General features: G+C 72.2%; 57 protein-coding genes, 1 pseudogene and 1 riboswitch (1 of these 59 running past the window's edge). Of the genes and pseudogenes, 26 read left to right on the top strand and 32 right to left on the bottom strand.

Features of this window, described 5'->3' with window-relative positions; translation table 11 throughout:
* Positions 1-70, bottom strand: partial view of a PucR family transcriptional regulator gene (locus IE153_RS01070; protein ID WP_189587649.1) — the 5' portion only. It extends 1,070 nt beyond the left edge of the window; the window shows 70 of its 1,140 coding nt (coding positions 1-70); its start codon is at positions 68-70; its stop codon lies off the left edge, out of view.
* Between the two features lie 86 nt (positions 71-156).
* Between IE153_RS01070 and IE153_RS01065 the strand changes: the two genes are divergently transcribed.
* Both IE153_RS01065 and IE153_RS01060 read left to right on the top strand, forming a co-directional pair.
* Positions 157-1,212 carry a ferredoxin reductase gene (locus tag IE153_RS01065; RefSeq protein WP_189587648.1) on the top strand — a complete coding sequence of 352 codons (1,056 nt, stop codon included), beginning with the start codon at positions 157-159 and terminating at the stop codon, positions 1,210-1,212.
* A gap of 7 nt (positions 1,213-1,219) precedes the next feature.
* Positions 1,220-2,338: a fatty acid desaturase family protein gene (locus IE153_RS01060; protein ID WP_189587647.1), complete on the top strand. Its 1,119-nt coding sequence runs from the start codon at positions 1,220-1,222 to the stop codon at positions 2,336-2,338.
* A 19-nt stretch (positions 2,339-2,357) separates the two neighbouring features.
* Here the strand turns inward: IE153_RS01060 and IE153_RS42535 are convergent, their stop codons facing one another.
* Complete coding sequence (locus IE153_RS42535; RefSeq protein WP_308432113.1) at positions 2,358-2,858, bottom strand: hypothetical protein; 501 nt, start codon at positions 2,856-2,858, stop codon at positions 2,358-2,360.
* Between IE153_RS42535 and IE153_RS01045 the strand changes: the two are divergent.
* The 6 genes and pseudogenes from IE153_RS01045 to IE153_RS01020 form a co-directional block, all read left to right on the top strand.
* Positions 2,854-3,030, top strand: a pseudogene (locus IE153_RS01045) (helix-turn-helix domain-containing protein); the annotation flags it as partial. The gene IE153_RS42535 and the pseudogene IE153_RS01045 sit on opposite strands and share 5 nt — an antisense overlap.
* Positions 3,031-3,112: 82 nt before the next feature.
* Positions 3,113-3,607 carry a MarR family winged helix-turn-helix transcriptional regulator gene (locus IE153_RS01040; RefSeq protein WP_189587645.1) on the top strand — a complete coding sequence of 165 codons (495 nt, stop codon included), beginning with the start codon at positions 3,113-3,115 and terminating at the stop codon, positions 3,605-3,607.
* A gap of 254 nt (positions 3,608-3,861) precedes the next feature.
* On the top strand, positions 3,862-4,476 hold the full coding sequence (locus tag IE153_RS01035; RefSeq protein ID WP_189587644.1) for a DsbA family protein: 615 nt from the start codon (positions 3,862-3,864) through the stop codon (positions 4,474-4,476).
* A 35-nt stretch (positions 4,477-4,511) separates the two neighbouring features.
* Positions 4,512-5,318 (top strand): MBL fold metallo-hydrolase, encoded by an 807-nt coding sequence (locus IE153_RS01030; protein WP_189587643.1) that lies wholly within the window; start codon positions 4,512-4,514, stop codon positions 5,316-5,318.
* Positions 5,319-5,320: 2 nt separating this feature from the next.
* Complete coding sequence (locus tag IE153_RS01025) at positions 5,321-5,731, top strand: nuclear transport factor 2 family protein (protein ID WP_229828604.1); 411 nt, start codon at positions 5,321-5,323, stop codon at positions 5,729-5,731.
* Between the two features lie 26 nt (positions 5,732-5,757).
* Positions 5,758-6,459, top strand: coding sequence for an alpha/beta fold hydrolase (locus IE153_RS01020; protein ID WP_189587641.1), 702 nt, complete (start codon positions 5,758-5,760; stop codon positions 6,457-6,459).
* A gap of 105 nt (positions 6,460-6,564) precedes the next feature.
* On the opposite strand, the gene IE153_RS01015 is transcribed toward IE153_RS01020, so the two are convergent.
* Entirely contained in the window at positions 6,565-7,065 is a 501-nt protein-coding gene (locus tag IE153_RS01015) for a PaaI family thioesterase (protein WP_189587640.1), read from the bottom strand.
* 93 nt (positions 7,066-7,158) lie between these two features.
* On the opposite strand from IE153_RS01015, the gene IE153_RS01010 reads away from it, so the two are divergent.
* The 5 genes from IE153_RS01010 (at position 7,159) to IE153_RS00990 (ending at position 12,604) form a co-directional block, all read left to right on the top strand.
* Entirely contained in the window at positions 7,159-7,626 is a 468-nt protein-coding gene (locus tag IE153_RS01010) for a winged helix-turn-helix transcriptional regulator (protein WP_189587639.1), read from the top strand.
* 275 nt (positions 7,627-7,901) lie between these two features.
* Positions 7,902-9,035, top strand: coding sequence for a LacI family DNA-binding transcriptional regulator (locus tag IE153_RS01005; RefSeq protein WP_189587638.1), 1,134 nt, complete (start codon positions 7,902-7,904; stop codon positions 9,033-9,035).
* A gap of 296 nt (positions 9,036-9,331) precedes the next feature.
* The gene (locus IE153_RS01000) at positions 9,332-9,493 is read left to right on the top strand and encodes a hypothetical protein (RefSeq protein ID WP_189587637.1); all 162 of its coding nucleotides are present in this window, start codon (positions 9,332-9,334) and stop codon (positions 9,491-9,493) included.
* 29 nt (positions 9,494-9,522) lie between these two features.
* Positions 9,523-11,328 (top strand): RICIN domain-containing protein, encoded by a 1,806-nt coding sequence (locus IE153_RS00995; RefSeq protein WP_189587636.1) that lies wholly within the window; start codon positions 9,523-9,525, stop codon positions 11,326-11,328.
* Positions 11,329-11,425: 97 nt separating this feature from the next.
* Complete coding sequence (locus IE153_RS00990) at positions 11,426-12,604, top strand: serine hydrolase domain-containing protein (protein WP_189587635.1); 1,179 nt, start codon at positions 11,426-11,428, stop codon at positions 12,602-12,604.
* Between the two features lie 9 nt (positions 12,605-12,613).
* Here the strand turns inward: IE153_RS00990 and IE153_RS00985 are convergent, their stop codons facing one another.
* Positions 12,614-13,309, bottom strand: coding sequence for a GAF and ANTAR domain-containing protein (locus tag IE153_RS00985; RefSeq protein WP_189587634.1), 696 nt, complete (start codon positions 13,307-13,309; stop codon positions 12,614-12,616).
* Positions 13,310-13,517: 208 nt separating this feature from the next.
* Here IE153_RS00985 and IE153_RS00980 point away from each other — a divergent pair, with 208 nt between their 5' ends.
* Both IE153_RS00980 and IE153_RS00975 read left to right on the top strand, forming a co-directional pair.
* Complete coding sequence (locus tag IE153_RS00980) at positions 13,518-14,387, top strand: endonuclease/exonuclease/phosphatase family protein (protein WP_189587633.1); 870 nt, start codon at positions 13,518-13,520, stop codon at positions 14,385-14,387.
* Positions 14,388-14,614: 227 nt separating this feature from the next.
* A complete protein-coding gene (locus IE153_RS00975) occupies positions 14,615-16,333 on the top strand; it encodes a SpoIIE family protein phosphatase (RefSeq protein WP_189587632.1) in 1,719 nt (572 codons plus the stop codon).
* A 94-nt stretch (positions 16,334-16,427) separates the two neighbouring features.
* Here IE153_RS00975 and IE153_RS00970 read toward each other — a convergent pair whose 3' ends face one another.
* Entirely contained in the window at positions 16,428-16,904 is a 477-nt protein-coding gene (locus tag IE153_RS00970) for an SRPBCC family protein (protein ID WP_189587631.1), read from the bottom strand.
* Between the two features lie 179 nt (positions 16,905-17,083).
* On the opposite strand from IE153_RS00970, the gene IE153_RS00965 reads away from it, so the two are divergent.
* The 4 genes from IE153_RS00965 to IE153_RS00950 all read left to right on the top strand — a co-directional run bounded on the left by IE153_RS00965 (position 17,084) and on the right by IE153_RS00950 (position 20,053).
* Positions 17,084-17,614 (top strand): GNAT family N-acetyltransferase, encoded by a 531-nt coding sequence (locus IE153_RS00965; protein ID WP_189587630.1) that lies wholly within the window; start codon positions 17,084-17,086, stop codon positions 17,612-17,614.
* Position 17,615: 1 nt separating this feature from the next.
* Positions 17,616-18,158, top strand: coding sequence for a hypothetical protein (locus IE153_RS00960; RefSeq protein WP_189587629.1), 543 nt, complete (start codon positions 17,616-17,618; stop codon positions 18,156-18,158).
* Positions 18,148-18,708 carry a P-loop NTPase family protein gene (locus tag IE153_RS00955; protein ID WP_229828601.1) on the top strand — a complete coding sequence of 187 codons (561 nt, stop codon included), beginning with the start codon at positions 18,148-18,150 and terminating at the stop codon, positions 18,706-18,708. Before IE153_RS00960 ends, IE153_RS00955 begins: the two co-directional genes overlap by 11 nt.
* A gap of 154 nt (positions 18,709-18,862) precedes the next feature.
* Positions 18,863-20,053: a Rieske 2Fe-2S domain-containing protein gene (locus IE153_RS00950; RefSeq protein ID WP_189587628.1), complete on the top strand. Its 1,191-nt coding sequence runs from the start codon at positions 18,863-18,865 to the stop codon at positions 20,051-20,053.
* Positions 20,054-20,077: 24 nt separating this feature from the next.
* Here the strand turns inward: IE153_RS00950 and IE153_RS00945 are convergent, their stop codons facing one another.
* Positions 20,078-20,914 carry an alpha/beta fold hydrolase gene (locus tag IE153_RS00945; RefSeq protein WP_308432111.1) on the bottom strand — a complete coding sequence of 279 codons (837 nt, stop codon included), beginning with the start codon at positions 20,912-20,914 and terminating at the stop codon, positions 20,078-20,080.
* Positions 20,915-20,981: 67 nt separating this feature from the next.
* Here IE153_RS00945 and IE153_RS00940 point away from each other — a divergent pair, with 67 nt between their 5' ends.
* Positions 20,982-21,461 (top strand): MarR family transcriptional regulator, encoded by a 480-nt coding sequence (locus IE153_RS00940; protein WP_189587627.1) that lies wholly within the window; start codon positions 20,982-20,984, stop codon positions 21,459-21,461.
* Positions 21,462-21,711: 250 nt separating this feature from the next.
* On the opposite strand, the gene IE153_RS00935 is transcribed toward IE153_RS00940, so the two are convergent.
* The 3 genes from IE153_RS00935 to proP form a co-directional block, all read right to left on the bottom strand.
* Entirely contained in the window at positions 21,712-22,020 is a 309-nt protein-coding gene (locus tag IE153_RS00935) for a hypothetical protein (protein ID WP_189587626.1), read from the bottom strand.
* 6 nt (positions 22,021-22,026) lie between these two features.
* Positions 22,027-22,440 (bottom strand): SRPBCC family protein, encoded by a 414-nt coding sequence (locus IE153_RS00930; RefSeq protein WP_189587625.1) that lies wholly within the window; start codon positions 22,438-22,440, stop codon positions 22,027-22,029.
* A 112-nt stretch (positions 22,441-22,552) separates the two neighbouring features.
* Complete coding sequence (proP, locus tag IE153_RS00925; protein WP_189587624.1) at positions 22,553-24,049, bottom strand: glycine betaine/L-proline transporter ProP; 1,497 nt, start codon at positions 24,047-24,049, stop codon at positions 22,553-22,555.
* A gap of 233 nt (positions 24,050-24,282) precedes the next feature.
* Between proP and IE153_RS00920 the strand changes: the two genes are divergently transcribed.
* Positions 24,283-25,797, top strand: coding sequence for an MFS transporter (locus tag IE153_RS00920; protein ID WP_189587623.1), 1,515 nt, complete (start codon positions 24,283-24,285; stop codon positions 25,795-25,797).
* Between the two features lie 399 nt (positions 25,798-26,196).
* Here the strand turns inward: IE153_RS00920 and IE153_RS00915 are convergent, their stop codons facing one another.
* The 3 genes from IE153_RS00915 to IE153_RS00905 form a co-directional block, all read right to left on the bottom strand.
* Positions 26,197-26,931: a hypothetical protein gene (locus IE153_RS00915; RefSeq protein ID WP_229828599.1), complete on the bottom strand. Its 735-nt coding sequence runs from the start codon at positions 26,929-26,931 to the stop codon at positions 26,197-26,199.
* Between the two features lie 76 nt (positions 26,932-27,007).
* Complete coding sequence (locus IE153_RS00910) at positions 27,008-28,669, bottom strand: amidohydrolase (protein WP_229828597.1); 1,662 nt, start codon at positions 28,667-28,669, stop codon at positions 27,008-27,010.
* Between the two features lie 20 nt (positions 28,670-28,689).
* Complete coding sequence (locus IE153_RS00905) at positions 28,690-30,186, bottom strand: APC family permease (protein ID WP_189587621.1); 1,497 nt, start codon at positions 30,184-30,186, stop codon at positions 28,690-28,692.
* A gap of 192 nt (positions 30,187-30,378) precedes the next feature.
* On the opposite strand from IE153_RS00905, the gene IE153_RS00900 reads away from it, so the two are divergent.
* A complete protein-coding gene (locus IE153_RS00900; protein WP_189587620.1) occupies positions 30,379-31,068 on the top strand; it encodes a TetR/AcrR family transcriptional regulator in 690 nt (229 codons plus the stop codon).
* 13 nt (positions 31,069-31,081) lie between these two features.
* On the opposite strand, the gene IE153_RS00895 is transcribed toward IE153_RS00900, so the two are convergent.
* A complete protein-coding gene (locus IE153_RS00895; protein ID WP_189587619.1) occupies positions 31,082-32,896 on the bottom strand; it encodes an ABC transporter ATP-binding protein in 1,815 nt (604 codons plus the stop codon).
* A gap of 320 nt (positions 32,897-33,216) precedes the next feature.
* Positions 33,217-33,801, bottom strand: a complete 585-nt coding sequence (locus IE153_RS00890; protein WP_189587618.1) for a TetR/AcrR family transcriptional regulator — start codon at positions 33,799-33,801, stop codon at positions 33,217-33,219.
* Between the two features lie 123 nt (positions 33,802-33,924).
* On the opposite strand from IE153_RS00890, the gene IE153_RS00885 reads away from it, so the two are divergent.
* Complete coding sequence (locus IE153_RS00885) at positions 33,925-34,356, top strand: tautomerase family protein (protein WP_189587617.1); 432 nt, start codon at positions 33,925-33,927, stop codon at positions 34,354-34,356.
* Positions 34,349-35,371 (top strand): zinc-dependent alcohol dehydrogenase, encoded by a 1,023-nt coding sequence (locus tag IE153_RS00880; protein WP_189587616.1) that lies wholly within the window; start codon positions 34,349-34,351, stop codon positions 35,369-35,371. Before IE153_RS00885 ends, IE153_RS00880 begins: the two co-directional genes overlap by 8 nt.
* On the opposite strand, the gene IE153_RS00875 is transcribed toward IE153_RS00880, so the two are convergent.
* The 16 genes from IE153_RS00875 to IE153_RS00800 all read right to left on the bottom strand — a co-directional run bounded on the left by IE153_RS00875 (position 35,366) and on the right by IE153_RS00800 (position 50,793).
* Positions 35,366-35,698 carry an STAS domain-containing protein gene (locus tag IE153_RS00875; RefSeq protein ID WP_189587615.1) on the bottom strand — a complete coding sequence of 111 codons (333 nt, stop codon included), beginning with the start codon at positions 35,696-35,698 and terminating at the stop codon, positions 35,366-35,368. The genes IE153_RS00880 and IE153_RS00875 overlap by 6 nt on opposite strands.
* Positions 35,695-37,017: a PP2C family protein-serine/threonine phosphatase gene (locus IE153_RS00870; RefSeq protein ID WP_189587614.1), complete on the bottom strand. Its 1,323-nt coding sequence runs from the start codon at positions 37,015-37,017 to the stop codon at positions 35,695-35,697. The genes IE153_RS00875 and IE153_RS00870 overlap by 4 nt, the downstream gene beginning before the upstream one ends.
* On the bottom strand, positions 37,017-37,820 hold the full coding sequence (locus IE153_RS00865; RefSeq protein WP_189588515.1) for an alpha/beta fold hydrolase: 804 nt from the start codon (positions 37,818-37,820) through the stop codon (positions 37,017-37,019). The genes IE153_RS00870 and IE153_RS00865 overlap by 1 nt, the downstream gene beginning before the upstream one ends.
* A gap of 73 nt (positions 37,821-37,893) precedes the next feature.
* Positions 37,894-38,550, bottom strand: a complete 657-nt coding sequence (locus IE153_RS00860) for a maleylpyruvate isomerase N-terminal domain-containing protein (RefSeq protein WP_189587613.1) — start codon at positions 38,548-38,550, stop codon at positions 37,894-37,896.
* Positions 38,551-38,640: 90 nt separating this feature from the next.
* The gene (locus IE153_RS00855; protein WP_189587612.1) at positions 38,641-39,495 is read right to left on the bottom strand and encodes an energy-coupling factor ABC transporter ATP-binding protein; all 855 of its coding nucleotides are present in this window, start codon (positions 39,493-39,495) and stop codon (positions 38,641-38,643) included.
* A complete protein-coding gene (gene cbiQ / locus IE153_RS00850; protein WP_189587611.1) occupies positions 39,492-40,241 on the bottom strand; it encodes a cobalt ECF transporter T component CbiQ in 750 nt (249 codons plus the stop codon). The genes IE153_RS00855 and cbiQ overlap by 4 nt, the downstream gene beginning before the upstream one ends.
* A 6-nt stretch (positions 40,242-40,247) precedes the next feature.
* On the bottom strand, positions 40,248-40,616 hold the full coding sequence (locus IE153_RS00845) for an energy-coupling factor ABC transporter substrate-binding protein (RefSeq protein WP_189587610.1): 369 nt from the start codon (positions 40,614-40,616) through the stop codon (positions 40,248-40,250).
* Entirely contained in the window at positions 40,613-41,320 is a 708-nt protein-coding gene (locus IE153_RS00840) for an energy-coupling factor ABC transporter permease (RefSeq protein ID WP_189587609.1), read from the bottom strand. Before IE153_RS00840 ends, IE153_RS00845 begins: the two co-directional genes overlap by 4 nt.
* Before the next feature lie 30 nt (positions 41,321-41,350).
* Positions 41,351-41,535: riboswitch (cobalamin riboswitch) on the bottom strand.
* Between the two features lie 127 nt (positions 41,536-41,662).
* Positions 41,663-43,132 (bottom strand): serine/threonine-protein kinase, encoded by a 1,470-nt coding sequence (locus tag IE153_RS00835; RefSeq protein ID WP_308432110.1) that lies wholly within the window; start codon positions 43,130-43,132, stop codon positions 41,663-41,665.
* Positions 43,133-43,348: 216 nt separating this feature from the next.
* Complete coding sequence (locus IE153_RS00830) at positions 43,349-44,641, bottom strand: MDR family MFS transporter (protein ID WP_189587608.1); 1,293 nt, start codon at positions 44,639-44,641, stop codon at positions 43,349-43,351.
* Positions 44,638-46,494 carry an ABC transporter permease subunit gene (locus IE153_RS00825; protein ID WP_229828594.1) on the bottom strand — a complete coding sequence of 619 codons (1,857 nt, stop codon included), beginning with the start codon at positions 46,492-46,494 and terminating at the stop codon, positions 44,638-44,640. The genes IE153_RS00830 and IE153_RS00825 overlap by 4 nt, the downstream gene beginning before the upstream one ends.
* 41 nt (positions 46,495-46,535) lie before the next feature.
* Positions 46,536-48,035, bottom strand: a complete 1,500-nt coding sequence (locus IE153_RS00820) for an ABC transporter substrate-binding protein (protein WP_189587607.1) — start codon at positions 48,033-48,035, stop codon at positions 46,536-46,538.
* 23 nt (positions 48,036-48,058) lie between these two features.
* Positions 48,059-48,595: a GNAT family N-acetyltransferase gene (locus tag IE153_RS00815; protein WP_189587606.1), complete on the bottom strand. Its 537-nt coding sequence runs from the start codon at positions 48,593-48,595 to the stop codon at positions 48,059-48,061.
* A gap of 31 nt (positions 48,596-48,626) precedes the next feature.
* Positions 48,627-48,980, bottom strand: a complete 354-nt coding sequence (locus tag IE153_RS00810) for a nuclear transport factor 2 family protein (RefSeq protein ID WP_229828591.1) — start codon at positions 48,978-48,980, stop codon at positions 48,627-48,629.
* A gap of 53 nt (positions 48,981-49,033) precedes the next feature.
* Positions 49,034-49,831, bottom strand: coding sequence for a VOC family protein (locus IE153_RS00805; RefSeq protein WP_189587605.1), 798 nt, complete (start codon positions 49,829-49,831; stop codon positions 49,034-49,036).
* Between the two features lie 110 nt (positions 49,832-49,941).
* Complete coding sequence (locus IE153_RS00800; protein WP_229828588.1) at positions 49,942-50,793, bottom strand: SDR family NAD(P)-dependent oxidoreductase; 852 nt, start codon at positions 50,791-50,793, stop codon at positions 49,942-49,944.
* A gap of 125 nt (positions 50,794-50,918) precedes the next feature.
* On the opposite strand from IE153_RS00800, the gene IE153_RS00795 reads away from it, so the two are divergent.
* Positions 50,919-51,395, top strand: a complete 477-nt coding sequence (locus IE153_RS00795; RefSeq protein ID WP_189587604.1) for a DUF4396 domain-containing protein — start codon at positions 50,919-50,921, stop codon at positions 51,393-51,395.
* 62 nt (positions 51,396-51,457) lie between these two features.
* Positions 51,458-51,820, top strand: a complete 363-nt coding sequence (locus IE153_RS00790) for a hypothetical protein (RefSeq protein ID WP_189587603.1) — start codon at positions 51,458-51,460, stop codon at positions 51,818-51,820.
* A 96-nt stretch (positions 51,821-51,916) separates the two neighbouring features.
* Here the strand turns inward: IE153_RS00790 and IE153_RS00785 are convergent, their stop codons facing one another.
* Together IE153_RS00785 and IE153_RS00780 are read right to left on the bottom strand one after the other, a co-directional pair.
* Positions 51,917-53,056, bottom strand: coding sequence for a winged helix DNA-binding domain-containing protein (locus IE153_RS00785; RefSeq protein WP_189587602.1), 1,140 nt, complete (start codon positions 53,054-53,056; stop codon positions 51,917-51,919).
* Positions 53,057-53,442: 386 nt separating this feature from the next.
* The gene (locus tag IE153_RS00780) at positions 53,443-54,825 is read right to left on the bottom strand and encodes an FAD-binding oxidoreductase (protein ID WP_189587601.1); all 1,383 of its coding nucleotides are present in this window, start codon (positions 54,823-54,825) and stop codon (positions 53,443-53,445) included.
* Between the last annotated feature and the right edge of the window lie 85 nt (positions 54,826-54,910).

Below are 54,910 nucleotides of genomic sequence, written 5' to 3'. Positions count from 1 at the left end.
CGGCACGAAGCGCGGTGACCGTTGTCTCATCCAGGGCCAGTTCGGTGGCCCTCCGCTGCACATGGCTCATATTTTGTTCCCTGCGAACAATTCGGCCGACCAGATTCACGTCCTACGAACAGGACTTTACGCGCTGAGGCGCATCAAGCTGGAGTCATGACGAGTGCAGCCCTCCGCAGCAGGGCGTGGAAACTGCTGGAGATGGTCACGACGCCGCTGCTGCCGTCGGACTACCTCGACCTGGTCAGCCCGCTGCGTACGGGCGCCGACCTGCGTGGGCGCATCGAGGCCGTGGAGCCCGAGACGCGTGACGCCGCGACCATCGTGATCAGGCCGGGCCGGGGCTGGCGCGGCCACACAGCCGGTCAGTACGTGCGGATCGGGGTCGATGTCGACGGGGTGCGCCTGTGGCGTGCCTACTCGCTCACCTCGCCGACAAACCGCCTGGACGGCCGCGTCACCATCACCGTGAAGGCGATCCCGGACGGCAAGGTCAGCAACCACCTGGTCCGCAGGGCGAAACCGGGCACGCTGATCCAGCTCGACCAGGCGACCGGTGACTTCGTACTGCCGCAGGCCAAGCCCGCCAAGGTGCTCTACCTGACGGCAGGCAGCGGCATCACGCCCGTGATGGGCATGCTGCGCGACACCGAGTTCGACGACGCCGTCATGATCCACTCCGCGCCGCAGCCGCAGGACGTGATCTTTCGCAACGATCTGCACGACCTGGTCGCGGACAAGAAGCTGCGTCTCACCGAGCTGCACACCGACACGGACGGCATGCTCGACATCGCCCGTCTCGACGAACTCGTGCCCGACTGGGCGGAGCGAGAGACCTGGGCTTGCGGGCCCGCGGGCCTGCTCGACGCCGCCGAAAAGCACTGGGCCGAGCACGGCGTCCCGGAGCGCCTGCACACCGAACGCTTCCGCCCCACCATCGTCGCCGCCGGCGACGGTGGCGAGGTCACGTTCAGCGCCACCGGCAAGACCGTCGACGCGGACGGCGCCGCGCCATTGCTGGACGTCGGCGAGGAGGCCGGCGTGCTCATGCCGTCCGGGTGCCGCATGGGCATCTGCTTCGGCTGTGTCACGCCGCTCAAGGCGGGCGCCGTCCGCGACCTGCGCACCGGCGAGATCACCGAGGCCGAGCCGGGCGTCCTCATCCAGACCTGCGTGTCCGCCGCGGCGGGCCCCTGCGACATCGAACGGTAGGAGCACTTTGACCGCCATCGACCCCACCGCCCACCTGACCGCGGAGCAGATCGAGGAGCTCGGCCGCGAGCTGGACGCGATCCGCGACGAGGTGATCGCCGGCCGAGGGGAGAAGGACGCCGCCTACATCCGCAAGGTCATCTCGGCGCAGCGCAAGCTCGAGCTGGTCAGCAGGGGCGTGCTGCTGTTCTCGTTCTTCCCGCCCGCGTGGGTGATCGGCACCGCCGGTCTGTCCGTGGCGAAGATCATGGACAACATGGAGATCGGCCACAACATCCTGCACGGCCAGTGGGACTGGATGCGGGACCCGAAAATCCACTCCACCACCTGGGAATGGGATCACGTCTCTCCGGCCGACCAGTGGAAGCACTCGCACAACGAGCTGCACCACACGTACACCAACGTGATCGGCAAGGACAACGACCTCGGCTACGGCATCATGCGCGTCGACGAGGACCAGAAGTGGCACCCGTTCCACCTCGGCCAGCCGCTGTGGAACTTCATCAACGCCTGCTTCTTCGAGTACGGCATCGCAGCCTACGACCTGGAGCTCGGCAAGAACCTGCACAAGCGCCGCCGCAAGAACCCGGAGTTCCGCGCGCGGGCCAAGGCCGTGGGCCGCAAGATCCGCAAGCAGGTGCTCAAGGACTACGTGATCCACCCGCTGCTGTCGGGCCCGTCGTTCCTCCCCACGCTCGCCGCCACGTTCACCGCGAACCTGGTCCGCAACATCTGGTCCCACTCGGTGATCATGTGCGGACACTTCCCCGAGGGCGTGCAGGTCTTCGAGCGCCGGTCGATCAAGGGCGAGACGCGCGGCCAGTGGTACCTGCGCCAGATGATGGGCTCGGCGAACATCAGCGGCAGCAAGGCCATGCACTTCATGACCGGCAACCTGTCGCACCAGATCGAGCACCACCTGTTCCCGGACCTGCCGAGCAACCGGTACGCCGAGGTCGCGGTGAAGGTGCGCGCGCTGTTCGAGAAGTACGAGCTGGAGTACGTCACCGGGCCGCTGCCCAAGCAGGTGTTCTCCGCGTGGCACAAGGTCTTCCGGCTCTCACTGCCGAACAAGAAGCCCAAGCTCAAGACCCCGGAGCGCGAGCAGGAGTTGGTCGCGGCCTGATCCCCGCCATGGGTTCAGATCATTCGGCGGTACCGGCGGTACCGGCGGCTCCGCCGGTTTCGGTGAGATCCGTTGGAAGGGACGAGGCGTCGACGAGGTTGCTCAGTTCCTCGGCGAGCCGGGCGGCAAACACCTTGGTCGGCTTGCCGACCTCACCGCGGAACCGGGTGGGCATGGGCCCGGGCCGCTGAGCACGAGGCGCGCGTTCAGCGGCCGGCACCGAACAGGGACCGGTTGGCGATGTCGGTGATGAACGGGCCGATGCGGTCGGGTACTTGTCGACGATCGCTGCCTTGTATGCCTCGCCGTCGCCGCCGAGAAACTCGCGGGCATCGGCGAGGTAGCGGCGGACCTCCGCGTACACCTCCGGCCCCGAGGGCAGGCCGTGGCCCGCCAGGATCGTGTCGCAACCGGACTCGGTGCCCAGTGCCTCGACGGCCGTTTCCCAGCCGGCGATGTCGTTGTCGCCCAGGTAGAGGTGGACGTCGCTGTGGACGAGGTCCTGGGCGATCGTCGTCATCGACGGCCGCGTCGCCCTGGAGCCCCAGCGTCTGCTCGCCCACACCTACGAACCGGTGGCCACCGTCGCGCGCCGCCGCGGCTTCCCCGGGCCGACCAACTTCGGCACGTTCTTCACCCGCCACACCGGTGCGACGCCCGGCGCGTTCCGGCTGGTCCACCAGGGCCGGTAGCCGAGTCGGCGGATCGCCGCTCAGCCGGTGCGGCATGATCGGTGGTCGGGTGGAAGCAGGAATGGGAAGGGGCGTCAGGGCCGTGGACGAGCATGCGGAGATCTCGACGTCGAGCGACGCCGCGAACAACGCGCTGATTCTGGCCTTCGGGCGCTTGCAGGGGGCCGCGAACCGGCTGGAGTACATCCTGGGGCGGGCTCTGGAGGTGGAGTGCGGTATCAGTCATCTGATGTTCGAGGTGCTGCTCATCCTGGGCAGGGCGGGGGAGCCGGGGCTGTCGATGCGGGCCGTCGCGCAGGAGCAGGTCCTCACGACAGGTGGTGCCACGCGTCTGGTGGACCGTATGGAGGCGGCCGGCCTGGTCGAACGCGTCGAGGATCCGGGTGACCGGCGCGGGAGGCTGGTGCGCCTGACGCCGCGCGGGGAGGAGACCACGGTCTCCGCGTCCCGCGTCCATGTGGAGAACATCAGGCGCTACTTCCTGGCGCCCCTGCCGGTGGAGGACCGGGACCGGTTCGCCGAGGACCTTCGCATCCTGAGCCACACCGCACGGGACACGCTGCCCCGGCTTCCCTGAGGGCTGTGCGGCCCCTTTCCCGGTGCCCGTCTGCACTCGAGTCGCTGGACTGGCGACAGCCTCGACGCCGAGCGGCACTCCATGTGCCACTCCTTGACTCCGGCTGCCCGCCCAACTCATGAGCCGCGCCGACACGAGGATCAGGATCAATCGTCTGACACTCGATCTCAGGAATACCTGACTAGTCAGGTACTGTTGCCCTCGGTGAACCGCTCGCGCCAGGCGAGCACCCCACCCCTGTGCCGAGGTCTTCGATGCAACTCGCCTACGCCTTCGACGCCTACTGCGGCTGGTCGCACGGGTTCTCCCCGACCCTGCGCGAGGTCGTCTCCCCTCACCCGGACCTGTCGGTGGAGGTCATCTCCGGCGGCTTGTTCACCGGCTCACGCCGCGTCCCGATCCGCGCATTCGGATATGTCCAGGGCGCCAACGCCCAGATCGCCGAGCTCACCGGCGCCCGGTTCGGTGAGGGGTACGACCGGCTGATCGCCGACGGCTCGTTCGTGATGGACTCCGAGGCCGCCGCACGCGGCGTCGCCGCCCTGCGCCGGGCGGCGGCCCCCGACCGCATGGCGGAACTGGCCGGCGCCCTCCAGCGGGCCTTCTACGTCGACGGCCTCAGCCTGTCCGAGGCCGCCACGTACCGGAAGGTCGCAGAAGAGGCCGGTCTGGACACCGACGCCGTCGTTTCCACCTTGGAGTCCCCAGAGGCGCACGACTCGGCGGCGGACGACTTCCAGCGCTGTGCCGAGCTGGGCGTCACGGGCTTCCCCACCCTGCTCGCCGTCGACGGCGAGCACGTGGCCGTACTGGCCCGCGGTCGCGCCACCGCCGACGAGGTCGGCCGGCGCCTCGCCGCCCTCTCCTGACTGTGCAGTCCCCACCCACGCAAGGAGCACCCAGCATGAGCACCCTCTCCTTCACGATCTTCGACCTGAACTTCCCGGCCGGGAGCAAGAACAAGACGGCCACTCTCGTCACCGGCGAGAGTGAGGCGCTGCTGGTCGACGCCGCCTTCACCCGCGCCGACGGCCACCGCCTGGCCGCCGAGATCCTCGACTCGGGCAAGAAGCTGACCACGGTCTACGTCAGCCACGGCGACCCCGACTTCTACTTCGGCGCTGAGGCCCTCGCCGACGCCTTCCCCGACGCGAGGTTCGTCGCGACCCCGATCGTCATCGAGCACATCAAGCACTCCTACGAGGGCAAGCTCAAGGCCTGGGAGGCCCTCGGTCCCAACCTGCCCACCCGCCTGGTCGACCTCGAGCCCCTGACCGGCCACCTCACCCTCGAAGGACACTGCTTCGAGCTCAAGGGCGGCCCGGCCGGACTGCCCGACCGCCACTACCTGTGGCAGGCCGAGCACCGCGCCCTCCTCGGTGGCGTCCTGCTCTTCCAGCAGGAGCACGTCTGGGTCGCCGACACCCCCACCCCCGACGACCGTGCCGCCTGGGTCAAGCTGCTGGACGAGATGACCTCCCTCCAGCCGGAGCTGGTCGTCCCCGGCCACCGCCTGCCCAACGCCCCGGCCAACTCCTCAGCCATCTCCGCCACCCGTGACTACCTGCTCGCCTTCGAGGAGGAGCTGGGCAAGGCCGCCGACGGCGCCGCGCTGACCGAGGCTCTGGTGGCCCGCTACCCCGACAACGGCATGCTCATCGCCGCCCAGATCGGCGCCAAGGTCGCCAAGGGCGAAATGAAGTGGGGCTGACCATGACCGACTTCACCGTGTCCACCGCACCCGCCGACGTCGTACGCCGCCAGTACCTTGCCTCCGCGGCCGGTGACCTGGAGGCCCTGCGCACCACGCTCGCCCCCGATGTGGAATGGACCGAGATGGCCGGCTTCCCCCTGGCCGGCACCTACCGCACCCCCCATGGGGTCACCACCAACGTGATGGAGCAGCTGGGCAAGGAGTGGGACGGCTGGACCGCCCACGACGACACCTACGTAGTCGACGGCGAGAACGTCGTCGTCCTCGCCCGCTACACGGCGGCCAACAAGGCCACAGGCAAGGACATCGACGTCCGGGTCGCCCACCACTTCGTCGTGCGCGGCGGCCTGATCGTCCGCTTCGAACAGTTCGTGGACACCGCGCTGGTCCGCGACGCCCTGACCGCCTGAGCCACCTGCCAGTTGAGGACACACAGATGAACCCCACCGTCGTGCTCGTGCACGGAGCGATGCACACCCCGTGGATCTTCGCCCCCCTGCGTGAAAGGCTCAGCGCCCGGGGCATCGCCTCGCGTGCCGTGCAACTGCCCAGCAGCAATCCCGACAGCGCGGCCGCCCAGGGGCTGACCGAGGACGTCGAGGTGGTGCGCGCCGCCGTCGCGGCGGTCGACGGACCTGTCGTGCTCGCCGCGCATTCCTACGGCGGAGTGCCGACTGCCTGGGCCGCCGCGGAGTCGGACCAGGTCGCGGAGCTCGTCTACATCGCCGCCTTCGCTCTGGAAGCCGGCACTTCGATGATGGAGTGGATGGGCGGCGACTTCCCGCCCACCTGGACCCACTCGCCCGACGGCCTGGCCGTGAAGGCGGGTGACGCCGAGGAGTCCATCTTCAGCGGAGTCGACCCGACCCTGACCGCCGAGGCCGTCAAACGCCTCAACTGGCAGGGCGTGCGGGCCTTCACCGAGAAGCTGGGCGCCGCGCCCGCCCACGTGCCCCTGACGTACGTCGTGGCCACCGAGGATCCGGCACTTCCGCCCGCGGTACAGGAACAGTGGGCCGCGCGTGCCGCCCACAGCCTTCGCGTTCCGTCCGGACACTCCCCGCACCTGTCCCACACCGACGACATCGCCCAGGTCCTCGCACAGGCCGTCGTCCGGGCCTCGTCCACCAGGTCCTAGCGGGCCCGGACGGCGGGCTCCCGGCGTTCACGCATGCCAGGAGCCGGCCTCTCCGGGGGAGGAGGTGCAGGGGGCGAGGTGCCGGCGCGCGAGAGGCGCGGCCTCTCACCCCTTCGAGGGAGGCACCGGGAAGAGCAGGCAGCTACTCGTGGCGTGGGCAAGCAGTCGGTCCGTCTCGTCGACCAACTGCGCCTGTGCGAGAGCTGTTTGACGACCCTTGCTGACGACCGTGCCGATGGCGCGAACCGTCCCGGTGTCCACGGTGATCCGCCGCAGGAACTTCACCGTCAGATCGAGCGAGGTGTACGCCATGCCCTGCGGGAGCGTGGACTGGACGGCGCAGCCGGCCGCCGAGTCGAGCAGGGTGGCGAAGACGCCGCCGTGCACACTGCCGATCGGGTTGTAGTGCTCCTCCTGCGGCGTCAGCGAGAAAACCGCACGGCCTGGTTCCACCTCGTCCAGGGTGAAGTCGATCGCGTGGTTGATGGGCGGCCTCGGCAGTCGCCCCGTCTGCAGGGCGCGCAGGAAGTCGATGCCTGCCATGCGTCCGGCTGCTTCCGCCAGGGTCGCGGGATCTTCCCATTGATATGTACGTGTTCGTCCCACGGCCGAGTGCCTTCCCATCTGGCTTTTACAAGTGAAGCTAGCCAAGGGCTCGGCTGGCTGTCAATGACGAAGTCAGGACCCTACGATGGTGGGATGGAGTGGCTTGAGGCGAGCACGGAGAACTGCCCCGTCCAGCGCACGCTCGACGTGGTCGGCGAGAAGTGGACGTTGCTGATCCTGCGCGACGCCGTCAACGGAGTCCGCCGGTTCGACGACTTCCGCCGCCACATCGGCCTTTCCGAGGCCGTCCTCAGCGACCGCCTGCGCAAACTGGTCGCGGCGGGCATCCTGAAGACCGTCCCCTACCGTGAGCCGGGCAGTCGCTCCCGCAACGAGTACCGGCTGACACGCAAAGGCTGGGACCTGTGGCCCGTCCTCATGGCGCTGAGCCAGTGGGGTCAACTGCACGCCCTCGGCCCCGAGGGCCCGCTGCTGGATCTCCGCCACGCGGACTGTGACGCCCCGGTCCGCGTCGTCGTCGAGTGCTGCGCCGACCATGCCGCCCTCGCCCCCGGCGACGTCACCGTCCGGCTGGGATCAGGTGCCCACGCTCGCTCCTGAGTCTGGAGAACGGGGCCGACAGGTCGAATGCGCCGAGGCATCGACCGGCGTCCGTCTCGACCAGAACCATGTCGAGGTCCCATCACGGCGTTTCCCCCGTCGGTGAGCGGCTTTGCGAGGCACCCGGGAGGCTGCTCTGTCACGGGTTCGGCCGACGCCCGCGCATGGTGACGAATCTGGTCCGGACGCTTGACGACGACAGTATGACTGCGTAGACATGTCAGCGCAGTCATACGGCCGTCGGCCGACACTGGTCACGACCACCCGGAGTCGCCATGAGGCAAGGCACAAGGCGGGGCAGCGGCCCCGGCGCACCACGCAGTGCGGATGTGGCCCGGCTGGCTGGTGTCTCGCAGAAAACCGTGTCCCGGGTCTACAACGACGAGCCGTACGTCTCCGCCGAAGTGCGCCGACGCGTCCTGGAAGCCGCCGAGGAACTCGGCTACCGGCTGAACAACGCGGCCCGGGCCCTGGCCTCCGGACGTACGCGGTCCATCGGCGTGGTGACACTGGGCACCGCCCTGTACGGACCCGCCTCACTGATCATGGGGGTCGAACGGGCCGTACGGGACACCGGATACGCCCTCCGCGTGGTCAACACCCTGGAAGACGACCCGACGGGCGTCGCCGGAGCCGTCGACTCGCTCCTGGAGCAGGGCGTCGACGGCATCATCATCTCCGAGCCGATCGACGACGGACACGGCGACGACCTCTCCGCAGGCGTAGACGTACCGGTCCTCGTCCTCGGGGCGCCGCCCCTGTCCAGGCCCAGGACGCTGGCCGCGGGTGTCGGCGCCGATCTGATGGCGCGTACGGCGACCGAGCATCTGCTGGAACTGGGGCACGACACCGTCCATCACCTCGCCGGCCCCCAGCGGTGGTACGCCGCCCGGGACCGGCTGGAGGGCTGGCGCTCCACCCTCGCCGCGCACGGCAGGACGGTACCCCGTGTCGTCGAGGGCGACTGGTCGGCGTCGAGCGGCTACACGGCGGGCCGGGAACTGGCCTCCGACGACGGCATGACCGCGGTGTTCGCCGCCAACGACGACATGGCGATCGGTCTCGTCCGGGCGCTGGCGGAAGCCGGCAGGCGTGTCCCTGAGGACGTCAGCGTCATGGGTTTCGACGACATTCCTGTCGCCGCCCATGTGACTCCCCCTCTGACCACGATGCGCCAGCCCTTCGACACCGTGGCGCGCGAAGGACTCAAACGCCTCGTGCACTCCATCAAGAACCCGGACGCGCCCGCGCTGCCGGCCGGTGAACCACCGGTCGACCTCGTGGTCCGCGCTTCGACCGCGCCCCCGCCCACCCGGAAGACCCCGGGCCGCGGCAGGACGCCGGTCCTCTCCCCGAGCGCGGGCCGACCCGTTCCCAGCCCCGGCGGAGGTGTACTCACGGAGAACTGACCCACACCGACCGGTAGCACGAACAGCTCTGCTCCGGCCGGGCAGGGAACGGTGAGGCGAGCCACCGTACCGATCCTGTTCCCGACTTCCCTCGCCCGGCCCGCCCACGCTCCCCGCGGACAGTCCGTCACGCCAACGACGCGCCTGCGCCCTTCCTCCAGGCGGCAGCGACGGGACGCCACCGCTGCGACAGCACTCTCCTCCACCCGTGATCTTCCCGTCCCGGGAGTCCTCACCCTTTCCCCGCACGCCCGTGTTCGGCGTGCCATTTCCTCAGCCATCGGCGGGAGTTCGTCATGCACAACCGGAGCTGGGAGTCCACGCGGGTCCAGTCCCCGGTGGACCCGTCCGACGTCCTGAACGGCGGCCTCGTACCGGCCGGTGCGGAGCTGGACCTGGGCCCGTGGGACGTCCGCGTCCTCGTCGCCGAGGACGGCGGCACGACCCCGGACGCCTGACCAGGCGTCACACCCTTGAAGGAGGAGCTATGAACAGAAGAAACCTGGGAAGGGCGCTGGGCACCTTCGGCGCGGCGGCCGCGCTGCTGGCCGTCCCCGCGTCCGGCGCGCAGGCGTACAACCCGACGGGCGGGATCCTCTACCAGCTCGGCGGTGACGCGTGCCTGAAGGGGCGGGGCAACTGCGCGATCTACCCGAAGACGGCCCAACTGCCCGGCGGGCGCCTGGTGGCGTCGTTCGAGAAGTCCACCGTCGTACCGAAGTCGGGCAGCGCCGACGGGCAGACCCTGCCCGTCTACAAGAGTGACGACGACGGGACGAGCTGGCAGCCGCTGTCCGAGGTCAAGGCTCCGGCGTACCTCTCGAAGGACCCGAAGTACGCCACGTACACGAGCAACTGGACCAACCCGTACCTCTACGTGCTTCCGCAGAGCGTCGGCGCGCTCAAGGCCGGCACGCTGCTCCTGGCGAGCGTCGTCTCCGGTGACGACGCCTACTACGAGGAACACAAGGCGGCCGACCCGGACTGGACCCCGTCCAACGACGGCGACCGCAGCGACATGGCGATGGCCCTGTACTCCAGCACCGACCAGGGCCGCAGCTGGAAGGTCCTCAACGTCGTCGCCACGGCGGGCTGGCAGGGCGGCAGCGCGGGCGCGGTCGGGCAGAACATCGCCGCCGCCAACAGGCACCGGCAGGTGGATCCGCTCTGGGAGCCGTACCTGATGGTCCACAAGGGCAAGCTGGTCTGCTTCTACTCCGACGAGAACGACTACATCGGCTTCGACCCGGTCACCGGCGTCCCGAAGAAGGACCCCGCAAACGACACGGCCACCGACTCGCACGGCCAGATCCTCGTGCACCGGACCTGGGACGGCACAAGCGCCGCCTGGAGCGACCCCGTCGTCGACGTGTCCGGATCCGTCCAGGACTTGGGCGGCGGCAAGACCGAGATCGGCGGGGGCCGGCCGGGCATGACCAACGTCGTCGCCACGACGGACGGCAAGTGGATGCTCACCTTCGAATACTGGGGCGGCGGGGCCAACACCCGCTACGTCATCGCCGACGATCCGCTGACGTTCTTCCGGGGCAGCCAGACCGGCATGTCCGTCGGCTCGCTGCCGGTCGTCGCCGGTTCCCGTCCGCTCGTGGGCGGCGGCAGTCCGGTCCTGATCCGGCTTCCCGACGGGCGTCTGGTCTACAACGCGGCGGGCAGCGGCAGCGTCTGGGTCAACGAGAGCGGGCGCAGCGACGGGGTGTGGACGGAGTACCAGACGACCTCGCGGGCCGGCTACAGCCGCAACCTCCAGTACGTCGGGGGCACCGGCCGCGTCGCGATCCTCAACAACCAGGGCGCCTCCGCGATCGCCTACGCCGAGGTCGACCTCGGGGACTCGGACGGTGCCTACTACCGGCTCGTCAACCGAAAGACCGGCCAGGTGATCGGCACCGGCAACAACACCAACGACGCCAACCTCGGCAACGGCGACACCCCCGACGTGGTCCTGGAGGACGCCGGGGCCGCGGCGGAGCGGGACACCCAGTACTGGCACGTGGTGACCGCGCCGAACGGCGGTACGACCCTGCTGAACAAGTCGGGCGGCAGGGCAGCGGCCATCTGGACGGGCAGCGCGACGGCCGGCCGGCGGATCGGCCAGTGGGTGGACGACAGTGCGACGGGAACCTGGAAAGTCGTCAAGGCCTCTGACGGCTACTTCCGGCTCCAGGCGCTCAAGAACACCGCCCTCTATCTGACCGGCGCCTCCGACGGGGCACCGCTGACCCTCCAGGACACGGCCGCCGACGGCTCACAGGACTGGAAGCTCGTGCGCTAGTCCCTTCGTGTCCGGATCCCGGTGTCAGGGGGCAGTCGGGGATCCCTCCGGGGCGACCCCGATGCCCGGTCACCCACGCGCTGACAGTGTGCGGGGTATGACCTCGACTTGCATGTCACGAAGGGCCTTTGCGGGGGCCGCCCTGTCCGGTGCGGCCGCGCTGGCCGCCACTGCCGTGCTGCCCGCGCGTCGCGCCGCCGCATCTCCCGCCCCTCCCACGCCTCTCCCGCCACTGGACGGCACCGCACTGCGGGCGGCGATCCACGACCTCGAGCATCCGCCGTCGACCGCGGCCCAATTGCGAGTCGGCGGCGCGGCCGGCCACTGGCGTGACACCTCGGGCGTGGCCGACGTCAGGACGCAACGGCCGGTGACGGTGCACGACAAGGTCCGCATCGGCAGCATCACCAAGGTCTTCGTCGCCACAGTGGTGCTGCAACTGGTGGCTGACGGCCGGGTCGCGCTGGACGCGCCGGTGCGGCGCGTCCTGCCGGGGCTGCTGCCGGCCCGCTTCGCGCCTGTCACCGTCGCGCACCTGCTGAATCACACCAGCGGGCTGCCGGACCACGTCGGCATCCCCGAACCGGTCACCGCTCAGGATGTCCTACGCCACCGCTTCGATCACTGGACGCCGCAGGAGTGGGTGGCGACAGCGACGCACGGACCGCTGAAATTCGCCCCGGGGGCTCGGCAGGAGTACCGCGGCATCAACTACGTACTGGCCGCACTGATCATCGACAAGGTGACCGGCCGTCCGTACGGAGAGGCCGTCGCGGCCCGCATCCTGCGCCCGCTGGGCCTGGCCCACACCGTCGTACCCGGCAACGATCCGCGCATCCACGGCCGACACGTGCACGGCTACCTGTCGATGGCGGACGGTGGCCTGGAGGACATCACCGCGTACGACCAGTCGTCCGCCCGGGGCGAGGGCGACATGATCTCCACCACGGGCGACCTCGACCGGCTGCTCGCCGCCCTGTTCTCCGGCGAACTGCTGCCGCCGGAGCTGCTCCGGCTCATGTTCACGCTGCCGCCGGACGACGTGCGCATGCTGGACGGCTCCCCGGCCCGCTACAGCACCGGGCTTCAGCAGGCCACCGTCAACGGCGTGACCCTCTGGGGCAAGACCGGTGAGACGTACGGCTACAAGAACGCTGCGTTCTCCACTCGTGATCAGCGACGGCGCTTCGTGCTCGCCTACCACCCGACGACCGTACGCAACGGTGCCGAGAGCCAGATGATCGCCCGGGTCGCCGACCTGCTCACCCGCACCTGAGCAGGGCGCTCACGCCGGATCGTCGGTGCGCTTGTCCCTGACCCGCTGGGCGACGTCCCGCAGTTTGATGTTGTGATGCTGGGAGATGTTCCGCAGCACGCTGAAGGCCTCCTCGTCGCTCAGCCCATGGCGTTCCCTGAGGATGCCCATGGCCTCGCCGATGGCGTGCCGGGTCTCCAGGGCGTGTTCGAGCTGGTCGATGGTGCGGGCGTCCGCGAGGGCGACCGCGGCGTGCGAGGCGAGCAGCCAGCCGGCGGTCGCGATGTCCTCGGTGAAGGTGCCGGGGCGGCGGGAGTACAGGTTGAGCGCGCCGAAGTCCTCCTCATGGGTGTAGAGCAGGACCCCGGTCATGCTGCCGATGCCCAGTTCGCGCGCGGCCTCGGCGTAGCGGGGCCAGTCCGGCTGCGGCTTGGTCATGTCCACGATCCGGAACACCCGCTCCTCGTCGGTGCGGCGGGCGAGGTCGAAGCACGGGCCCTCGCCCAGCTCGCCCTGCCGGCGGTCGGATTCCTCGACCATGTCGCCGTACGAGGCCAGCGTGACGGCGCGGCCCTTGCGCACCGCGAGGATCCCGGCAGCGTCACAGCCGTCCACCAGCTTCACGGCCGACGCCGCGATCTCGTCCAGCGTCTGCTGCACCGAGTCCTGCTTCAGCAGGCTCCGCGCGAGCAGGGCCATCTCCTCGGCGAACTTCTGCCAGTCCATGCCTCACCGCCTGCGTCGATCATCAGTCCGACCACCCTACGCACAGCCTGGTCCCTCACCATCCAAGACGCCAGGAGCGGGGAGCGTGGCACGGGCCTCGGCGGTTCCCGGCTGCAAGGGGGCCGGGGCGTCGCGATCACGAGATCGCACAGGGCGTGTGTCGCCGACGGCCTCGTCCCATAACCTCGTTCATGAAGGCCCAGAGGCCATGTGGGTCCACCGTGAGGAGGCGAGGGTGCTCGGTAGGAGCACGGGGGTGCGGTTGTTCGCGGGCGCCGTGCTGGCGCTCTGCATGGCGCTGGTCGGCCCGAGCGCACCGACCGGTGCCCTCTTCGCCGGGGCCCAGTCCGCGGAAGCCCTCAGGGACGTCGTACCGAACCGGGTCATGACGTGGAACATCTGCAACCCCTGCGAGGTGAGCGACGTCGACCGGGCCGCGGAGATCGCCGCGGCCGCGCCCCAGGTCATCGGCATGCAGGAAGCGTGCGTGCGTGACGTCGAGAGGATCCGGGAGTACCTGCGGAACCTCCACGGGCTGGTCTACCACGTCGAGTACGGGTCGGTACTGCGGAAATGGGGCCGCTGCGGGGGAACCCCGTGGAGTCCGGGGGCCTTCGGCCAGGCGATCCTCTCCGCGGCACCGATGACGGACCCCGTGACCGTGGAGTATCCCGACGGCGGCTCCGAAGACCGCGGGTACATGGCCGTCACCACCACCGTGGGCGACCGCTCCGTCCGGGTCTTCAACACGCATCTCGCCCAACGGCGTCAGGAGACGGTCCGGGCGGACCAGACGCGCGTCCTCGCCGCGGAGGTCGCCCGGCACGACCGGGCGATCCTGCTCGGCGACTTCAACGCCGTGCCGGACTCTCCCGAACTGACGGGGATCTGGGCACTGGCCACGGACGCGGACCCGCAGTGCCACCCGTCGCCCACCGGCACCTGTCAGCCGACCACCGACTGGCAGAGCAAGTTCGACTACGTGTTCCTGCGCGGCTTCGTCCCCCTCAGGCACCGCGTGCATCCGACGCCGTACTCGGACCACCACCCGCTGCACACCGACGTCGAACCGACCTGAGCCGCACTGATCGCGACGAACGCGCCGGCACGCTCCGCCGCGCCTCCGACCGCTCCGCCCCCTCCCGCCCGGTTCCCGGCACCCCAGGTCAGCGGCCCGCACGGCCCGCCGGGAGGACGCGCGCTGTCGGGCGACGTGGATTTTACTGTCGTATGGGCATACGGGGAGGCAGGCAAACAGGGCATGCCGGCGGCAGGGACGCCGGCCCGATCAGCAGGGAGTCCGCGATGACGGGGCTGGAGCACACGGAGACCGTTCACGGGCCGTCCGTGCCGACAGCGTCCGTCGTGCCGGCCGGGACCCTGGAGGCCATCGGCGCCGGGGCCTACGTCGTGGACGAGCAGGGCTGCATCATCGCCGCGAACACCCGCGCCGAGCAGCTCCTCGGCCGGTCCGCCGACGAGCTGACGGGGCATGACGCACATGACCTGCTGCACCGCGACGCGCAGGGGCAGCCCCTGCCGCGGACCCAGTGCGCCATGCGGCAGGCCTTCCACGCCGGGCGCACCGCCCAGGCCGACGAGGACTACTTCGCCCGCGCCGACGGCACCCTCCTGCGCATCTCCTGGCTGATCACGCCGTACGACGTGGGCGGCCGCCACGCCTGCACGCTCGTCGTCTTCCACACCCCCGAGCAGGACCGGGCCCCCGACCCGCTGCCGGAGCCGGCGGCCCAGCCGCTCTCGGAGCTGCACCGGCTGGCCCTGCTCGCGGAGACCACCGCGCAGCTGACCTCCACGCTCGACGTCGACGAGGCGCTGCGCAGGCTGGTCGCGCTGGTCCTGCCCCGCCTCGCGGACTGGGCGGTCGTCGACCTGATCACCGAGCGCGACGAGGTGTGGCGTACCGTCGTGGTCCACGCCGACGGCGTCACGCTCACGCACCGCGAGGACTTGCAGGGGCCGATGCCGCCGATCCCCGAGGAATCCCCGATGCCGCTCTCCAGAGCCCTGCGCGGCGTCGCCTCCAATCTGGCCGGCCCGCAGACCTACCAGGGGGCACCGGACTCCGGCATCGCGGTCGAGCAGCGCCGCCTCTTCGACGCCACGGGCATGCACTCCGCGGCCATCGCGCCCATCCGCAGCACCCGCGCGGTCCTGGGAGCGCTGACCCTGGGCCGCGACGAGAACCCGGCACCCTTCACACCCGTGGACCTCCCCCTGATCGAGGACATCGCACGCCGTGCCGGCCTCGCCCTCGACAACGCCCGCCTCTACCAGCGCCAGCGCAAGGTCGCCGAGACCATGCAGAACCATCTGCTGCCGCAGATGCCGGGTGTCGCGGGCCTTCAGATGACCGTCCGCTACCTGCCCGCACCGGACGCCTCACAGGTCGGCGGCGACTGGTACGACGCCTTCCCCCTGTCCGACGCGTCCACCGCCCTGGCCATCGGAGACGTCGTCGGCCACGACCTGGAGGCGGCGGCCGGCATGGCGCAGGTCCGCAACATGCTCCGCGCCTACGCCTGGTCCCAGCACGAACCGCCCAGCCGGATCGTCGAACGGCTCGACGAGGCGATCCAGCACATCACCGACGTCACCATGGCCACGACGATCTTCGCCCGGATCGAACCGGCCGACGACGGCCACTGGCAACTCTCCTGGACCAACGCCGGCCACCCCCCGCCGCTGCTGATCAGCCGGGACGGTCTGGCCGAGTACCTCACCGACGGCCACGGCATCCTCCTGGGCACCCAGACCGGCACCCGGCGCCCGGACGCCACCGCGCAGCTCCCGCCCGGCTCCACCCTGGTGCTGTACACCGACGGTCTCATCGAAGCGCCCCGCCGCACCCTCGACGAGGGACTGAAACAACTGAGCCAGCACGCCGCCGCCCTCGCCCACCGGCCCCTGGCCTCGTTCACCGACCAGCTCCTGCGCCGCGTCCGCCCCGCCGGGAACGACGACGACGTCGCCGTCCTGGCTCTGCGCATCCCCGGGAGCTGACCGGCGCCGAGCCCCGGGGGAGAGCTGGAGAGCCCTGCCTGGAACGCCCCGCCCCCGCCCTCGTCCGCCTGACCGCGCTCTGCTGCACCCGTTCTCAGCCGCTGCGGGCGCCCTGCGGTGCGCTGCCGGCGCTGTCGCGGTGCTCGCGTACGGCGATCCGGGCCAGCTTCGTCAGCATCATGCCGTTGCGGATCGAGACGAAGTAGTCGACCGGGAGCCCGTGCATCCGGATGCCGGGGCCCCGCAGGGGATGCCAGTCGAGGACGAGGAGGGTGTGTTCGCCCCAGGGGATCAGGTTCATGGCGATGCGGGCCGCGCCGAAGGGGTCCGCCTTGGCTTCCAGCTCCAGACGGCGCCGGGGCTCACAGATGCGTACGACACAGACGTCGTCGAGCGTCAACGGGCCCAGGCCGACGCGGACTTGGAGACGGGCTCCGACCTCCGGCCAGTGCGGGTCGGCGGCGGTGACCTGCTGTGTGCCGGAGACCCATTCCCCGTAGCGACGGCCGTCGGACAGCAGGTCCCAGACCTCGGACGGCGAGCTCAGGATCAACCGGCGATTCTGGGACACACCGACCACGCTCCCTGTCTCCGTCGAAACGGCGCCCGCGTCGGTGGTGCCGGGCGCGGAACATCTCCTCGACCCTAGGCGGACCTCACGACTCCGGCACCCGCAGGGCGACGCGCGCCGACGCGATCCGCAGTGATATTCGCTGGTCGTGGGCCCTGGGCGGCGCTCATACTGACGCGGTGGATCCAGTGACACTTGAGACCGGGCGTCTCGTGCTGAGGGCGTTCGACACGGGCGACGTGGACGCGGTGTACGACGCCTGCCAGGACCAGGACATCCAGTTCTACACACCGGTCCCCGTGCCCTTCGGGCGGCAGGACGCCGAGAAGAAGGTCTGCGAGGAGTGGGCCGAGGGCTGGGCCACCGACAAGGACTACATCCTCGGAGCGTTCCGCAAGGACACCTCGGCCCTCGTCGGCTCGTACTGCCTCACCAAGGTGAGCCAGGGCGTCTACGAACTGGGCTACTGGGCGGTCAAGGAGCAGCGCGGCCGGGGCTACTCGGTCGAGGCCGCGCGGGCACTGTGCGACTGGGGGTGGGCCACGCTCGACGTCCACCGCATCGAGTGGTGGGCCATGACCGGGAACACCGGCTCGCGCGCCGTCGCCGAGCGGCTGGGCTTCACCGTCGAAGGGACGCTGCGCAACCGCGGCATCGCCAACGACGGCCGTCCCCACGACTGGTGGGTCGGCGGACTGGTGAGGCCCTGACGTGGAGCGCGCCGAGAGACGCGGCATCGCGGGGCGCGGTGTGCGGGTGGGCCTGCTCCTGGCGTGCGCTCCGGTCCTCCCGTGGGCCGCGCTCGCCCTGGGGGTGGCCCTGGTGGAGTTCCTCCGCCCCGGCGGGGACACCCGGCTCGCCGCCCGGGACCTGCGCTACGGCGGGCTCCTCACCGGAGGAAGCCTGCTCGCCGGCGTGCTCATGGGTTTGGTCCTCGCGGGTGGACTGGCCCTCGCGTCCCGCGTCGTCACCCGCCCGTGGGGATTCACGCTCGTGAGCGCACTGCTCGGTGCGCTCGTCTTCCCCGCCGTGTTCGCGGTCGTCGCGATCGGCACGGACGGGGCCCTCGCCCAGCTCGCCACGACCTTCCTCGCATGGCCGGTCATGACGGCGGTGGCGGCCGCGCACGGCCCGGATGTCGCGGGCCGCACCCGCAGACGCCCGTGGCTGTGGCCGTCAGGCCCGGCGCAAGGGCGCAGACCGGAACGGGTGAGGGCCGACGCGGCTCCCGAACGCCCGCACCGTGTCTCGTAGTCCGGGCTCCTCCGCGACGGTGGGGACGGAGCAGACCCGGCTGGTCGTGGTGCGGGGCAACAGCGGCACCGGGAAGTCGTCCGTCGCGGCCGGGATCCGGGAGAGGTTCGGGCGGGGGCTGGCGCTCGTCGGGCAGGACAATCTGCGCCGGATCGTGCTGCGGGAGAGGGACCGGCCCGGCGCGGCGAACATCGGCCTGATCGATCTGACGGCCCGCTACGCCCTCGACGCCGGGTACCACGTCGTGGTCGAAGGGATCCTGTACGCGGACCACTACGGCGAGATGCTCACCCGGCTGCGGGCCGACCATCGCGGGCCGACCCACGCGTACTACCTGCACGTGCCGTTCGAGCAGACCCTCCTGCGCCATGCCACCAAGCCGATCGCGCACGAGGTCGGCGAGGCGCAGCTGCGCGACTGGTACCGCGAACTCGACCTGCTGCCCGGCGGCGTCGAGACCGTGATCGGCGCCGACAGCACCCTGCCCCGGACCGTGGAGCGCATCATGCTCGACACCGGCCTGGCCGATCTCCCCGCGCTCGACCTCTAGGCACCCCGTTCCAGTCACCCGTTCGTACGCGCCGGGCAGGGCGTGAGCGGCGCGTCGCGGTCAGCATGGACGGTGCCGGGGCGCCCGCATCGGCAGCCCGGTGCTGCCCGACGCGACGCGCGGCTGTCGCTGCCCGTACGCGTGAGGGAGAGGTATGACCGAGACCGACGAGGCCGGGACCTTCCCTGCCGGGGCCGCAGAGCCCGCGGCGCACCGTGACCCGAGTACCGGCACGGTCGACCTCCGGCGCGTCGGGGCGAACCCGGACTTCTGGTACCCGGTCGCCCTGTCGAAGAACGTGCGCAGCAAGCGGGCGTTCGCGGCGGTCTTCGCCGGTGAGCGCATCGCGCTCTACCGCGGGGAGAGCGGCACCGTGTACGCGCTGGAGGACCGGTGCGCCCACCGTCAGGTGCCGCTGAGCATGGGCGTCGTGGAGGGCGAGGCCCTGCGCTGCTGCTACCACGCGTGGGCCTACCGGGGCGACGGCCGCATCTCGCAGATCCCGTACCTCTCCAAGGGCGACGGCCGGCCGCCGCGCGGCGTGCGTGGCTACCCCGTCCGCGAGGCGTACGGCCTGGTGTTCGTGTTCCCGGGCGACCCGGACAAGGCGGCCGCCGCCCCGCTGCCCGACCTGCCGGCGTTCGGCTCGCCGCGGTACAGGACGATGACGTACTCCCGGACCGTGCGCTGCCACTACTCGTTCATGCACGAGAACCTGCTCGACATGAACCACCAGTTCCTCCACCGGGGCGTGGTCGGCAGACTCCACCCCGAACTGCTCGACTTCCGGACCGACGAGCGGTCGGTGGAGGCCAGGTACCTGTTCAGTCATGCCGGGGGCAAGCGGAATCGCGGGGCCAGCCTGCTGGCCTCCGAGGGCATCGGCGGCAGCGACTCCCGGGACGTCATGACGATCCGCACCTCGTATCCGTACCAGACCCTCGACCTGGTCCCGGAGAACGCCGAGCGGCCGGCCTTTTGCCTCTGGGTCGCCTACGTGCCCGAGGACGCCGCGCAGCGCCGCTGCCACACCTTCGGCCTGCTCATGATCGAGAAGCCCCGGATTCCCGGCGCTCTGCACCTGGCCTGGCCGCTCATCAGGCGCTTCACCGAGCGGGTGTTCGCCGAGGACCGGATGGCCGTCGAGGCCGAGCAGCGGGCCTGGGACGAGCAGGGCGAGGACCGCAACCGCGAGGTGTTCTCCCTGATCCTGGACGTCCGCGAGGTCCTGCGGGCCAACGGCGTCCCCATCCGACCCCGGGGCGCGTGCGGCGCCTCCTCGGTGTGCAACGGGCAGGACCGCGGGCCGTCGCCGATGGCAGGTGCCGACGGTACCGCCGGCTAGGGGTGCGGACGCGGGCCGGCGGGGTCAGGCCAGGAACTCCGCCAGCAGCCGGTTGAGTTCGGCGGGTCGCTCGGTGGGCAGGGAGTGGTGGGTGGCACCGGGCAGCATGACGACGCTCGCCCCGGGCAGGAGCCGCCGTGCGGCGGCCGCCGCACGCCGCGGGTTGTGAGCCCTGCTGTGTTCGGCCAGGACGACCAGGGCCGGGACGGCACACGTCGCGAGATCCCGCTCCGCGGGGCGGCGCAGCGCCACGACCTTCGAACGGTGCGCGGAGGCGGTGCTCCCCAGGAACGCCTGCCACACCGGATCCTCGGGGTCGCGGCCGGTCTCCCAACGGTGGACGGCGCGTACGCGCTCGGCGGTGGGCTTGAGCAGCATCGGCAGGGCCTGCGCGAGGTAGCGCGGGCTCATGCCGGTGAAGCAGCCGACCGGGTCGAGCAGGGCGAGCCTGCCGAGCCGATGAGGCGCGTGCAGTGCGTAGGTGAGGGCGATCCAGGCCCCGTAGGAGTGGCCGCACAGATGCGCGCCGTCCAGCTTCAGCTCGTCGAAGAGGGAGTCGAGCCAGGCCATCAGGTCGGCGGCGCCGCGTAGCGGTGCTCCGTCGTGCACGCTGCGGCCGATGTCGCCCATGAGGTCGACGGCATGGATCCGGTGAGCGGGGGCCAGGGCGCCGGCGTTGGCGAACCAGGCGGTCGAGGTCGTTCCGCCGCCGGGCAGCAGAACGAGGGGAGCGCCGTCCTCACGTCCGGCGACGTGGACCCGGGTGCTGCCGTAGGGGGGTGGGGACGTCGACGCCCTCCACCTCCACGGGCCACCGTCGCAGGACGGCGTCGTACGCCGCGAAGAACGCTGCCGTGTCATCCATGTCCCCACCCGTATGACTCGTTCACCGATACTCTCGACAGGCGAGATATTAGGGGAGTGAAGCATGGACGACCAGGATCCCGGTCTGCGACTGGTTCATCTGCTGCGGGTCGTGACGATGGAACTGGACCTGTTCGCGGCCGAGTTCGCCGGACGCAACGGGCTCCACCCCACGGATGTACGGGCGTTGATCCACCTGCTCGACGCAGGCCGGGAGGGTGTGCGGGCCACGCCCGGGTGGCTGGGTGCGCAGTTGGGGGTGAACTCGGCGTCGACCACGGCCCTGGTCGACCGGCTGGAGCGGCTCGGTCGTGTACGCCGGGAGCGGGACACCCGGGACCGCCGACGCGTGCTGCTCGTCGTGCAGGACGAGGCCGTCCGGCTGGGCTGGTCCTTCTTCGGGCCGCTGATCCACGAGATGGTCGACTCGATGCGGTCGTTCGACGAGGCGGAACTGGCGGTCGTGCGGCGGTTTCTGCTGGCCATGCGGGATGTCGCCGCGGCGGGGCGGCAGGCCCAGCGGGACGACTCCGGGAAACGCTGAGCTTCCCTCACCGGCGGCGGATGCGTACCTGGAGCCACGCGGGAGGCGCGGACGACGCCCCGCTCGTCCCTGACGGCGCGCCCCGGCCCGGCGCCGCGCGCGGGTGACGGTCTCCGCGCGGCCCACCCGGACGACCCGGCCCCCGGCCCGCTGTGCGGATGCGCCGCGGCCGGCCGTGTCCCGGCCGGTGTCGGACGGCCCCGGGACCCCGGGTGAACGACGGCTTTCCTGCCCACCGGTTCCGGCGCCTTCACGGCCTTGGATCGATGCGCCGCCACCGCGGGCGGGCGTCCGGCCCGCGGCGTCCCGCCACCGAGCAGCAGCGCGGGCACGGGCGCCGCACCCGGTCCGCGGCGCCGCCGGACTCCGGGGAGGTGTCCGGCCGGCCGACGTGCGGGGAGCGGACCAGCCGGGAGCGGCTGGGGGACAGGCCGCAGACCGTCTCGTTGCGGCCCGGCTCCCAGGCGTGCACCTCACCGGAGGGCAGCCGGCGCCGGCCCTCCTCCTCGTCGGTCCCCTGCCCGGACGCCGCGACGGCGTACTGCCTCACGCGCGCCACGGCGGGTCAGCCGGCCGGATGGTCGACGTGCAGCCGCACCTGCTCCTCCAGCCGCCGCAGGCTGGTGTCCAGGGCATCGGCGACGGCGCGCTCGCCCGGGTCGTGGCCGGCGTCGAAGAACGACAGGTGCACGGTCACCTCACTGGCGCCGCCGTCGAGACCGGCGACCTGGAGCCAGCCCGCGTAGCCGCCCTGGTCACGGGTGCCCCACTCGAGCCGCATCTGCTCCCGCCGGGCGCGCAGCACGGCGGAGGTGTCCTCGTCGGTGCGGTCCTCGTGCACGGTGACGGCGGGCAGCTCCTCGGCCTCCACGTGCAGGGCCTCCGGCAGCCAGCTGTCCAGCCGTCCGACGTTCGCGGCCTGGTCGAAGACGTGCTCGGGCTGCGCGGGCATCGTGCGGGAACGTTCGTACTCGGTCATCGCCTTACCGGCCTCGCCTCGACAGTCGTAGTGCGCACCGCGTTCCCGGCCTGACCGGACCCAACCGCGGAATGCCCCGCCCGCGACGGCGGACGGGGCATTCCACGGGGTCTCAGAACTTGGGCTGGGGGGACTGCGCCTGGACGAGTTCCTCCGCCTCCGCCTCCGTCTCCACGGACGGCGGGGAGCCGGCCAGCGGCTTGTTGGCGGTCTCCCGCATGCACAGCACCGCGATGACACCGATCACCGCGGCGCCCGTGGCGTAGTACGCCGGCATGAGGGTCGAGTCGAAGGCGCTGATCAGAGCGGTGATCACCAGAGGTGTCGTGCCGCCGAAGATCGAGGTGGCGAGGTTGTAGGCCACCGAGAGCGACCCGTAGCGCACCTGGGTGGGGAATATCGCCGGGAGCGCCGCCGACATCGTGCCGAGCATCGGCAGCAGGGAGAGCCCCATCAGCAGCAGGCCCAGGGTGATGAGGACGACGTTGCCCTGCCGGATCAGCAGGAACGACGGCAGGGACAGGACAAGGAAGCCGAGCATCCCCGCCATCAGCAGCGGCTTGCGCCCGAAGCGGTCCGAGAGCCGCCCGACCTGGTTGATGAGGCACATCTGCAGCACCATCACCACGACCAGGATCAGCAGGCCGTGGTTGGTGGCATAGCCCAGCTCGTCGGACAGGTACGTCGGCATGTACGACAGCAGCATGTAGTCGGTGATGTTGTACGCCGCGACCAGCGCGAGGCACAGCAGCAGCGGCCGCCAGTACTGGGTGAAGATCTTCCCGAGGTCGGCGGCGGCCGAGGTCTCCACGGCGTCGGCGGCCTCGCTCGCCTTCGCCTGGCCGCCCTCCAGCTTCTGGAAGGCGGGCGTCTCGTCCAGCTTGAGCCGCAGGTAGAGGCCGATGAGGCCGAGCGGGGCCGCGACCAGGAAGGGCACGCGCCAGCCCCACGACAGCATTTGGTCGTCGCTCAGAAGGGTCTGCAGGACGACGACGAGGCCGGAGGCGCCGACGTAGCCGGCGAGCGTGCCGAGTTCCAGGAAGCTGCCGAAGAAGCCGCGCCGCTTGTCGGGCGCGTACTCCGCGATGAACGTCGAGGCACCCCCGTACTCCCCGCCCGTCGAGAAGCCCTGCACCAGCCGGAAGAAGATCAGCAGGGCCGGGGCCCACAGACCGATCACGGCGTGCGAGGGGACCAGACCGATGGCGAAGGTCCCCACCGCCATCATGATCATGGTGAGGGAGAGGATGCGCTTGCGGCCGACCTTGTCCCCGAGCGGCCCGAAGACCATGCCGCCGAGCGGACGCACCAGGAAGGCCACCGCGAACGTCGCGAAGGAGCCGAGCAACTGGGCGGTGTCGCTGCCCGAGGGGAAGAAGACCTTCCCGATCGTCGCCGCCAGATAGCTGTAGATGCCGAAGTCGTACCACTCCATCGCGTTGCCGAGGGCGGCGGCCTTGGTGGCGCGCTTGACCGCCGCTTCGTCGGTCACGGTGATGTCGCTGCGGCGCAGCTTCGGATGACGTCGTTTCTCGATCGCCCGGAACAGCACGCGGTGTCGTCTCACAGCCGCGGGATCCACCGACTCGTCGTTGTCGGGCGCCGCCATCACGTGGTTCCTTTCGCCGGTCTTCGTTCCAAGCACAACGCCTGCACGAATCTCGCGCGCTCAAACGACCCTCTTCGCGCGGCGTCCGGTTGATCACGGAACGTGATGATCGGGCGCTCAGGCCGGGTCGCGGGTCACTGCGCCGTCCGGGAGGATCTCCGGGGCGGGTGTGTGCCCCCGGCCCGGTGGGGGAACTTGTTCCGCCGGGTGCGTGCCCGGTGAGAGGAGCCCAAGTGACAGCGTCGGCGGCCGGCGGCCGGGACCAGGGCGGGCAGCCCGACGGCTACGCGCCGGACCCGAACCGGTGGCGGGCCCTGTGGGTCACGCTGGTCGCCGGCTTCATGAGCCTGCTGGACGTGTCGATCGTGGCCGTCGCCCTGCCCACGATCCAGCAGCAGCTGCACGCCTCGGCGGCCGAGGTGCAGTGGGTGGTGTCCGGCTACGCCCTCTCCTTCGGCCTCGCCCTCGTCACCGCCGGCCGCCTCGGCGACGCCCTGGACCGGCGCCGCATCTTCCTGATCGCCCTCAGCGGCTTCGTCCTCTTCAGCGCGGCCTGCGGAGCGGCCCCGAACATCACCCTGCTGGTGGTGGCCCGGCTCGCCCAGGGCCTGGCGGCCGGATTCATGGCCCCGCAGAACTCCGCGCTCATCCAGCAGATGTTCCGCGGCGGCGAACGCGGCCGGGCCTTCGGGTTCTTCGGCGCCACCGTCGGCATCTCCTCCGCGGTGGGCCCCCTCACCGGCGGCCTGATCCTCGCCCTGGCCGACGGCGCCCAGGGCTGGCGCTGGATCTTCTACGTCAACGTCCCCATCGGCATCCTCGCGGTCCTCCTCGGTCGCCGCCTGCTGCCCCGCACCCGGCGCTCCGGCCGGGAACACGTGGACCTGCCCGGTGTCCTGCTCCTCGGCCTCGGCGTGCTCGCGCTCATGTACCCGCTGGTCCAGGCGGAGGCCGGTGGACTCACCGGGCTGTGGTGGATGTTCCTGGCCGGTGCCGCGCTGCTCTTCGTCTTCACCCGCTGGCAGCGCCGGCTGCTGCACCGCGGTACCCAGCCGCTGCTCGATCCGCGCCTGTTCACCACCGTGCGCGGCTACGCCGTCGGCGCCGGCGTCGGCACGCTCTACTTCATCGGCTTCAGCGGCGTCTGGCTGGTTTTCGCCCTCTTCTACCAGCACGGCCTGGGCTTCTCCCCGCTGCAGTCGGGCCTTGCCGTGACCCCCTTCGCCCTCGGCTCGGCCGTCGCGGCGGCCGTCTCCGGGCGGCTCGTGGACCGGCTCGGCCGCCTGCTCACCGTGGGCGGGCTCACGGGCGTGATCCTCGGGCTGGGCGGCACCGCGCTGCTGCTGCGCTTCGCGCCCCTCGACGTCGCGCCCTGGATCGCCGCCCCGGTCCTGTTCCTCGGCGGTGTCGGCGGAGGGTGCGTGATCTCCCCCAACATCACCATGACGCTGCGCGACGTGCCCGTGCACATGGCGGGAGCGGCGGGCGGCGCCCTGCAGACGGGGCAACGGCTCGGCGCCGCGGTGGGCACCGCCGCCCTGCCCGGCCTCTACTACCTGGTGCTCGGCAGCAGGAGCGACGACTACCGCGGCGCCCTCTTCCTCGCGATGGCCGCCGGGCTCCTCGGCATGGCCGCGTCCCTGGCCCTCGCGGCGTACGACTGGCGGCGCGACCGGCGCACGCGGGAGCCGCACCGGGAGTGCCCGGACGACGTCGCCCACAGTCCGGTCCACGCCCGGCACACCTGAGCGGCAACGCGACCGGCGGTCGGGGAGTCTGCGGGGCGGGTCCTCCCGGCCCCCGCTGCGCGCGTGCGGCGGCGCGACCGCGGACGTGCGTCGCATGCCGCACGCCGCGTGCCCGGACGGCGAAGAGGCGTGGGCCGCGTCTTCCGTGCCCGGACGACATCGCCCAGAGCCCCGTGCGCGCCCGGCACACCTGAGCGGCAACGCGGCCGGCGGTCGGGGAGTCTGCGGGGCGGGTCCTCCCGGCCCCCGCTGCGCGCGTGCGGCGGCGCGGCCGCGGACGTGCGTCGCATGCCGCACGCCGCGTGCCCGGACGGCGAAGAGGCGCGGGCCGCGTCTTCCGTGCCGGGACGACGTCGCCCACAGTTGCGTGCACGCCCGGCAGACCGGAGCGGCACGCGGTCACGAGGCCTGTGGCTCCGGCTGCTGCGGGGCGGGTGCGTCGTCGTCCAGCTCGCCGCGCAGCGCGCCGAGGGCGAAAGCCGTCATGGACGCCAGGATCAGCAGCGCGAGCGGTCCCCAGATCACCGGAACGGCCCAGAGCGGCCAGTCGTTGGCCGCCTGCGCCCAGAGCGTCAGAATCGCCGTCGCGCCCAGGCCGACGCCGTGCCACCGCACCATCTTCGCCGCCTTCACGCGACGCTCGTCGCCCCGCGCGAAGAGCGGCCACACCCCGCCGACGAGGGCCGCCAGGCCGAACGAGACGCAGGCCAGCGCGCCGCCCAGACGGTCCTCGGGCCATCCCACCGGCCCGTCGGACGTCTGCTGCCGACGCCCCTCGGCGTCCCGCACCTCGACGACCTGCCCGTGCCAGATCACGCCGACCACCTTCTCGCCTGGCGCCATCTCGGACATCACCGGCTCGGTCCGCCGGAACGTCACCTCCCACGGCTTGTCCGACGGCAACACCAGCTCCGCCTCCGGGGCCTCGCCCCGCTTCCCGCGGTTCATGGCGGCGCTCCGTACGGTGAACTCCTGCTCCCACACGCACCCCGACGCCTCGACGGGAACCGCCGCGCAGGCCGGCGCGTCGCGGTACTCCCGCTCCCGGTCCAGCGCCCCACCGATCTCGCGGGCCGACGCCACTCCGACGCCGAGCGTCACGACGGCGAGCAGTATCCACACCACGGACCGCATGACCCCGTCCCCCGACGACCCCACGGCGCCTCATCCCCCTCCGTGACATCCGGACCCCGGAGCATTGGAACACGCCTCAGGTGCCGGTGTGGACCCTCCGCCCCTCGACGAAGGTCTCCAGGACCCGGGTCGCGGCGATCTCCTCGGTCGGACCCGCGAACGGGTCGCGGTCGAGGACGACCAGGTCGGCCGCCTTGCCGACGGTGATGCTGCCGGTGATGTCGTCGAGGTGGTTCACATGAGCGCTGCCCGCCGTGTAGGCGGCCATGGCGGTGCCCAGGTCGAGGCGCTGTTGCGGGAAGAAGGCCGGGGTGCCGTCCGGGGCCTCGGGGGAGACGCGGTTGACGGCGACATGGATGGCCTGGAGGGGGTCGGGACTGCTGACGGGCCAGTCGCTGCCGGCCGCGAGGGTCGCGCCGGCGCGCAGCAGGTCCCCGAAGGGGTACTGCCAGGCGCCGCGTTCCGCGCCCAGGAAGGGCAGGGTCAGTTCGTCCATCTGCGGCTCGTGCGCGGCCCACAGCATCTGCAGGTTGGCGCTCGCACCCAGGGCCCGGAAGCGCGGCAGGTCGGCGGGGTGGACGACCTGGAGGTGCGCCAGGTGGTGCCGTGTGTCGCGGCTGCCGTTGGCGGCCCGGGCGGACTCCACGGCGTCCAGCGCCTCACGCACCGCCCGGTCGCCGAGCGCGTGGAAGTGCACCTGGAAGCCGTGGGCGTCCAGTTCGGTGACGTACTTCCGCAGCTCGCCCGGCTCGACGAAGCTGATGCCGCTGTTGTCCGAGGTGCAACCGCAGCCGGTCAGATAGGGGGACAGCATGGCGGCGGTGTGGTTCTCGGCGATGCCGTCCTGCATGATCTTCACGGTCCCGGCGTGGAACCGGTCCCGGCTCAGCTCCTCCCTCCTGGCGACGAGTTCGCCGATCTGCTCGGCGCCGCGCTCGCGGTCCCACCACAGGGCGCCGACGACCCGCGCGGTGAGCAGGCCCCGGTCCAGCGCCGTCAGATACGCCGGAGCCGGGTCGGTCAGGTTGGCGTACGTGCCGACGATGGCGTCCTGCCAGGCGGTGACGCCGTGCGCGTGCAGCACGGCCTGGGCGCGCAGCAGACCGGCGAGCTGCTCCTGTGGCGTGGGGTCGGGCACCAGCCGGCCCACCAGGTGGACCGCGCCCTCCTGGAGCATCCCCGTGGGGTTGCCCTCGGCGTCGCGCTCGATCCGGCCGTCGGCGGGGTCGGGGGTCCGGGCGTCGATGCCCGCACGCTCCAGGGCCCGGCTGTTGACCCAGGCGCCGTGGTGGTCGCGGTTGGGCAGGAAGACGGGGCGGTCCGGGACGACCGCGTCGAGGGCGTCGGCCGTGGGGGAGCCGCCGGGGAACGCCTCCAGGGACCAACCGCCCCCGGTGATCCACTCGACGTCCGGGTGCGCGTCGGCGTAGGCCGCGATCCTGCGCAGGTACTCGTCCGCGTCGGTGGTGTCGCCCAGGTGGCACAGGCCGAGTTCGAGGCCCGCGCCCATCGGATGGACGTGGGCGTCCTGGAAGCCCGGCAGCAGCAGCTTCCCGGCGAGGTCGACGACCTCGGTGCGCGGCCCGATCAGCTCGCGCACCTCGTCGTGCCCGACGGCGGCGATCCGCCCGCCGCGCACGGCCACCGAGGTGGCGCGGCTGCGGGCCGGATCGACGGTGTGCACGGGGCCGCCGGTGAGAACGAGGTCCGCGGGTCCCGGGGCAGGGGGGTGTGACATGGGGGTGAACTCCATGAGGGTCAGACCGCCGTGCGGTCCATCGGCAGGGTCAGGGCCTCGGCGTCGGTGACGCGCCCGGTCGTGAAGTAGGGCGAGCGCCGGACGTACTTGGCCACGGCGGCCATGCCGAGGCCGGCGAGCACGGTCACGGCGGGCAGCGAGAACATGAACCAGCCGTTGTCCGGGCTCAGTTCGAAGTGATCGCTCATGGTGAGGTACGAGTATCCGAGATAGCCGCCGAGGCCCAGCAGCACCAGCCCGGACCCGGCCGGCACGACGACGGCCAGCAGCGCCTCGCGCGCCCCCTCGTGCCGCGCGGCACGGAACCGCACGGCGCAGGCGAGCGCGGTGAGGCCGTAGTAGAGGGCCACGATCAGGCCGATGGCGTTGACGGCGGCCAGCAGCATGTCGCTCAGCTTGGGGATCGCGAAGGCGAGCACGGCGATCACGGCGGCGACGGACATCACGACGGCGGTTCCCGCGGCGGGCGTGCCCCAGCGCGGGTGGACCCGGGTCCACAGCGGGCCCATGGTGCGGTCGCGGCCCATGGCGAGCAGGCCGCGTGCCGTGGGGATCAGCGTGGCCTGCACGGAGGCGACGGCGGAGAACATCAGGGCGATGAGGGGCAGGGTCGCCCAGGGTTCGGCGGCCAGCTTCTCCCCGAGGTAGGGGAGGGCCTGCGGGCCGTTGCGGACGAGCTCGGCCAGGCTCATCTCCCGCTGGAAGGCGACCGAGGCGAAGAGGAACAGGCCGAGCATCGCGAACAGGGCGATGAGCCCGCCCCGGGCCGAGTCGCCCGGATCCTTCGTCTCCTCGTTGACGCTGAACGCCGCGTCCCAGCCCCAGAAGAAGAACACCGCGAGGACCATGCCCTGGGCGAAGGCGGTGCCGCTGGAGATCTCGAACGGGTTGAACCAGGACAGCGACACCGCGTGGTCGCCGGTGAGCAGGGCCCAGCCGCAGAAGCCGAGCAGCACCGCGTACTCGAAGACCAGCAGGGCGAACTGGAACCGGGTCGCACCGCGGACACCGGTGACGGCCAGGACGGTGAGGGCCAGCAGGATCACCAGTCCGACCGCCGTGCACACGCCGGTGGACGTCGGATCGAGGGCGACGCCCGCCAGGCTGTGCAGACCGGCCTTGTCGGCGAAGGCCAGCACGACCGAGCCCATGATCGCGCTGGTGTAGGCGCAGAAGATGACCGAGCCGACCAGCGTCACCCAGCCGGTGAGGAAGCCGGGCCAGGGGCCGAGGGATCTGCCGACCCAGGTGTAGCCGTTGCCGCAGTTGGGTTCGGAGCGGTTGAGCCGGGCGTAGGCGAGGGCGATGCCCAGCACCGGCAGGAACGCCAGCAGCAGGAGCGCCGGAGCCTGCAGGCCCACGACGGTCGCGATCGTGCCCATGCCGATGGCGATGCTGGTGGTGGCCGCGGTGCTGGACGCGGCGATGGCGACGCCGTCGACGACGCCGAGGGAACGGCGCAGCGCGGGACGGGGCGGGGGCGGTGCGGACGACATGACTGGCTCCTCGGGGACGGGGTGGGAAGAGCCGCGCGGGACTGTGATGGAACAGCCGGTGGCCATATTGGGTCAACCCTGTTGACGTAAGGCGACAAGGGCCGTTCACTGCGTTACGCGAGAAGCCTCCGGTCGGCGAGAAGCCGCCGGCGCGCGAGAAGACCCCGGTGCGCGAGGAGAGGAGTCCGGGTCATGACCACCCGTGTCCCGCAGGAACGCCGGCGTCGAAGGCCGACCCGTTCGGGAGTCCTGCTGTCGGAGGACCTGATCGTTGAGACCGCGCTGCGGCTCATCGGCGAGCACGGGCCCGAGGCGCTGAGCGTGCGCCGGCTCGGCGCGGCCCTGGGCTGCGACCCGACGGCGCTGTACCGCTACTTCCACGGCACCGACGACCTGGTGCTCGCCATCGCCGACCGGATCATCGGCGACGCCATGGCCGGCTTCACCCCGGGGGACGACTGGGTGGCCTCGCTGCGCGAGATGGCCCTGAGGGTCCGCGCGGGATACCTCGCCCATCCGCGGGCGGCCGCCATGGCCGCCCACCGCGTGACCCGGCGCCGGAACGAGATCCGTGCCGTCGAGACGGGGATCGGCCTGCTGCTCACCGCGGGCTTCCCGCCGGCCGACGCCGCACGGCTCTACCTGGCCTTCATCGACACCGTCCTCAGCCACGCCGCCACGGAGGCGGCGTTCCACGCGCTTACCCCGCAGCAGCGCGAGGCCGACCATCGGTCGTGGCGGGACGTCTACCAGGACCTCGATCCGACGGCGTACCCGTCCCTGACCGCGGTGCGGCGGGAGCTGCCCGCGATGGCGGACAGCTCCTTCGAACCGGCTGTGGACCTCCTGCTGGAGGCCCTGGCGGCCCGCGCACGGAGGTGAACCACCCCGCGCGCTACAGCACCTCGGCTCGCCCGGGAGTGTCGTCCAGGAAGCCGCCCGACTGGTGCTGCCACAGCTTCGCGTACGCACCCTCGGTCGCGAGCAGTTCCTGGTGGGTGCCCTGCTCGATGATCCGGCCGCGGTCGAGGACGACGAGCTGGTCCATGCCGGCGACCGTGCTCAGCCGGTGCGCCACCACCAGTGCGGTCCGCCCCTCCATGAGCCGCCACAGCGCCTCCTGGACCAGCAGTTCGCTCTCGGAGTCCAGGGCGCTGGTGGCCTCGTCGAGCAGCAGGATCGGCGCGTCCCGCAGGATCGCCCGGGCGAGGGCGACGCGCTGGCGCTGACCGCCGGACAGCTTGACGCCGCGCTCGCCCACCATGGTGTCGAAGCCGTCCGGCAACGCCGCGGCGAACTCGGTGACATGGGCCGCCTCGGCCGCCCGTCGGATCTCGGCGTCGGTGGCGTCCGGGCGGGCGAAGGCGATGTTGTCCCGCAGGGTGCGGTGGAACATCGCCGGGTCCTGCGGCACGTACGCGATCCGCCCGCGCAGGTCCGCCTGGCGCACCCGGCTGATGTCCTGGCCGCCGACCAGGATGCGGCCGCCGTCGATGTCGGTCATCCGCAGCAGCAGCCGGGTCAGGGAGGTCTTGCCACCGCCGGACCGGCCCACGAGTCCGATCTTCGCCCCGCTCGGCACGGCCAGGTCGAGTCCCTCGAAGAGCGGCCGGCCGCCCCGGTGGGCGAAGGTCACCTTCTCGAAGCGGACGTCGCAGGCCCGGGACCGCAGCGGCTCGGGGGTCGGTGGGTCGAGCACGGTCGGCGGCACCAGGAGCAGTTCGGTGAACTGCGCGGCCTCCGTCATCGAGCTCTCCAGCCTGCGGTATATCTGGTTGAACTCGAACATGATCCGGGTCGCGTTGGTGTAGTAGGCGAAGGCGACCACGATCGCCTCCACACCGTGTGTTCCACCGGCCAGCGTCACCGCGAGCAGCAGACCCATCGCGCTGGTGAGGACGGACATCGGCGCGACCAGCGTGTCGATGCGCAGGTTGCCGTAGTCCCACGACCGCATGGTGAGCCGGCGCGACGTCGCCACCCGGGAGCGGTGTTCGGCGGCCTCGCGCTCCTCCGCGGCGAACGCCCGCACCGTGTCCATGTTCATCAGGCTGTCGGCGACATGGCCCGACACCCGGGCGATCGCCTCCTCACGCCGGTCGACGAGCGCCTGGCGCCGCCGGATGAGCGGCACGACCAGCACCGCGGTCAGCGCGATCATCACCAGGAGACCGACGACGAGCAGCGGTTCGTAGCGCCACAGCACCACCGCGCCGAACGTCAGCGGCACGAAGCTCCCCACGATCTGGAACGTCAGCGTGTCGACGAACTGCTCGAACCGCGAGGCGAAGCTGAGGACCCGCTTCGTCAGCGAACCGGCGAAGTTGTCATGGAAGAACGCGGCGTCCTTGGCGAACAGTTCGTCCATGCCGATCACGTACAGGTGCTCGATGCCCAGGGCTTCGAGACGGGTGAGGCAGTGCAGGGCGACGCGCCACAGCGCCTCCGCGGTCAGCAGGACGCCTGCGAAGACCAGCACGTACGGCAGCATCGCGCCGAACGTGACGTCCTTGTTCCCCGCGATGTCGCCGACGAGCCTGGCGACGATCAGTGGCGCGACGTAGTTGATTCCGATGTTTCCCAGTGCGGAGAGCAGCATCGCGGGCGCCGCCCACCGGCGCAGCCGGGACAACTCCCGCCCGTAGTAGCGAAGTGCGAGAAGTACCGAGCGCCTGCCCGGTAATACCCTGTGTGTTTCCGGCGTTTCCATCCCACCCCTGTGTCGTCCTGTGGCCGCCCGCCACGCCGCGCGTGCGGGCAGGGGCCATCGCCGCAACGGATGTGTGAGGTTTCGGGTCGAGTCCGGAAGTGTCCCGCGATGCCGGCCATGGCGTCCAAGCGTTTTCCGGCCGGGGGGTGGTGTGCGGGGAGCGCCCTGGTGCGCGGCGGGCGGATTCGGGGTGGACCGGTGGCGCGCGCCGGCGAGCGAGGCGGAGGCGCCCCTGCCGGTGCTGCGTCAGGCGAGGCCGGAGGGGTCCTCCGGGCCGAGGGCGATCGACCGGGCCGCCGTGTTCTCCTCCGGACGGGCGGTCAGTCCCGGATCGCGCCGACGATGAGCGCCTGCAACTGGGCGGCCGTGTGGTCCAGCGGTTGGGTGCTGCGCTTGGCGCGGCACATGGCCACGGTTCCCTCGACCGCCGCGACGATCAGCGTCGCGAGCTGGGCCGCCTGCTCGGGCTCCGCGCCGTGCTCGCGCAGCGACCCGGCCAGCAGGCCCTCCCACTCCTCGAAGACGCCGGCGGCCGCCGCCAGGGCGGTGGGTGTCTCGTCCGCCGGGGGTTCCTCGATCGAGACGGCGAGGACCGGGCAGCCCGCCCGGAAGTCGCTGTCCACCACGATCCCGCGCCACAGGTCGAGGAAGGCCCGCAGTCCCGCGACCGGTCCCGCCTCCAGCTCCTTGCGCAGGCTGCGGGCGGCCCACGCCCCCGTGAGGCGCACCGCCTCCGTGGCCAACTGCTGCTTGCCCTCGGGGAAGTAGTGGTACGTCGAGCCCAGCGGCGCCCGGGCGTGCTTGGCCGTCTCGCGGATGCTCGTCGCGTTCAGACCGCGCCGGCTGATCATGTCGGCCGCTCCGGCCACGATCCGCTCGCGCGCCGTCGGACTGGGCTTGGTCACGTGCACGGTCCCTTCTGACCTCACTGGCTATAACAGCCGTCATAGTCTAGCGTGGCCATGCGTTATAACGACTGTCATAGATCCGCGTCGCCCGACGTGACGAACGAGGAGAGAGGTCTGCCCATGCCGATGATCCGGCTCACGGTCCCCGCCGGTGCCCTGACGGAAGAGGGCCGCGGCAGCGTCCAGCGCGAACTCGCCGCCGTGCTGCTGCGCTGGGAGGGCGCCCCCGACACGGCGTTCTTCCGCGCCCAGGCGTGGAGCTACCTCGTCGAGCTGCCCGAGGGCGCCCAGCGGACCGCCGAGGACGACGCCCCGCGCTTCCTGGTGGAGGTCACCGTCCCGCAGGGCGCCCTGTCCGAGCGCCGCAAGGCCGGACTGGTCGAGGAGGTGACCCGGACCGTCCTGTCCGCCGCCGGGCTCGCCCCGGGCGACGCCCTGCGCGTGTGGGTCCTGGTGCACGAACAGCCCGACGGCACCTGGGGCGCCGACGGTGCCGTCATCCGCCACGCCGACCTCGTGGCTCTCGCGAAGGGGCAGCGGACCGATGCGTGAACTGACCTATGTCGCCCGGCGCACCGTCGAGTGGCGTGAAGTGCCCGACCCGAAGCTCCGGTCCGACGGCGAGGCGATCGTGGCGCCCGTCGCCGCCACCCCCTGTGACGTGGACTCAGCCATCCTGGCCGGTCACGGCTTCATCGAGCCGCCTTTCGCCCTCGGCCACGAGTGCGTCGCCCGGGTCGTCGAGACCGGCGACGCCGTCACCTCCGTGGCCCCCGGCGATCTGGTCGTCGTCCCCTGGTCGATCAACTGCGGCACCTGCGACCGCTGCCGGGCCGGCCTCACCGCGCACTGCGCCACCGTCCCCTACATGGCGATGTACGGCGCACCGATCGGCGGCAGCTGGGGCGGACTCTTCTCCGACCTGGTCCGCGTGCCCTACGCCGACGCCATGCTGGTGCCCCTGCCCGCCGGCCTCGACCCGGTCGCCCTGGCATCCGCCAGCGACAACTGGTCCCTGGCCTGGCGCCTGGTCGCCCCGCACCTGACGGCCCGCCCGGGAGCACGGGTCCTGGTCGTCGCCCGCGGCAGCATCGGTCTCTACGTCTGCGACATCGCCCGGGCGCTCGGCGCCTCCGAGGTGCTCTGCGTCGACCCCGACCCCGAACACCGCGCGCTCGCCCGTGACTTCGGCGCCACCACCGCCGAGACTCTGGAGCCCCTGCCGCAGAGCCACGACATCGCCGTCGAGGCGACCGGCCGCGTCGACCAGCTCGCACTCGCCCTCAAGTGCCTGACACCCGAGGGGATCTGCGAGAGCGCGGGCAACCACTTCCGCCCCGGCGAACTGCCCCTGCTCGACATGTATCTCACCGGCGTCACCCTGCGCGTCGCCCGCGACAGCGTGCGCGCCCACATCCCCGACGCCCTCGCGCTCGCCGCCTCCGGCCGGGTCGACCCCGGGAAGGTCGTCTCCCACGTCATCGACTGGGAGGACCTGCCGGCCGCGCTGCCGGAGAAGCACCTCAAGCCGGTCTTCGTCCGGGCCGGGGCCGGGGACGGGTCATGACGCGGCGCTGGCGTCCGGGCGCAGTGTGAAGACCTGGTCGAGGCCGACGACGGTGAGGACGCGGAGCAGGTTCGCCGGTACGGCGGCCAGGACGACGTCGGCGCCGGCGGCCAAGGCGTGCTGGCGGGCGGCGAGCAGGGCGGTGATGCCCGAGGAGTCGCAGAACGCGAGGCCGGACAGTTCGAGGATCAGACACTGCCCCGGTGACAGGGCCAGCTGGTCGAGCCGGCCGCGCAGCACGGGGGCCTGGTCGAAGTCGAGGTCGCCGACCACGTGCAGAACGGGGCCGGTCGCGGTGTCGCGCTGTCTGATGGTGAGCGGGTTCATGAGGTGTGACTCGTCGAGGGCGATATGAGGGAGGGGGCGGCGGGAACGCCGAGTGCCAGCAGGGCGGTGTCGTCGTCGAGACCGTCGCCGAAGCTCTCGAGCAGCCCGGTGAGGGCCGTTATCAGTTCGTGCGGTGAGGCGGGGGCGTGGTCGGTGGCGAAGGCGTGCAGGGCGTCCTCGCCGTACAGGTCGTCCCGGCCGGGGCCCATCCGGGCCTCGGTGAGGCCGTCGGTGTACAGCACGACCGTGTCACCGGGCGCCAGGACGGTCTCGGCGGTGCCGATCGGCGCGCTGGGGAGGACGCCGATGAGCAGCCCACCGGGGGTGGGCAGGAACTCGGCGCGGCCGTCGGAGCGCAGCACGAGCGCCGGCGGGTGACCGCCGGAGGCGAGGCGCACGGTCGTCGGCCCGTGCTCGCTGCCCGGCTCGACGATCCCGAAGATGCAGGTGCAGTACCGGGGATTGCCGTCGCCGGTGTACCGCTCGTGCAGCACGGCGTTCAGCGTGGTCAGCGCCGAGGCCGGATCCGGATCGTGGTGGGCCGCTGCGCGCAGGGTGTAGCGGGTCAGCGAGGTGAGCGAGGCGGCCTCGGGACCCTTCCCGCACACGTCCCCGAGGAAGAACGCCCAGCGGCCCCCGGCCACGGGGAACAGGTCGTAGAAGTCGCCGCCGAGCTGGTCCGGCGAAGCCGTGTGGTAGTGGACGGCCGACTCCAGGCCGGGCACGGCGGGCAGCGAGTCCGGCACGAGGGAACGCTGCAGGACGGCGAGCGCGTCGGCCAGCCTGGCCCGGTCGGCCTCGGCCTGCCGCCGGGCCTCGTCCGCCTCGGCGCGGGCCCGCTCGGCCTCCTCGCGGCGGCGCAGGAGCTCCTTCTCGTAGGAGCGGCGGTCCGAGGCGTCGAAGACGGTGATCCGGATCAGCAGGGGCTCGCCCTCGCTGCCGCGCTTGATCACCGCGGAGACCAGCACGGGCAACGGGCCGCCCTCCTGGCGCCGCATGTCCAGGGCGATGCCCCTGAGCTCTCCCTGCATGCGCAGCAGCGGAGCGAAGTGCGTCTCGTGGTACAGCTTCCCGCCGATGGTGAGCAGGTCCGCGAAGCGCTTGCGGCCCGCCACCGCCTCACGGTCCAGCCCGAGCCAGTCCAGCAGCGTGGTGTTGATCTTGGCGATGGTGCCGTCCATCATCGTGGACAGGTAGCCGCAGGGCGCGGACTCGTACAGGTCCTCCGCGCTGTCCTCCAGCAGCGCGGTGAATGCCGCGTCCGTGCTCGCCTCGTCCCCCGTCTCGGCGGGGTCCGGTACGCCGCCCGTACGACACATCACTTCAAGGACTCCAGGAAGTCGAGGATCGCCCCGGTGGTGGCCTGCGGCGCGCTGAGCTGGGGGCAGTGCCCGGTGGCGTCGAGCGTGACCAGCCGGGAGGCGGGGATCGCCGCGTGCACGTAGGCGCCGACCTCGCGGGGTGCGATGGCGTCCTGCTCGCACTCCAGGACGAGAGTCGGCACGGACACGCCCTTCAGGTCCTCGCGGCTGTCGGTGAGGAACGTCGTGCGGGCGAAGACGCGGGCGATGTCGGGGTCGGTGGCGCAGAAGCTGTTGGTCAGCTCCTGGCCCAGCTCCGGCCGCTCCGGGTTGCCCATGATCACCGGAGCCATCGCGGACGACCAGCCCAGGTAGTTCGCCTCCAGGGAGGCGAGCAGCTCGTCGATGTCCTCCGTGCTGAAGCCGCCGCGGTACCCCTCGTCGTCGATGTAGCAGGGCGAGGGCGTCACCATCACGAGCGCCCCGATCCGCTCCGGCGCCGCCTGCGCCGCCAGCACCCCGACCATGGCACTCACCGAGTGCCCCACGAACACCGCCTGCCGCAGGTCCAGCTCCTCGCAGACGTCGACGACGTCGGCGGCGTAGCCCTGAAGCGACGCGTAGCGGTCCTCGCTCCAGGCCGCGAGGTCCGAACCGCCGGAACCGACGTAGTCGAACAGCACCACCCGGTACCGCCGCGAGAGCTCGGGCACCACGAGCCGCCACATGTTCTGGTCGCAGCCGAACCCGTGTGCCAGGAGCAGCACGGGTGCGTCGTCGGGGCCCATGACGTTGACATTGTTCCTGCGGCGGATGTCCATACCGGCCATGCTCCCACCTCGGCCGGAGCGAGGGGACGGCGGGCCTGGGAGCGACGCGGCGGCGACCGGGAAATCAGCTCAGGTAGAGCGGCACCCTCGAGGCCGGCTCGCCCAGCCCCGCCTGCTCCTCCTCGGTGGGCGCCCGCCGCCCGGTGCCGATCAGCAGGGCGTCCACGTCGTGGAAGGCGGGCGGGAACGGGCTCCCCGCGATCTGCTCCAGCATCTCCCGCGACCGGACGAGGCCTTCCGCGGGCGGCTGCTCCGCGTCCGGGAGGTAGGCGATCAGGTCGAGGTGGTGCAGCGTCCACTCCATGACGTAGGTGGAGAGGAAGTCGCGCACGGTGAGGATCTCGTCACGGGTGCCGACCCGGCCGGCCGGGTCGGCGAGCAGGGCCGCGCGGCCGGCGGCCGAGCCGACGTCGTCCAGATGGAACTTCAGCAGGTGCGGATCCTCGTAGGCGGCGGCCAGCCGGACGGTCAGCGCGTCGAGCGGGTCGTCACCCGTCGGCGGAGTACCGGAGACGTCCCAGTACGTCAGAGCGTCGCGCGTCGGTTCCCGCTCGGACGGGGTGGCCAGGGTGATCAGGACGTCCTGGGCGTCGACGATCAGATGGCACACCAGGTCCCGGACCAGCCAGCCCGTACAGCCGGAGGGCCGTCCGAAGTCCTCGTCGGAGAGATCCGCCACCGCCGCGCGCAACGCCGTCCAGGAGCGTGAGAAGAGATCCACCTCGGCAACGTAGTGCGGCGCCGCGACGCCGGACAAGCAGGTTTCGGGCGATTGCCGGCGACACGAACGCGTCGTGCGCGCCGGCGCCCCTCACCCTCCGGGCGCCCCCAGCCGTCCCCCCACCAGGGCGGCGAGTTCGTCCGGCGTACGCGGACCCGGCTCCGCCTCGGCCAACAGGCCCTGTGCGCGCAGGAGTTCCGCCGTCGCCGCACCCCACGGCAGGCGCAGCCCCGCCTCCCGCAGGAGGTCCGTGCGGGCCAGGGCCGTGGCCGCGGGCCCGGTGCGGACACCGGACGGGGTGAGCAGCGCCGCGTCGTCGGCCCAGCGCAGGGCGAGGTCGACGTCGTGGGTGGCCATCACCACCGTGGTACCGGCGGCACGCAGACCGTCGAGGGTGGTGAGGAGCCTCTCCTGGCCGTCGGGGTCGAGTCCGGCCGTCGGTTCGTCGAGGACGAGGACGCGCGGCCGCATGGCGACCGCGCCCGCGATGGCGGTGCGTTTGCGCTGCCCGTAGGAGAGCAGATGGGTGGGCCGGTCGGCCAGGGCCGTGATGTCCAGGGCGGCGAGCGCCTCCGCCACCCGCGCCCGTACCTGCGTGTCGTCGAGGCCGAGGTTCAGCGGCCCGAACGACACGTCCTGCTCGACGGACGCCGCGAACAACTGGTCGTCCGGGTCCTGCACGACCAGTTGCACGGTGGTCCGCAGCCGGGTCAGCCCCTTGCGGTCGTACGACACCGGCTGCCCCTGGACCGTCAGCCGCCCCTCGTGCGGCTTCAGCCCACCGGAGAGCAGCCGCATCAGCGTGGTCTTGCCGCTGCCGTTGCGGCCGAGCAGTGCGAGCGCGCGCCCCTCGCGGATGTCGAAGTCGAGGCCCCTGAGCACGGCCGGGCCGTCCTCGTAGGCGAAGGACGCGCCCCGCAGGGCGACGAGGGCGGGCTCGCTCATGTCAGCGGCCTTTCCAGAACGAGGGTGAGGACGGCCAGCGCGGCGAGGAGCGCGCAACTGGCCGCCGTGAAGCGGGCGGAGACCCGGGCCTCGGGCACCAGGACGCGCAGGGTGCCGTCGTAGCCGCGCCCGGCGAGTCCCGCCTGGAGCCGGGTCGCCCGGTCGAAGGCGCGGACGAACGCGGTGGCGCCGAGCCCGGCCAGGGAACGCCACTGAGCGCCCCGGCCGGTGTGGCCGAGCCGGGCCGCCTGGGCCTCCCGGATGCGGCGCACGGAGTCCAGCAGCAGGAAGCTCATCCGGTACGTCACGAGCGCGACGTCGACGACCGGCGCGGGGACCCCGGCCCGGACCAGCCGGGGCAGCAGGTCGGACATGGGCGTGGTGAAGGCGAACAGCAGCACGCCCAGGGAGGCCGCCGAGGTGCGCAACAACAACTCACCGGCGCGGAGCGGCCCGTCGTCCGCGAGGGAGACGAAACCCCCCGGACCGCCCACCTGGACGAGCAGCGTGACCGCGCCGGTCACGCAGAAGCCCAGCGGCACCCGGTAGGCCCGCCACAGCCGACGGCCGGGCACACCGGCCGGCCCAAGCAGCACCACCAGGGCGGTCAGCAGCACCAGGGCCGCGCCCGGCCAGGGCGGCAGCGAGATCGCGAGCACGGTGAGGCCGAGCCCGAGTACGGCCTTGTCCACGGGATGGCGGCGGCGCCAGCGACTGCTGTGCGCCGCCGCGTCGATCGGCAGCACCCGGGCTCAGTCCTGTTCCGCGGTGGACTTCCCGGCGGCGCCGGCGAGCGCGCTGTCGGCCTCCCGCTCCAGCGCCTGCTGTTCACCCTGCCGACGGCCCCGGCGCAGACCGAAGTAGTAGGCGAGGACACCGGCGCCGAGAGCCGCCTGGAGGGCGAACAGCGCCGACTCGATCTCGCCGGACGGCGGTTCGTACAGCGGCGAGAACCAGGGCTCGTAGTCCGGCTTCAGCTCGGTGATCGCCGTCTCGGCCTCCGCGTCGGCGCCCGTGAACGGCTCCTCCTTGTGGTCGCCGAGGCCGAGCGCCAGCGGCAGTACGGCGAGCGCCGCCACGACGAACAGCAGCACCAGGTTGATCTTCGTGTTCCTGCTCATCGGGCCACCGCCTCGGTCTCGGTCTCGGTCCGGCTCTGCTTCTTGGCGAGGAGCACACCCAGCCGGGTCAGTTCGCCCTTGCTGGACTGCACCAGCAGTCGCATCACGAGCACGGTCAGCAGACCCTCGCTCACCGCGAGCGGAACCTGGGTGACGGCGAAGATGGAACCGAACTTGCCGAGCGCGCCCAGGAATCCGCTGCCCGGGTCGGGGAACGCGAGCGCCAGCTGCACGCTGGTGACGCAGTAGGTGGACAGGTCGGCGACGAATGCGCCGGAGAACACCGCCACCATCAGCGGCGCGTTGGAGCGCCGCAGCAACGTGTAGACGGCGTATCCGGCCCAGGGGCCGACGATCGCCATGGAGAAGACGTTGGCGCCGAGCGTGGTCAGGCCGCCGTGCGCGAGCAACAGCGCCTGGAACAGCAGGGTGATGGTGCCCAGCACCGCCATGATGGGCGGCCGGAACAGGATGGCTCCGAGGCCCGTGCCGGTGGGATGTGAACAACTGCCGGTGACGGACGGCAGTTTCAGGGCGGACAGGACGAACGTGAAGGCACCGGACGCACCGAGGAGCAGGGTGCTCTCGGGGTGCTCGCGGACTTCACGGGTGAGCGACCGGACCCCGTGGACGACGAACGGCGCCGACGCGACGCCCCAGGCGACCGCGTGCGCCGGAGGAAGGAAACCCTCGGCAATGTGCATGGCTCAGCAGACCCTCTCCAGCACCTCGTGGATGGTTGACGCGCCTTGGCCGGTCTCCTGGCTGACGGGTACCACCGCCCGGACTCCGCCTTCCCGGGTCGCAAGGACCCAGTGGCTGCCCGTGAGGGCCGGAGCCGGACTTCCCGATTCACAGTGGCGAGGGCCGCACCGGCATCACACCGGATTTCCCGTTCACCAAGGCCTGGTGACAATAAGGCCGGGGTAAGGGCGATGACAAGCCACCCAAGGGGCGCGCGAGGGGGCGCCTGCTCGCACACCGGCGCATCCCCCGGCCGATCCACGCGCTCCGGTCAGGGGTCCGCCGTGCGACGTCCGGGCCCGTCAGTCGTCGTCCCCGCCGTCGTCGCCTTCCCCGTCATTCCCGGCCTGGCCCGGCTTCTCCGGCTGCGGTTGCTCCGGCCCGCCCGCGCCCGCCTCCTGCGTCGGAGTCGCGGCGCCGGGCGGGGGCGCGACAGGCGTCGGGGAAGCGGCAGGCGCGGACGGAGTGACATCGGCCACGGTGCCGGTGGCCGGCGCGTCGGCCACCCCCGGCCCGGCCGCCGGACCGGCCCCGGGACCGTCCTCGGAACCGGAAGACGAAGACGACGCGGAGTCGGTGGACGGCGTGGCGGCGGGGCTGCTCGCGGTCGGGGACGCGTCCGGCTCCGTGCCCTCCGTGGTCGTGTCGGGCGAGAACCAGCGCATGCCGATGAGCATCGCGGCGAGGAAGAGCGCCGCGGCGGCGGCCGTAGCGGCCAGTCGCGACCGGTTGCCCGGGCCGCCCCGCCCTCGGGAGCGTCCCGAACGCCCCGCCTGGGCCGCCCGGGCCGCGCTGCGGTGTCCCGGCGTCGCGGGCAGCGCGTACGTGGTCGGGTTGCCGGCCCCGGCCCCGGCCCCCGCGTACGGGCCCGGCCCGGCGGGCATCGCCGCGGACGTGGTCCTGGGCCGCAGCGGCGGCGAGGCCTCCGGCAGCGGCTCCGGCAGGCCCCGCCAGGCGCCCCCGGCGAACCATTCGGCGGCCTGCTGGGCGGTGGGCCGGTCCTCGGGCTGTTTGGCGAGCAGACCGAGGAGGTAGTTCTCGAACGCGGGCGGCAGTCCGGCGACACCGAGCTCGCGGGGTGGCACGGGGGCGGAGTCGAGGTGCTGGTGGAGGAGGGCCACGGCGGTGTCGGCCTGGAACGGCGGACGCCCGCTGAGCAGCTGGTAGAGCACGCAGCCCAGGGAGTACATGTCGGAGGCGGGCCCCGCCTGCTTGCCCAGGGCACGCTCGGGCGCGAGGTACAGGCCGGTGCCGACGATCTGGCCGGTGGCGGTGAGCGCGGCGCCCGGGTCGTCGAGGAACCGCGCGATGCCGAAGTCCCCGATCTTCAGGGTGCCGTTCGTGTCCAGCAGCAGGTTGGCGGGTTTGACGTCCCGGTGCACGATGCCCTGCCCGTGCGCGGCGGCGAGTCCGGCGGACGCCTGTGCGGCCAGATCGGCCACCTGCTCGGCGGGGAGCGCGCCGGAGCCGTTCAGCACCCCGGCGAGGCTGTCGCCCTCGACCAGCTCCATCACGAGGTACAGCCGGTTGTCGTACTCGCCGAAGTCCAGGACGCCGACCACGTTGGGGTGGTTGAGACGCCCGGCGGTCTGAGCCTCCAGACGGAACCGGGAGGTCGCCGTGGCATCGGTGTCCTGGGGGAGCAGCAGCTTGAGGGCCACCGCTCTGGCGAGCGTCTCGTCGTACGCGCGCCAGACCTCTCCCATTCCACCGCGCCCGATCTCAACATCCAGCCGGTAGCGGCCCGCTAGCAGCACTCGTCCTCGTCTCATGCGTGTGGGAAGGTCGTCGCCGCAGGCCGAACTCCCCGTTTATGCACGGGGATTGGTGGGGGGTGCCGCAGCCGACCCAGGATACTGGCGCGGCGTGACCACCGATTGCCGCAGCAGTGTCCTCACCGGGCGCCGTCTCGCACATCCCGCGCGAAGAGGTCACCCGCCGGGGTGACGCTCCGGCGCGCTCGGGCGTCCCGGGGCGCCGGTGCCGTCTCAGGCCGCCGCGCCCGCCCCCTTCGCACGGCGCGGCAACAGGGCCACCGCCAGGGCCGGTACGGCCGCGAGGACCAGCCACGGCACGGCGGCCGGCAGCCCCAGGTCGAGCAGCGAGCCGGTGGCGGCGCTGCCGGCCAGGACGATGAGGCCGGAGACGGACGACAGCGCGCCCATGTAGAGCCCGAGCCGGCCCTCCTCGGCGAGGTCGGGCACCCAGGCGCGGGCGGCGGGCACCACCAGCATCTGCCCCACGGTGAGCAAGATCACGAAGCCCGCGGCCGGCAGCAGCCCGGCGGTGCCGGTCCAGCCTGCCGGGCGAGCCGCGGCCACCACCGCGAAACCGGACGCGATCAGCAGCAGGCCCGCGGTCATCGAGCGGCGCAGATCGAGCCGGTCGCCCGCCCAGCGGGTCACCGGCAACTGGGTGAACACCACCAGCACCGAGGACAGCGCGAAGAGCCAGGACAGCGGCGCCTGGGAGCCGGCCGCGCGCTGCACCTCGTCCGGCAGGGCCAGATACAGCTGGTTGTAGGCGAGCAGGTAGGAGCCGTAGGCGCAGCACAGGGCGAGGAAGCGCCGGTTGCGCAGCAGGGCGCGGGCCCCGCCCCGCTCCCGGACGCGGACCCGGCCGGGGATGTGCTGCGGCATCAGCCACAGGTGCCCGGCGAGGACGAGGACGAAGACCGCGGCACCCGCGAGGCACGCGGTGCGGAAGTCCACGCCGAGCAGCAGCGCGCCGAGCAGCGGCCCGGCGAACGCCCCGACCTGGCCCGCCACGCTGAACAGGGCGAGGACCCGGGTGCGCGGCCCGCGGCCGCCCTCCTCCCAGACCACCGCCTGGCGGGCCACCTCGGACTCCACGGCCGGGGAGAAGAGCGCGGCGGCGAACCCGATCACCAGCACCGCCCCGATCACGGTCCCCGGGGCCTGCGCGTACCCGAGCCACACGAAGCCGGCGATCCGCAGCACGCAACCCGCCAGCACGACCGGCCGCACCCCGAACCGGTCGACGAGCCACCCGCCGACCACGAACAGCCCCTGCTGGCTGAAGGTGCGCAGCCCGAGCACGAACCCGACCAGCCAGCCCGCCATGCCGATCGCGCTGCCGAGATGCTCGGCGAGGAACGGCAGGACGGCGTAGAAGCCGATGTTGAAGGCGAGCTGGGTGAGGATCAGCAGCCGCAGCAGCGGCGACAGTTCCCTGCACAGGCGCCAGGTGCTGTCGCGCTTCCCGGCGTCGGACCTGCGGGCGGCCTCGCGGGCCGGTGCGAGGGGGGCGGGGTCGGTCATCGTTCTTCCGTCTGTGAGGCGGGCACGGGCGTCAGGAGGGCGTCGGGGTGGTCCGGTTGCCGGCGCGGGGCCGGCACGACCCGGTCCGCGGGCGGTGCGGCCGGGCCGACGGGCCGGGTACGCCGCCGGGGGAGCCGTACGCCGCCCGCGGCCGTCACCGCGAGCGCCCCGAGCAGGGCGAGTACGGCGGCGGGGAAGAGCACGGCCCACGGGGCGCGCTCGGCGTACGGCTGGTTCTCCGCCAGCAGCAGGCCCCAGTCGGGGGACGGCGGCTGGGCGCCCAGCCCGAGGAAGCCCAGCGCCGCGAGGCTGAGCGCGATGCCCGGCAGCCGGAGCAGGGCGTGCCGGGCGACCGGGGGCGCGACGGCGGGCAGCAGTTCGTGCCGGAGCAGATACCAGCGGCCGGCACCCAGCGCCCGGGTGGCCGTCAGGTGCGTGGTCGCGCGCTCCTGCCGCAGCAGGGAGGAGGTGTGCGCGGCCAGCGGGCACCAGGCCACGACGGCCACGGCGAACGCGGGCGTCCAGGGCCCGCTGCCCATGGCGCCGGTGACGAGGAGCCCGGCCAGTACGGGTGGTACGGCGCTGAGGGTGTCGACCAGCGGCCCGGACACCCTCGGCAGCAGCCCCAGCAGCAGTCCGGCGACGAGGGCGGCGGCACTCACCGCGAGCGCGGTGCCGAGGGTGGTCAGCGCGCCGTGGGAGATGCGGGCGAGCACGTCCCGGCCGAGTGCGTCCGTGCCGAAGGGGTGCGCGGAGGAGGGGGCGTGCAGCCGGGCGAGGGTGTCCAGGGCGAGCGGGTCGCGGGGCAGCCCGAAGCCGATGACGGCGGCCAGCAGCCCTCCGTAGAGCAGGGGGAGGGTGCGGGGCGCGGGCGGCCGGGGCCGGTGCAGGGACTGCAGGGCGCCGTCGCGCAGCGCCGGACCGATCAGCAGGCGGGCGGCGAGCCGGGAGAGGAGCCCCGCGGTGGCCGCGAGCAGGACGAGGGCGAGGGTGCCGGTCTGCAGGACGGGCAGGTCCTGCGCGAGTGCGGCCTGCAGGGTGAGCCGGCCCAGGCCCGGGATGTCGAAGATCTGCTCGACGGTGACCGAGCCGCCGGTCAGGCCGACCACGAACAGCGCCAGGTTCGGCAGCAGTCCGGGCACGCAGCGGCGCACCGCCTGCCGCGCCACGGACCTCGACGGCACACCGCGGGCCGCGGCCGCCATCGCCCAGGGTTCTCCGAACGCGCCGGGGAGCAGGTCGTCGAGCATCCGTCCCAGCACCGCCCCGGCGGGCAGACCGAGGGCGAGCGAGGGCAGCACCATCCACTGCGGCCCGTACCAGCCCAGGGCGGGCAGCCAGCCCAGCTGCACGCCGATCACCGAGGCCAGCACCGCGGCGACGAGGAACTCGGGCAGCGCGGCCAGCACCGCCGTCGCCGTCCCGCCGGGGCGGCGCGCCCCGAGCCGGCCTCGCGCGCCCAGCCGGAGCGTACGGGCGCAGACGGCGGCCGCCGTGCCCGCGGCGACCGCCAGGGCCCCGGCCATCAGCAGCAGCGACGCGCCGAGCGCCTGCACGACGCCGGGCAGCACCTGGCTGCCGGACACCCAGGACGTGCCCGCGTCGCCGTGCAGCAGCCCGCCCAGCCAGCGGCCGAGCAGGGCGAGCGGGCCGTCGTGCAGGCCGAGGTCGTCGCGGATGGCGCGCAGGGTCTCGGGATCGGGGTCGCGGTCCGCCGACCGCGCCCTGAGCACGGTCAGCGCGGGGTCGGTACGCGACAGCCACGGCAGCAGGCCGATACCGCACACCAGGGCGGCCACGAGCACGGTCCGCCACAGCAGCGCCGGGGCGCCACCGCCCGCGAGGGAGCGCACACGGGCGGCGGCACCGTTCGTCCAGGGTGTGTTCGAGCTGTTCAGCGCCGGGTCCCCGTCCCTATGAGGGTGCGCTCGTACGGATCGGGCAGCGCGCCCCGGACGGACGTCGCGATGCCCGCGACGAGCTTCAGATGCACCAGCGGGATCACCGAGTCGGTGCCGAGGACGGCCGCCTCCGCCTTCATGGCGGCGTCCTGCCGTTCGGCGGTGTCGGACTCGGCCTGAGCGGCGGCGACCAGCCTGTCCACCTTCCTGTCGCACAGGAACGACAGGTTGTTGGAGCCGTCGCAGGTGTAGTCGCTCGCGAGGACGGTGACCGGGTCGCCGGTGTCCAGCATCATGTTGCGGGAGAAGACCGCGGCGTCGAACTTGCCGCCCAGCAGGTCGCCTTCGAGGCGCGCGTACGTGCGCACCTCCAGCTTCACCTCGAACCCCGCCTTCCGCAGCTGCTGTTGGAGCACCTGAGCGGTCTCCGGCAGCTCGGGCCGGTCGCTGTAGGTGGCGAGGGTGATGCGCTCGCCGTCGGGGCCGGTCGCCCGCGCCCGCCCGGTCGGTTCGACACGCTTGCCGGCGGCCCAGGTCAGGGCCGGGCCGAACAGGCCCTCGGCGGGCACTGCGTACCCCTCGTAGGCGCCCTTGGCGATGACCGAGGGGTCGATCGCCTCGCGTGCGGCCGCTCGCAGCCCCGCGTCGGTGAACGCACCGGACTTGGTGTTGAGGTACAGGCTGGTGTTGCGGGCGGTGTCGACCTCGTGGACGTCGTCCTTGTCCAGTGAGGCGACCTGGGCCACGGGCAGGGACTCGGCGATGTCGACGTCGCCGGTGCGCAGGGCGTTGGCGCGGGCGGTGCCGTCGGAGACGAACCGGGCGGTGACGCCGGACGCCTGGGCCCGGCCGCCCCAGTAGTCGTCGAAGCGGTCCAGCGTGGCCGCGGTGTCACCGTCGATCCTGGTGAGTGCGAAGGGGCCGGTGGCGGTGCCTTCGACGTTCACCGTGCCCTTCGTGTCGTAGGCCTTTGGCGCGAACACCGCGAGGGACGGGTTCGACAGCCGCAACGGCAGGACGGGGTCGGCCTCGGCGGTGCTGACCCGGACCCGCTGGTCGTCCTCGGCCGCGGCGGTCAGTTTCACTCCCGCGAGCGCCGACGGTGCCGGGTCGGCCTTCCCGGCGGCGGTGAGGGCGGCTGCGACGGCCCTGGCGGTGACGGCCTCGCCGTTCTGGAACCTCGCGTCCCGCAGGGTGAACAGCCAGCTCCTGCCGCCGTGCTCACTGCTCCACGACTCGGCCAGCGCGGGGACCGCCGTGCCGTTCGCGTCCAGTTTGGTCAGCCCTTCGATGACGCCGAGCCGGGACAGGAGCATCGCGTCCTGGCCGTACGGCGAGTAGTTCTCGGTCGGGGCGAAGGGCAGGGCGACACGCAGCCGGGCGCCGTCGCCGGAGCCGGAGGAGGCCGACGCGTCGTCGCCGGAGGACGCGAAGCAGCCGGAGAGCAAGGGCAGCACGAACAGCCCGGCTATGAGCCGGCGGGGAGTTCTCATAGTGTATATGAATACCATTTTCGTTAAGCGAGCGGTATCTCGAAGTGCACGACGCCGCTGCCCCCGCCGGGCACCTCCTCCCGCTCGTCGCAGACCACCTTGCCCAGCGCCCGCCACAGGCCCAGCGCGCCCGGGGAGTGCGGATAGGTGTGCAGATACACGGACCGGTATCCGCCGTCGGTCCGGGCGAACTCCAGCAGGCCGTCCACCAGTTGCCGGGCCAGGCCGCGCCGCCGGTGCTCGGGACGGACGTACACCCGCCGGAGCTGAGCCGTCTCGCCCGAGGGGAACCGCTCGGCCAGCCAGTGCGGGTTCGGCGGGTGCTCCGGGCCGCGCGCGTCCAGTGCCGCCGTGGCCGCCACCGTCCCCTCCCGCTCGTCCGCGGCCACCAGGAGGGTGTGCCGGGGCGGCGTGACGTAGAACGGCACCGGATCGATGATGTCGGCGTGCCATCGCGGCACGTAGCCCGTGCCGAAGTCGCGGTACACGGCGTCGAGCATCACCGCCCGGGCCCCGTCGATGTCGGCCGCGGTGGCTTCCCTGATGCTGTAGTCACGCATTTGCGCATCATATGCAAGAAGGGTTCGTGCCTCAGTCGGGGGCCGCGGGCGTGATGTGGCTCAGCACGCACAGCCAGCGGCCCTGCCGCCGCACGAACACGTCCGTCGTCCACTCGTCGGCGTCGTGGCGCTCGCCCCGGTAGTGGGCGGTGTTGGTCACCCGGCACGTCACCAGCGCGGTGTCGCCGTGGATCCGGACGCGGGGGTCGGTCCTGAGGTCCATCGCCGAGTGGGTGAGCGCGCCGGACGCGACGAGGGAGAGGAACTTCTCCCTCGAGTCGATCCCCGACGCGGAGACGATGACCCACTCGTCCGCCATGAATTCCGCGATCCGCGCGGGGGCGTCGGAGACGATCGCCTCGGCCCAGCTCTTCGCCAGTCGCACGAGGTGGAGTTCATCTGCCGGATCGGGCTCTTCGTTCAAGTCGCGGTGGGCGCTCAGCTTTCGGACGGGGCGAGCACCACGAAGTCCGCGTTCGCCGGGTCGAGGCAGACGGCGAGCCGGCCGACGCCCTCCATGTCCACCGGGCCCATCTGCACGCTGCCGCCGTTCCCGGTGACCTGGGCCACCGCGGCGTCGCAGTCCTCCACGGCGAAGACCGGGTGCCAGTACGGCCGTCCGCCCGTCACCGCCAGGTCCTCCTTGCCGAGCTGCATGAGCCCGCCGTGCATCCGGTCCTCGGGGAGCCCCGCCGGGGTGATCAGGGTGTACGTGCCGGCGTCGCCCGGCAGCGGCATGTCGCTGAACTGCCAGCCGAAGAGGCCGCCGTAGAAGTCCCGCGCGCCCGCGGCGTCGGTCGTGTACAGCTCGGTCCATGACAGCGAGCCCGGCTGGTCCACCAGTTCCACGCCCTTGTTCGTGCCCGGCTCCCAGACGGCGAACTGACCGCCCAGCGGGTCGCTGTACTGCGCCATCCGGCCCCAGTCGTCGAGGCCGATCGGCGCGACCCGCACGGTGCCGCCCGCCTGCTGCACGGCCTGGGTCGTGGCGTCCGCGTCGGTGACGCTGTAGTAGAGCATCCAGGCCGGGCGCGCGCCCTCCTCGGTGAGCTTGCCCAGCCCGGCGACGATCTTGCCGTCCTTCTTGAACATCCCGCCCTCGAAGTCCTCGTTCTCGCCCATGGACTCGTAGTCCCAGCCGAGGACGGCGCCGTAGAAGGCGGCGGCGGCCGGGACGTCCGGAGCGCCCAGGTCGAGCCAGCAGGGGGAACCGGGGACGTAGTCCGTCGTGATCATGGCGATGCTTTCCCTTCCGCGGGGCCTGTGTGCCCAGCGTGACACCGAGCGCCGCCCGTCGCCCGTCGGCCGCTCGCCGTTCGGGGGACCCCGGGATGGCGGGGGCGGTGTCAGTGGACCGACAGCCCGCCGTCGACGAAGACCGACTGCCCGGTCACGTAGGCGGACGCCGCGCTCGCCAGGAAGACCGCCGCACCCGCGAAGTCCTCGGCGAGACCGTTGCGCCCGATCATCGTGCGGGCGGCGAGGGCGGCCACCTTCTCCGGGTCCGAGGACAGCCGCGCGTTGAGCGCTGTCATGACGAAGCCCGGCACGAGGAGGTTGCAGGTGACCCCGCGCGGCGACCACGCCTCGGCCTGGGAACGCGCCAGTGCCTCCAGCCCGCCCTTGGATGCGCCGTAGGCGCCGCTCTGGACGAACGCGCGATGCGCCTGCTGCGAGCTGATGTGGATGATCCGCCCGTACCCGCGCTCCGCCATACCGGGGCCGAAGCGCTGCCCCAGCAGGAACGGCGCCTCCAGGTTGACCGCCATCGTGGCGTCCCAGACGTCCTCGCCGAGCTCGTCCATCGGGGGACGCAGGTTGATCCCGGCGCTGTTGACGAGGATGTCGGGCTCCCCGAACACCCCGGCCGCCCGCTCGGCGGCCGTCCGCACCCCGTCGCGGGTGCTCAGATCCGCGCTGACCCACGCGGCGCGGCAGCCCTCGGCCGTGAGTTCCTCGACCGTCGCGGCCAGCCCGGCCTCGCCGCGTGCCAGGACCACCACGCTCGCCCCGGCCCGTGCGAGGGCGCCGGCGATGGCGCGGCCGATCCCGGAACTGCCTCCGGTGACCACCGCGACCCGGCCCTCCAGGGAGAACAGCTGGAGAAGGTAGTCCCGCGGCGCGCGGGACGGCGAGGTCGCCCCGGTCTGCCGGGGTGGCTGGGTCGGCTCGGGCGATGGCGTCGGGTGGGTCGTCATGGCGATCCACTCTAGGTCGATCATCCGACCGGCCGTCGAGCGGTACCGACCGCCCTGCGGGATCGCCCGGCGAGCCCTGGCCGACCTCCCGCTCACATACCCCCTGGGGGTATATCGTCAGCCTCATGGACCACACCGCTCATGAACCTGAGAAGCACCGGCACGGGACCGCGTCCTGGGGGACCGCCGTGAAGGCGACGCTGCACTGTCTGACCGGGTGCGCGATCGGCGAGATCCTCGGCATGGTGATCGGCACGGCGGCGGGATGGGGCAACGTGCCCACCATGGTGGTGGCGATCGCGCTGGCGTTCCTCTTCGGCTACTCGTTCACCCTGTTCGCGGTCCTGCGCGCCGGCCTCGACCTCAAGGCCGCGATCCGGGTCGCCCTCGCCGCGGACACGGTCTCGATCGCGGTGATGGAACTCGTGGACAACCTCATCATCGCGCTCACCCCGGGCGCGATGGACGCCGAACTGTCGGACGGTCTCTTCTGGTACGCGCTCCTGGGCGGATTCGCGGTCGCCTTCCTGATCACGACCCCGGTCAACAAGTGGATGATCGGCCGCGGCAAGGGCCACGCCGTGGTCCACGCCCACCACTGACGCGATGTCATGTCCCGCCCGGCTCCGGGGAACCCCGCCGGACCCGGAGCCGTTGACCCGGTATGACGCATGGCGAGTGGGCGGGGCGACTGCTCCCGTTGCTGATCGTCGCGGGCGCCCTGGCGGTGGTCATGGGCCTCTTCGCCTGGCTCGCGTCCGTGGTCCGGCGCCGCGGACTCGCCGGCTCCGGCTTCCGCGCGGCCATGGCCTCCTACGAAGAGGCCTTCAGGGTGACGGCCCACGACTCCCACTACGAGATCCAGGCCCAGGCGCAGGCCAAGAGCCCCGCCGCGGCACCCGGCGACCCCTGGCGCCCCGCCCGGGACAGCTCGAGCGGAGCCGGGGGAGCTCGGCGCCCCCGCCCCCGGAGCGGACTGCGCCGCCGCCTCGGGGCGTGGCAGCGGAGAGTCGCCCGGGGCCGGTGACGCCGCGGCATGCGGAGAGTCGCCGGTGGCCGGTGACGCGGCGGCACCCGGCCCGGCCTTCGCCGAACACCCCGGCACAGCCGCCGTACGCGTGCTTCAGCCCTTGAGCAGGCGCACCTGACCGTCGGGGAGTTTCGGCCACCAGTGGTGGTAGCGGCGGTAGACCTCGGTGTCCCGGCCGGCCAGCAGTGCCGTCAACGACGCGGCCTCCTCGGCGAGTCCGTCCCACACGGCGGTCGGCAGGTCGTGGAAGGTCGTGGCCTCGATGCCGCCGTCGAGCGCGCGCCACACGCCGGCGACCCGGCCGTCGACCAGCAATGCGGGCAGCACGTCGCCGTTCACCCGGATCACCAGACGGCGATACGCCGGGGGGATCACGCGGCTGCGGTCGGCGTGGGCCAGCAGGACGCTGTCCCACATGGCCATGAGCCGGGGCGGCGCGGGAGTGTCCGCCGGCGGGCGCGACGCGCCCGGCACGTCGTACAGGACGGTCCCGTCGGGTCCCCGCAGTTGTTCCACCGCGCCGCCGAGGGCGAGCAGCGCCCGGCGTACCGGCGCCCGCGGCACCATGGCGAACTGCGCCACGTCCGCCACCGACGCGGGCCCGAAGCCCGCCAGATAGCGCAGGACGAGGTGGTGCAGCGCCTCCGCCACCGTCTCCCGCCCCTCGGGCACGGGACCGGTCCGCGCCGCGACGAACGACGACCGGGCGCCGAACGACCACGGCCCGCCGGTCGGGAGATGGAGCAGCGGCGCGTACGCCTTGAGCCCCCACCACGCCCCGGCCTTCTTCTCCTCACCGACCCGCTCCGCCAGCCAGTCCTGCACCTCGGCGGCCGTCCGCGGCCGGTCCGCGAAGTCCAGCAACTCGGGGACCAGCGCCTGGCCGTCGGCCGGCGTGAGCCCCGCCGCGGCGAAGCGGTACCCGAGCCGGGAGGCGTACAGCGTCTGCTGCATCGCCTCCCGGAACACCTGATAGTCGTCCGCGTGGACCGCGTGCAGCGTGATTCGCATCAGGGTCGCCTTGACCACCGCGCGCCCCGAGAAGGCGGCGTCCAGCTCGGCCGGCGCGAACCCGGCCAGCCGGTTCCACAGCGCGACGTAGGGCGAGGCGGCGTGCTGCGCCTGTAGTGCCACCACACGCCGCACCGCTTCCCCAACCTCCATCGCCTCCCTCTCCAGCAGCAACTGGCGGCCGAGGGTGGCTCGATTGAGCTCCTGCGCGGTGATGTCCACGCCGGGGATTCTGCCGTGGCCCTGCCGGAGGCGCCGACTCCACGGCAGTGGTCTGGATCACATGACTTGGCCTGACCGCCTGACCGCCTGACCGCCTGACCGCCTGACCGCCTGGCCGTCTGGCAACCCGGCCACCCTGCCGCAGCTCACTTCACCCGAGGCGCCGCACCGACTGCCGGATCACCAACCGGGTGCTCAGCATCACGTGGTCGTGTCGCGGATCGTGGCCGGCCGGTCCCCCTCCGAGCCCTTCCGCCTCGCCCGGGCCCCGCCCGAACGCTTCCGACCGGTCTCCGTCTCGTCCGTCACGGGTCGACGCTACTGCCTGCCGGGTGGGGTCCCGTCCGCCCGCGCACCCCCTCCACGGGGTGCCGGGACCGTGGTCGTCACCCGCGCGCCGGTTCGATGTTCTGGTTGGCGTGGAAGAGGTTGTCCGGGTCGTAGGTCCGCTTGATCCTGGCGAGCCGGTCGTAGTGGTCGCGGTACGTCGCCCGGACCCGTTCCCGGCCCTCGCCCGATCCCATGAAGTTCACGTACGAGCCGCCCATCGAGTACGGGTGCAGTGCCTCCTGGTAGTCCACGCACCACTGCCGGATCGTCCCTGCGTTGGCCGGGTCGGGATCGACACCGGCGAAGACGCCGGACCAGTGCGCGTCCCGGTAGCTCCACGCGGTGTCGTCGGGGCCGACCCGGTGGGCGGCTCCGTCGATCGGGTAGAGGTGCATCAGCGACAGCGGTGTGGGGTTGCTCCGGCCGTACTCGAGGTGCACGTCCAGGGCGGCGTCGGGGATGCTGTCGAAGAAGTCGCCCCGCCAGTACCACTGGTAGCCGGTCGGGATCAGCTCGTCGAACATGCCCTGCAGCTGGTCGTACGGCATCGGCGTCGTGAAGTGGAAGGCCGGCCGGCCCGCGTCGTTCACCACCGAGAGGGTGTCGTCGAGCCCGTCCAGGTCACCCGTGCAGCACCACACGACGCCGCACACCTTCTTGCCGTGGAGTTCCTCGGGGAAGGGCGGGCCGGGCGGGACGACGAGGACGGCGAAGAAGCCGTAGACGTCCTCGGGCGCCTGCGGGAGGAACTCGCGGTACCAGGCCAGTACTTCCCTTGTGCTGTCGACAGGCCAGACGGTCACGCCGACCCCGACCGTGCCCACCGGGTGCAGCCGGTAGGTGAGGGAGGTGGCGATGCCGAAGTTGCCGCCGCCGCCCCGCAGGGCCCAGAACAGGTCCGGGTGTTCGGTCTCGCTGGCGGTGACGAAGCTGCCGTCGGCCAGCACCACGTCCGCGGCGATCAGGTTGTCCACGGTCAGCCCGTACTTGCGGGTCAGGTAACCGTGGCCGCCGCCGAGGGTCAGGCCCCCGACGCCCGTCATGGAGATGATGCCGGTGGGGGTGGCGAGCCCGAAGGCCTGGGTGGCGTGGTCGAGGTCGCCCAGGTGGCTGCCGCCGCCGACCTCGGCGGTCCGCGCCTCCGGGTCGACCCGCACCCAGCGCATCGGCGAGAGGTCGACCGTCACGCCCTCGTCCACCAGGCACAGGCCGGGGCCGCTGTGCCCGCCGCCCCGCACGGCGAGTTCCAGGCCGTGATCGCGGACGTAGCCGACCGCCGCCATCACGTCGGCGGTGTCCGTGCAGGGCACGAGGGCGGCGGGCCGTTTGTCGATCATCGCGTTGTAGATCTTGCGCGCCTCGTCGTAACCGGCGTCCCGCGGGCCGATCACCGGCCCCCGCAGCGTGGTGCGCATGTCTTCCAGGGTGGCGGTGTCCATGACGATCTCCTCGGGACGCGGGCCCGTGCTGACATCACCAGCCTCTCGCCGACCGCGGAGCGACGCATGTCCGGAGCGTGCGTCG

Origin of the sequence: Streptomyces massasporeus, from assembly GCF_014648995.1 — a bacterium.
Classification (GTDB): Bacteria; Actinomycetota; Actinomycetes; order Streptomycetales; family Streptomycetaceae; genus Streptomyces; species Streptomyces massasporeus.
This window is presented reverse-complemented; position numbering and strand designations above follow the sequence as displayed.

Excerpts from the sequence above, each read along its gene's own strand:
- IE153_RS01065 (WP_189587648.1), top strand. The coding sequence starts at position 157 with ATGACGAGTGCAGCCCTCCGCAGCAGGGCGTGGAAACTGCTGGAGATG.
- IE153_RS42535 (WP_308432113.1), bottom strand. The coding sequence starts at position 2,858 with ATGACGACGATCGCCCAGGACCTCGTCCACAGCGACGTCCACCTCTAC.
- IE153_RS01035 (WP_189587644.1), top strand. The coding sequence starts at position 3,862 with ATGCAACTCGCCTACGCCTTCGACGCCTACTGCGGCTGGTCGCACGGG.
- IE153_RS01030 (WP_189587643.1), top strand. The coding sequence starts at position 4,512 with ATGAGCACCCTCTCCTTCACGATCTTCGACCTGAACTTCCCGGCCGGG.
- IE153_RS01025 (WP_229828604.1), top strand. The coding sequence starts at position 5,321 with ATGACCGACTTCACCGTGTCCACCGCACCCGCCGACGTCGTACGCCGC.
- IE153_RS01020 (WP_189587641.1), top strand. The coding sequence starts at position 5,758 with ATGAACCCCACCGTCGTGCTCGTGCACGGAGCGATGCACACCCCGTGG.
- IE153_RS01010 (WP_189587639.1), top strand. The coding sequence starts at position 7,159 with ATGGAGTGGCTTGAGGCGAGCACGGAGAACTGCCCCGTCCAGCGCACG.
- IE153_RS01005 (WP_189587638.1), top strand. The coding sequence starts at position 7,902 with ATGAGGCAAGGCACAAGGCGGGGCAGCGGCCCCGGCGCACCACGCAGT.
- IE153_RS01000 (WP_189587637.1), top strand. The coding sequence starts at position 9,332 with ATGCACAACCGGAGCTGGGAGTCCACGCGGGTCCAGTCCCCGGTGGAC.
- IE153_RS00995 (WP_189587636.1), top strand. The coding sequence starts at position 9,523 with ATGAACAGAAGAAACCTGGGAAGGGCGCTGGGCACCTTCGGCGCGGCG.
- IE153_RS00990 (WP_189587635.1), top strand. The coding sequence starts at position 11,426 with ATGACCTCGACTTGCATGTCACGAAGGGCCTTTGCGGGGGCCGCCCTG.
- IE153_RS00985 (WP_189587634.1), bottom strand. The coding sequence starts at position 13,309 with ATGGACTGGCAGAAGTTCGCCGAGGAGATGGCCCTGCTCGCGCGGAGC.
- IE153_RS00980 (WP_189587633.1), top strand. The coding sequence starts at position 13,518 with ATGTGGGTCCACCGTGAGGAGGCGAGGGTGCTCGGTAGGAGCACGGGG.
- IE153_RS00975 (WP_189587632.1), top strand. The coding sequence starts at position 14,615 with ATGACGGGGCTGGAGCACACGGAGACCGTTCACGGGCCGTCCGTGCCG.
- IE153_RS00950 (WP_189587628.1), top strand. The coding sequence starts at position 18,863 with ATGACCGAGACCGACGAGGCCGGGACCTTCCCTGCCGGGGCCGCAGAG.
- IE153_RS00945 (WP_308432111.1), bottom strand. The coding sequence starts at position 20,914 with ATGACACGGCAGCGTTCTTCGCGGCGTACGACGCCGTCCTGCGACGGT.
- IE153_RS00940 (WP_189587627.1), top strand. The coding sequence starts at position 20,982 with ATGGACGACCAGGATCCCGGTCTGCGACTGGTTCATCTGCTGCGGGTC.
- IE153_RS00930 (WP_189587625.1), bottom strand. The coding sequence starts at position 22,440 with ATGACCGAGTACGAACGTTCCCGCACGATGCCCGCGCAGCCCGAGCAC.
- proP (WP_189587624.1), bottom strand. The coding sequence starts at position 24,049 with ATGGCGGCGCCCGACAACGACGAGTCGGTGGATCCCGCGGCTGTGAGA.
- IE153_RS00915 (WP_229828599.1), bottom strand. The coding sequence starts at position 26,931 with ATGCGGTCCGTGGTGTGGATACTGCTCGCCGTCGTGACGCTCGGCGTC.
- IE153_RS00910 (WP_229828597.1), bottom strand. The coding sequence starts at position 28,669 with ATGTCACACCCCCCTGCCCCGGGACCCGCGGACCTCGTTCTCACCGGC.
- IE153_RS00905 (WP_189587621.1), bottom strand. The coding sequence starts at position 30,186 with ATGTCGTCCGCACCGCCCCCGCCCCGTCCCGCGCTGCGCCGTTCCCTC.
- IE153_RS00900 (WP_189587620.1), top strand. The coding sequence starts at position 30,379 with ATGACCACCCGTGTCCCGCAGGAACGCCGGCGTCGAAGGCCGACCCGT.
- IE153_RS00895 (WP_189587619.1), bottom strand. The coding sequence starts at position 32,896 with ATGGAAACGCCGGAAACACACAGGGTATTACCGGGCAGGCGCTCGGTA.
- IE153_RS00885 (WP_189587617.1), top strand. The coding sequence starts at position 33,925 with ATGCCGATGATCCGGCTCACGGTCCCCGCCGGTGCCCTGACGGAAGAG.
- IE153_RS00880 (WP_189587616.1), top strand. The coding sequence starts at position 34,349 with ATGCGTGAACTGACCTATGTCGCCCGGCGCACCGTCGAGTGGCGTGAA.
- IE153_RS00875 (WP_189587615.1), bottom strand. The coding sequence starts at position 35,698 with ATGAACCCGCTCACCATCAGACAGCGCGACACCGCGACCGGCCCCGTT.
- IE153_RS00870 (WP_189587614.1), bottom strand. The coding sequence starts at position 37,017 with ATGTGTCGTACGGGCGGCGTACCGGACCCCGCCGAGACGGGGGACGAG.
- IE153_RS00865 (WP_189588515.1), bottom strand. The coding sequence starts at position 37,820 with ATGGACATCCGCCGCAGGAACAATGTCAACGTCATGGGCCCCGACGAC.
- IE153_RS00855 (WP_189587612.1), bottom strand. The coding sequence starts at position 39,495 with ATGAGCGAGCCCGCCCTCGTCGCCCTGCGGGGCGCGTCCTTCGCCTAC.
- IE153_RS00845 (WP_189587610.1), bottom strand. The coding sequence starts at position 40,616 with ATGAGCAGGAACACGAAGATCAACCTGGTGCTGCTGTTCGTCGTGGCG.
- IE153_RS00840 (WP_189587609.1), bottom strand. The coding sequence starts at position 41,320 with ATGCACATTGCCGAGGGTTTCCTTCCTCCGGCGCACGCGGTCGCCTGG.
- IE153_RS00835 (WP_308432110.1), bottom strand. The coding sequence starts at position 43,132 with ATGAGACGAGGACGAGTGCTGCTAGCGGGCCGCTACCGGCTGGATGTT.
- IE153_RS00830 (WP_189587608.1), bottom strand. The coding sequence starts at position 44,641 with ATGACCGACCCCGCCCCCCTCGCACCGGCCCGCGAGGCCGCCCGCAGG.
- IE153_RS00820 (WP_189587607.1), bottom strand. The coding sequence starts at position 48,035 with ATGAGAACTCCCCGCCGGCTCATAGCCGGGCTGTTCGTGCTGCCCTTG.
- IE153_RS00815 (WP_189587606.1), bottom strand. The coding sequence starts at position 48,595 with ATGCGTGACTACAGCATCAGGGAAGCCACCGCGGCCGACATCGACGGG.
- IE153_RS00805 (WP_189587605.1), bottom strand. The coding sequence starts at position 49,831 with ATGATCACGACGGACTACGTCCCCGGTTCCCCCTGCTGGCTCGACCTG.
- IE153_RS00800 (WP_229828588.1), bottom strand. The coding sequence starts at position 50,793 with ATGACGACCCACCCGACGCCATCGCCCGAGCCGACCCAGCCACCCCGG.
- IE153_RS00795 (WP_189587604.1), top strand. The coding sequence starts at position 50,919 with ATGGACCACACCGCTCATGAACCTGAGAAGCACCGGCACGGGACCGCG.
- IE153_RS00790 (WP_189587603.1), top strand. The coding sequence starts at position 51,458 with ATGACGCATGGCGAGTGGGCGGGGCGACTGCTCCCGTTGCTGATCGTC.
- IE153_RS00780 (WP_189587601.1), bottom strand. The coding sequence starts at position 54,825 with ATGGACACCGCCACCCTGGAAGACATGCGCACCACGCTGCGGGGGCCG.